The following is a 57,671-nucleotide window of genomic DNA, read 5'->3' as shown; positions in this document are numbered from 1 at the left end:
CGTTAAGCATGTAACCGTACTTGAGTATAACGCGGAGCTTAAAGCTGATGCAGTTCTACAAGATCGCCTTTACAGCCTGCCAAACGTAACAGTAATCAAGAATGCTCAAACAAAAGAAATTACTGGTACAGACAAAGTAAATGGTATTTCATATTTGGACCGTGAGACAGAAGAAGTTCGTCATATTGAACTAGAAGGTATCTTTGTTCAAATTGGTCTAATACCAAATACAGATTGGTTAGGAGAAACGATTGAACGTACACGTTTCGGTGAAATCATCGTAGACAAGCATGGAGCGACAAACCTTCCTGGAGTATTTGCTGCAGGAGATTGTACAGATAGTCCATATAAACAAATTATTATATCAATGGGTTCAGGTGCTACAGCAGCATTAGGGGCTTTTGATTATATGATAAGAAATTAATTTGTAAAAGTTCGCTCTAGCTCTAGTACCATTTATGTACTAGAGCTTTTTAATTTGGTTTCAAGGCCTTGCCTTTTACTGGTCACAATCAGTTTTTTTGCGAATATAATATTATATTTGCGATAAGAGGAATAATCTTGCAAAAAAGATTATTTTTTTGCGAAAAACCTCTATAATTTTGCGAAAATACATTTTTTTTGCGAAATACATAATTGACTTGCTATAAAAATAATAAAGAGCCTTAAATCATAGATTTAAGGTTCTTTATTTTAACTATAAACTAATTCTTTATTATTCAATCTCAATGCGTCAGCTGTTGAAGTATGAAGCTCTTGGAATAGCTCTGGGTTTTCTGTTAGTGATACTCCATAAGAAGGGATCATTTCTTTAATTTTTGGATCCCACTCTTTCATATGTTGTGGGAAACATTTTTCTAATACCTCTAGCATTACATGAACAGCAGTAGAAGCACCTGGAGAAGCCCCCAGCAGTGCAGCTACAGATCCATCAGAGGCACTAACCACTTCCGTACCAAATTGAAGTGTTCCTTTCCCTGCATCTGTATCCTTAATAACCTGTACACGTTGACCTGCAACAATCATATCCCAGTCTTCACTTTTCGCATTCGGGATAAACTCACGTAATTCTTCCATACGTTGTTCTTTCGATAACATGACTTGCTGAATAAGATATTTTGTCAATGACATCTCTTTGGCCCCTGCTGCTAACATGGTTAGGACATTATTTGGTTTGACAGATGTGATTAAGTCCAACATTGAACCCGTTTTTAAGAACTTAGGTGAGAAACCTGCAAATGGTCCAAATAACAATGATTTTTTGTTATCAATGTACCTGGTATCCAGATGTGGAACAGACATTGGTGGAGCCCCCACCTTAGCTTTACCGTACACCTTTGCATGATGCTGTTCGACTACTTTCGGATTATTACATACCATGAAAAGCCCACTTACAGGGAATCCCCCGATATGTTTTGACTCAGGAATTCCGGTTTTTTGAAGTAAATGAAGACTTCCTCCCCCACCACCGATAAATACAAATTTAGCCGTATGGTGTTCCGTTTTACCACTGTTAAGATCACGCACTTTAACATCCCAAGAGCCGTCACTTGAACGTTTAATATCTTCCACACTATGTTGGTAGTTAATTTCAACATTTTTACTTTTTAGATGGTCAAATAACATGCGTGTTAAAGCTCCAAAGTTCACATCCGTACCAGAATCAATTTTAGTTGCCGCTATTGGATCATTTGACGTACGACCTTCCATAATAAGCGGAACCCACTCTTCTAGCTTTTTAGGGTCTTCAGAGTATTCCATCCCTTGAAACAATGGATTCGTTGAAAGCGCTTCAAAACGTTTTTGTAAAAATTCTATATTTTTTTCCCCTTGCACTAAACTCATATGAGGAATTGGCATAATAAAATCTTGTGGATTGCTAATCAGTTTTTTATTTACAAGGTAAGCCCAAAACTGTCTTGATAATTGGAACTGCTCATTAACTTTGATCGCTTTACTAATATCAATCGATCCATCAGGCTTTTCCGATGTATAGTTTAGCTCACATAATGCAGCATGGCCTGTCCCTGCATTATTCCACTCATTCGAGCTTTCTTCTCCCGCACTTGCGAGTTTTTCAAACACTTTAATTTCCCATTCGGGTACTAACTCTTTAAGTAATGATCCCAAAGTCGCGCTCATGACTCCAGCACCAATTAAGATTACGTCTGTTTTATTCTGTCTGTTGCTCATGATAACCTTCCTTATCCCCTATATTTGCAGGCGCCCCTACTTTAATACAAAAAAACGGCAGGCGCGACCTAAGAACATACCTTTTCTTTCTTCATTATATCCCTATTATATTATAATTTTTCATCAATAAAAATAGCTACTATTATCTGATAATTATAAACTATTTCTATGGGATTAAAAAGAGATAAGTCTGATGAAAAGGCTATAGGCAAAAATATATAAAAGGAGTCGAAATCTAGTTGCATTATTGCCAGTGCAAGAAAATATTTCGCTACAGATGCAGTAGCAAATATTCACCGTTTCCTTTTGATACACCAACAAAAAAAGGAGCTAAATTTTAGCTCCATTTCTAAATAAGGTGTTTGGCTTATATTTTTTTAGGTAAGGATGCACTGATCCCATACATATTAAAACGAAAACCACTATTACTAGATTAACTATACTCCCCCAAAATGGTGCGATGACGTATAGTAAGTATACTGAAGATAGAATATCAACTTTGATATTAGGTATAAATGGAATAATTAGCAGGGCTAGGCCAATTAACTGTAAAAGAATTGTCTGAAAAACAATTCTGTACCATCGTGCTTTACCCAACGTAATCTCCCCACGATTCAATCTTCTGATCCATTTTACCAATACGCTTATGCTCCACGCCGTTAAAATAAAAATTAGTCCGGTCATGATATTTCCGTAAATGGAATGTTCTACTCTTTCGCTAAACTCATGAATAAACGAAGGAATCATTGGTAACATACTATCATGCATATTTGACAAGGCAACAACAACTATTTCTTTTTCTGTATCATGATATAAATTGGAACTGAATCCATAAATATATCCAGGATGGTACACGTTTTTACCATCGTTAAAAACATATTGGCCATAACCATAAGACTGACCTGGAAGTAGAGTATAACCTGTATGACTCATCCGCATTTGTTCTTTGTTTTTATTCGAAATGACCTTATTCGTTTCTAATGCTTTTGTCCATTTCAATAAGTCATGGACTGTTGACGCAAGTGCCCCTCCACCATGAGGAAAAGTAGGATGAACAAATTTTGCTTTTTCATATTTTTCATTCATATAGCCAATAGCCTGTTCTTTTTGAGAAGAATAGCCAAAAGAAGAGTTAGACATAGATAATGGGATAAAAAAATGATTTTTTAAAAACGCCTCATAGCTCTCCCCACTTACTTGCTCAATAATCCCTCCGAGCATAACATACGCTGTATTGTTATATTCATACTTTTCGCCTGGTTCAAAGTGAAAAGGCTTACTCTGAATTTCACTGATAATTTGTTCTGGCGTCCATTCTAATGACGCCAAATCGCCTTTATCGAGGAAATCTAGATACTCTGGGATTCCTGATGTATGTGTCAATAAATGATGAATAGTAATAGTCTCCCCGTGTGGGTAGTTTGGAAAATATTGATCGATTGTATCATCTACACGTAGCTTTCCATCCTCTTGGAGCTTTAAGATGGCAGCTGCTGTAAACTGTTTCGTAATTGAACCGATTAGAAATGCAGTTTCGGAGGTGTTTTTTATTCCCAGTTCCTTATGTTGATATCCGTAACCTTTTTCAAATACCACTTCCCCTTCGTGTTCAATAAGAATCGTCCCATTGAATTTTTGATTTATAAGGTATTGGTCTAGTTCATTTATGTTTTGATCAATGCTCAACTTAACTGGCAGCTGGATTAATGTAGTTGCTCCGACACTAATCACCAATAAAATGACTAAAAAGCATGTGAATATCTTAGTCCTATTCATGCCCACAACCTCCAATTGATGTTTACCTTCTTAATATATGTTTTTAAAGTCATAAATGGATAGTGTCTAATAGTCATAAAAACTAATGACTATTTAATGAATAGTAAATTATCCCTTCTTTGATAATGTATAATAAATTAAGGTAATTACAGAAAGGAAAGGATAGGTAAATATGGGGAAGCAATTGAAACGATATTGGGGATGGGTAGATTGGTTCGTACTAGTCCTGCGATTTTTATGGTTTATGTTAAGTATATTTTTAATTCTTAATAATGGCCAAATCCAATATGTTGGATTCATCCTTTCTTGGGCTTTACTTTCTTATGCAATACCTCAACTATTCTACCTTCCGGGAAACGTTAAACCAAGTCTCTTTGTTTGGTCCGAAATAATATTAAATTGGAGCTTTAATATTCTACTAATGCTCCAGGTTCCAGATGCCGTAAACCATTTTACGATATCCATTTTAATCATTGTTTTCTTAGCACCTAAAAAATTATTTATGTTTCTAGTCCCTATCATTTTTATCATATTTCCTGTGGTCGTTACCTTGATTGTAGATCAATACAGTATTACCGATATATTGTTAAATTCGAGCATATTTTTTGCATTTGGTTTTTGCTTTAAAGTGTTTTTTGAGCAAAAAAACCGATTGACTACACTAGTGGCAAGTATTGAAGAAAAAAATAAAATACTCGAACATTATAATCACCAAGTGGAACATGTTACATTACTAGAAGAACGAAGCCGTATGGCACGCGAACTCCATGATACAGTCGGCCATTCCTTGACTGCTTCAATAGTTGGAATGGACGCTGTCAGAACCCTCATAAAGGAAGATCCGAAACAAGCAGAACAAAGACTTATAGAATTAATTCAATTTAACAGGAATACACTCAATAGTTTTCGAAGCACAGTCCATGAGATGTCGATGAATGAATTAAAGCTCCCACTAAGTGATATTTTACAAAACGTCATACGGGATTTTTCAGAACAGACAGGAACCGAAATTAATATGGATATCCAAAGGGTCATGAAGAATACATCTGAATCTACTAAACTAGCTCTACTACGGTGTCTTCAAGAGGCGCTTACTAATGCAAAAAAGCATGGTCATGCTTCTTACATAAAAGTAACATTGACCTTCTATGAGGAGTTTATTCAAATGATTATACACGATAACGGTAGCGGAACAGACAAACTAATTGAAGGATTTGGCATTCATGGTATGCGAGAAAGAATTGAAGGGGTACGCGGAAACTTACACATTACATCCAAAAATGGAACAGGAACTACAGTAAGATGTGAGTTACCCTATGGGAGGGAGACTTATGGAACGTATTAAAATCATGATTACAGAAGATCAAGACCTTATCCGTACTAGTCTACAAATTGTGTTGAATATTGAACCTGATATGGAAGTGGTTAGTGTAGCTGAGAACGGAGAGCGTGCGTTTAATCTTTGTGATGACGAAATCCCTGATATCATTCTAATGGATATTAATATGCCTGTAATGAACGGCATTGAAGCAACGAAGCGCATTAAGGAGAAGTTTCCACAGATAAAAATTATCATTCTGACAACATTCCAAGAAATGGAGTATGTTATCGATGCTTTACAAGCTGGGGCTGAAGGATACCTTTTAAAGGCGATTGACACAAAAGATTTAACTGCAGGCATCCGTGTCGTAGCAAACGGTGGAACCTTGATAACAAAAGATGTAGCTAAAGTCCTGTTTGCCGAACATATTCAAAAAGAAGAATACGGAAAACATGATGAGAACAAAATTAACCTTAGCAAAAGAGAATTACAAGTACTTAAGTGTATTGCAAATGGTTTAACGAACCAACAGATTTCTGATAAATTGTACCTTTCTATTGGAACCATTAAAAACTACGTCTCTAACCTTTATATAAAACTAGACGTCTCGAACCGTAACGAGGCTATCCGAAAAATTCAACAGGATAAACTGCTATAATCGTGACCTTTATATTACCGCATTCCCTATTTTATTTATATATTTATTTAAAAGACAAACTATAGAGCCCTTGTTATAACCAGTAATGGTGATTAAGGGCTCTAACTATCATTGGACTTTTCGTCATTCTACTAACACCGTTATTAAACAAATTTGCATGACAACTCAGTTTATGCATTTTAACCTTACTCAAGATTATCTAACACAGCTTTTACCTCTTCCACTATTAACTCTGGTTCATATTGATGGATAAGGTGACCACTATTTTGTGCAATAACGTGTTTACTGTTCGAAGATAAAGAGAGCAATTTTTTTTGCTGTTCTTGCCAAATTTCTTCCATTTCCTGCCCATCTTCTTTACTCAACCCTACCTTAGCAGCATCTTCTGCAAGAGAGATACCATGTGAGATAACAGTCAAGGGAATATCACCCAGACTTTGATTTCGAATTGCATCCCCTACATTAGACAGTTTTTCGGCTTCGTTGAATAACACTCTAAAAAATTTAGGTCTATAAGTAACATTCATTTGTATCTCTCCAAGATTACGCTCTTTGTAATCTTCTGTTACTGCTATAGAAGGCCCTAAAATTCTAAACAAGCCAATCTTTGCCAGAAAGGATGTCACTGCCGGGGATGGCTGTCCTGGTAATATAGGATCTAGTTTGTTTTTTTCAAAAATCCCCTTGGTTAATAAAGTCATATCCTCAGTACGCGCATCTAAAAGGACCATTCCAGCAACTTCTGAAGGATACTCTTTTGCAAATGCCCTTGTATACATTCCTCCGATAGAACTACCAACTAAAACATAAGGGCCTTCTAGTCCTTTTTCTTTTAAAGCACTACGTAAATCTTCCACAATATTTTCTGCTGTACGATCTGTTTTTGATTCCCCACTCCAACCATAACCTGCTCGATCGTATGTTACTACAGTTGCATTTTTAGACAGTTGTTCAGGCAAATCAAACCAATCTATTACGCCGGCTCCACTTGCTGCTTCTAATACAACAATTTGTTCGCCGTTACCTTTAATTTGAAGGTGAATTGTATTCTCTCCTACATTAACTAATTCACCCGGAGCAGGATAATTTTTTTTAGTAGTCATCGAAGCAATCGTATCATAGACAAAACCACTTACTAACAACAATAAGAAAACAGCTATTATAGAAAGAGTGATGTTTCTAATAACCTTTATCCATTTTTTCTTCTCTTTCACATTTTGATTTAGTTCCACTATATTCACTCCATATTTTAGTTTCATAACTTCTTATTTATCTTAATCAATGAAAGTCATATTTTTTAGTAACCGTGAGTAATATAAAAGTCAACTTCTGTGATTTGATAACATAATAAAAAAGCACCTCCAATAGTTAGTAGTACATCCTAACAATTGAGGTGCTTTTTATTTATTTCTAAAAAAATCTCATTTATTTATGATACGGTTCCCCTCGATTAATCCGAAAAGCCCGATAAACCTGCTCCAACAAAACCAGCTTCATTAACTGATGAGGAAAGGTCATTTTCGAGAATGATAGCTTCTCATCTGCCCTTTTTAAAACCTCATCACTCAGTCCTAATGACCCGCCAATAATAAAAGCTATTTTACTTTTCCCGTATGTCGCTAGCTTATCTAATGAATCCGCTAGTTCCTCTGAAGATTTTTGTTTCCCTTCAATGGCTAGTGCAACCACATATGTATCTACTCCAACCTTTGCTAAAATTCTTTCGCCTTCTTTATTTTTCACTTGCTCCATTTCACTATCGCTCAATTGCTCAGGAGCCTTTTCATCAGGTACTTCTATCACATCGACCTTTGCATATGCAGAAAGTCTTTTTAAATATTCATCGATACCCATCTTTAAATATTTTTCTTTTAGTTTTCCAACCGTTATTATTGAGATATTCACAAGCTATCCTCACTTTACAAACAAGTTACCCACAATAGTTATCCACATGTCCACAATTTCTATCCACATCTTGTATCAGATCATCTGTTCGCCACAACATATATAGCTGCATTTCGACAATATTCACAGCCTGTTGATAAGTCTTTTTCCTCCACTTTCGACAATTCTGGAAAGGTCTCAAACTCATCTACGATCGTATCTATCGCCAGATCAACGTGTTCTTCACAGCAATATATCATCTCTATATTTCTCCTTCATTCTACAATTTATTTATTAGTATTAACTTATCCACAATCCATATTACCATTGCTTGAAAAATTGGCAACTAATCTATACCTCCTTCTAGCAAAGTTATCAACAAATAAAAAAAATCGAGAAATCTAGCCAATAGATTTCTCGATTTTAATTATCCACAACATGATTATAAGGTATTACCACTTAAAGTAATTGTTGTTTCTTCTAATTTCCCATTGCGGTAATATTTAATTTTTAACTCATCGCCAATTTTCTTTTGATTATAAAGATGTTTTCTTAAATCAATAACATCCTTGATTTTCTCATCATCCATTTCAACAATAACATCATACTCTCTTAATCCTGCCTTTGATGCTGGAGTATTAGGCTCAACTTGTAAAATAGCTACCCCATCTTTTACATCGTTAGGAAGTTTTAATGTTTCTTGTTGATGATACGCTGGTACCTCATTAACGGACTGTAACTGTACCCCTAAATATGGTCTCTTCACTTCCCCATGTTTCTCTAAGTCATCAATAATAGGTGAAGCATAATTGATAGGAATGGCTAAGCCAATCCCTTCAACTGCATTTTGAGCGATTTTCATTGAGTTAATTCCAATTACTTGGCCAGTTATATTAATTAGTGCTCCACCACTGTTACCTGGATTAATGGCTGCATCCGTCTGAAGAACTTCTGCTTGCCAATCTACGGTACCATCTTGGTTAATATCTACTGGAATCGCTCTTTCAAGACCTGACACAATTCCTTGTGTGACAGATCCAGAAAAAGTAGGACCTAATGGGTTACCAATGGCAATAACAGGTTCACCTGTTTTTAATGCATCAGAATTTCCGAATTCCGCAACTGTTTTAACGTCTTTTGCATCCATTTCTAAAACAGCTAAGTCTGTCCAGATGTCACTACCTTTTAGCTGTGCTTCTACCTTTGTTCCATCATTCAATGTTACTTCAATTGCTTGGGCATTTTCAATCACATGATGATTCGTTATAACATAAGCCTTGTTACCTTCTTTTTTATAAATAACGCCTGAGCCCGTACCAGCTGCTTGTTCACTTGAATTACCCCAAAAACTTCTAGATTGAATATTCGTTATACCAACTACTGCATCGGCTGCTTTATCTACCGCTTTTGTTACATCAGTGACAACATTAACAGATAAATTTTGGCCAGTACCTTCTGTTTGCTGATTAGAATTTACTTCTTCATTAGGCTGAGCAGTATCAGGTAACCAATTATATGTTGTTAATTGGGGTAAGGCAACGATAACGAGGATGGCCCCCAATACGGCCCCAACAAGACTAGCGAGGAAGTAACCACCCTTGTTACCCTTCTGTTTTTTATAACGGGTTTCATAATCTTGATCATAGTAACCCACGTACACCAATCCTTTCATTCGAACGATTGCTATAATTATTCTTTCTTTATATAGATAATTATAATCCGTTCGAAGAAAAAATCTAATCAAAAGTACCCTCAATCGTAAATCTTACGACTTTGTTCATAATTTAGTCCAGGTTTGTTAAACAATGAGTTTATTCTGTAATAGATTATCAAAAATCTAGATTCCATCCATATAAATAGGCAAAAAAAAAGGAATGAAAGCTTCGAATAGCTTCATTCCTTTTTTTTATACAGCTGTTAACACTGTCGGTATTTTAGGATCCGTATCATAAAGTTCAAATTGTTCACCAACTATATGCCCTCGAACTTGTAAGGTTTGTGTAACGGACATTTTCGCTAAATCCTTCATGTTGTTGTCTGCACTTAGATGAGCTAGATAGATACGTTTAGTCTTCTCTCCTACAACTTCACTCATCGCTAAAGCTGCATCCTCGTTAGATACATGTCCAACATCACTAAGAATTCTTTGTTTAATGCTCCATGGATAACGTCCCATACGAAGCATTTGAACATCATGATTACTCTCAAATACATACATCTCAGCATTCGAGATAATACCCTTCATACGGTCACTAACATAACCTGTATCTGTGATTAAAACTAATTTCTTTCCATTATGATGAAAGACATAAAACATTGGCTCTGCTGCATCGTGAGAAACACCAAATGATTCGATATCAAGGGAGCCGAAGCTTTTAACCGTTTCCATATCAAAAGTAAACTTCTGATCTAAAGGGATTTCACCAATTAAGTGATCCATCGCTGTCCATGTTTTACTATTCGCATAGATAGGTAGCTTGTACTTTCGTGCTAAAACTCCTATCCCTTTTATATGGTCACTATGCTCATGCGTTACTAGTAAACCAGATAGTTTCCCCATATCTCGGTCGATTTTAGCAAATAAAGCTTCCATTTGTTTTCCGCTCAATCCTGCATCAACCAAAAATGAATGGTCCTCCGTCTCCACAAATATCGCATTTCCTGTACTCCCACTAGCGAGAACACTAAAATGCAATGACATAATCTATTCACTCCACTTTCTTTCTTCTGTATTTAACTGTAGTATTTGACCCTCGAAAGCATTAACGAATAAATTTACTTCATCATTAATGACAAATCTCCATACTGGAGTTAGCACTTGTGAAGATGCTAAATGAACATAAGTAAAATACCCTAACTCTATGTTCGTAATTTTACTTCCAAACTTTATATCTCCATTTTCATATAAAGTCTCAAGTGCTTTCATTGGTTGTAATATTTTCTCTTCCTCGGACAGTTCTTCAATATCTATCAATATGGTCTGTTTATAGGAGAATATTTCATTCTTATCATTTAAAAAGAAAGTCAGTTCCCCATATATATTATTATATAATACTTTGTTGTTTAACTGCTGATAGAAAGTAATGGTAGTATCACTTTTCGACCAAAACCTGTACTGTTCGTGATATAAGATATTGTTTTTCATAAAAGCTGTTAACATCGTTGGATCAAATTTTTCACCCATTTTTATAGGCTCTTTTAAAACAGATTCAAGCAAAGCATTGTTCTCTTTCAATATTACCTTTTGTCCGGCTAATTTTGTTTCTTTTTTTAATTCCTCAACAGTAAATACTTTTGGAGTTGCACTTAAGTATTTTCCTCTAACAGCTTCCTTTGGAGGCTCTACATATTCAATCTCGTCTACCTTTAAACGGTTTTCTAAACTGCTCTTTATGATGTAATCATGTTGGTTAGAGTTTCTAATTTTTAAAAATTCGTTAATTAGATAGATATTCAGAATTAAAAAGGATAGGATAAAGATGGTTTTGATTTTACTCCAATCCATGCTTCAAACCTCCCTTTTTATTATTAGGGACTTTTAGCCATTCATCATTATATTTATAAAACCAATGCGGTTCAACATGAATCAATGGCCCTTGAGTATCCTTTGTCATTTTATAGCCAATCTTCAAATCCTGTATAAATTCAGGATTAATATCCTCATTTTTCTTTAACTTGTCCATTACATCCGTTCCCGAAAGTAAGGTAATCTCTGTTGATTGAATTTTTCTTCCTAAGGTGAAATTATTTCTCTCATATTTATTAATTTCATTCTGACCCCATATTTGTAGGATCTCAGACATTCCATAGTCACTAAATATAGGATATCCCCCAGAATCATATAACCTGAATGTAACATATTGTTCATCGATCGAAACATAACGGTAATTATCTGTCCAACCACCATGACTATTCACAAAGTCTATACTTCTTTGCAATAAGTTGTTAAAATTTCCAGGTTCATTATTTTCTTGGGCTGGGTTAACGTAAGAAATTGAGTTTGTATCATAGTTAACACTCATTAATGTTGAGCCATCTGTATATTCCTCTCCAGAGATTATTAAATTCTTTTGTACAAGTCTAGGGTCATTAAAGAGTGCATTTCGAAATTTCTCAATTGGTAAAGGATCTAGCAAGTAATTATATAACATCATTTTTACTTGATTCACCTGAACTAAGATTACTCGATCCTTTGAAACTTCATACGGAAAATATTGATTAAACTTTTCGTTTTTTCTAGCAACCTTAAAATAATTTGCCTCTAGATTTTTTATGAAAGAGCTTGTAACCTGACTTTCATATATTTTTCTCTCATCAGTAGAAATAAAATAGACAAATGCATCTTCACCATTAATATCTTCCATATTAATAACAATCCGATCGAATTGAAGAGACATAGCATCCTTCTCTTTTATATTTAATATATTCTTATATAATTCAATCGAAATAATATTAGGAAAGATAATTTCGCTACTTGCCTTGTCATATATAAAGGATTGTATATCGTAAATCTCATTCGAAATATCCTTAAAGCGGTAAAAACTCCATTTACCCATTTCCTTTATAACCTTATCAATTTCGCTAGGGCTTACTGTACCAACGTGATTCCCCTTTTGATGATAGAAAAGTTGATCAGGCTTAACAATTTTTTGAACTTCTTTTTTTTCGCCTAATGATACCTCTTGTACGGTTTTTGAATTCTCCATAATATCAAAATTTGGCTGGTAGGTCCAAAGAGTCCAAGTCAAAAAAATACTAGTTACGACCAAAATAGTTAAGATTATAGACTTAATATTTTCATATGTCATGACCAATCTTCCTCTTCCGTTGGTACATAAGGGAGACTAAAGGAAACCGTGGTCCCTTTTCCTTCTTCACTTTCCGCCCAAATTTCTCCTCCATGTGCCTCAACCATTTCTTTTGCTATTGCTAGACCTAGGCCAGTTCCTCCTAGTTTTCTTGTACGTGCTTTATCCACACGATAGAAACGCTCAAATATCTGGCCAATATTTTCTTTCGGAATTCCCACCCCTTCGTCAGAAACGCTGATAATGAGATGTTGTTCTTTTTCAATCATTCTAAAAGTAATTTTCCCACCCTCAGGTGAGTACTTAAGAGCATTTGAAATAATATTTACTAGAATTTGCGTGAGCTTGTCTTCATCAAATTCCACAAATGCTGCATGATCTAGTAATTGACGTTCAAACACAACATTTTGTTCCTTAGTAAATTCAAAACGGTCAATGATACGATTATAAAAATCTACAAAGTTAATCCATTCTGTCGTCAGACGATAATCTTTGCTATCCATCTTAGACAATTGTAGTAGATCATTTACTAAGCGTATTAATCGCTCCGTTTCATTTTGAGTTACTTCCAGGAAGTTAGGTGCAATCGTTTCGTCTCTCCATGCACCATCTGCCAATGCTTCTAAGTAACTTCTCATCGTAGTTAAAGGTGTTCTAAGTTCATGAGAAACATTTGCAACAAATTCCCGTCTCTCCATATCTATTTTTTCTTGCTCAGTAATATCGTGTAACACTGTAATTAAGCCGTTAACAAAACCCGTTTCTTTTTGAATAACAGAGAAATTCGCACGTAATATATACGGTTTATTTTTTGTACTATAATCTAAAATGACTGACTCTTGTTCCACGATTAAATCATCAAAGGAATACTCCTCCTCTAAACCAAGTAAAGAAATAATGGGAGTTGATAAGATTGTTTCACGTGAAACACTTAGCATATTTGCAGCTGGCTCATTGATAAGAATAACCCTACCTTTTCTGTCAGTAGCAATTACCCCGTCTGTCATATAGGAAAGGACTGAGGAAAGTTTCCTTCTCTCTCCTTCTGTAGTGGCCTGTGCTTCTTGAAGCTTTTTTGTTAAGTTGTTGAAGGTAATAGCAAGATGCCCAATTTCATCGTATCCGTACACCTTAACTTTACGAGAGAAATTCCCTTTTGCCATTGCCTGAGCTTGCTTTCTCATATCGGATATGGGTCTTGTAATCGTCTGGGCGAGTAAGACTCCAAGGACAGCTGTGATTGCTAATGCCATGGCTGTTCCAGTTGCCAAAATATTATTAATGGTTCTCATCTGCGAGTATACATTTTCAACTTTCCCTGCTAAGTAAATGGCCCCTATAACTTCACCATCTGTACTAATTGGTTGTACTAATACCCATATTCGATCTCCCGTTTGAGGATCTATTAAAGTAACTTCTTCTCCACTATTCGCAGAGGTTGCAATAACCCTTTTTATCAGGTTATCCGTTGTTCTTTGACCGACAATTCGTTGATTTAATGGATCCGAAGTTCCAATAATTTTTAAAGTGCTAGACTCAATTACCCTTATTTCAATAATGTCCGGTGTTTTGGAATCTGTTAAAATTTTACGAACATCTTCTTCTAATGTAGGTCCATCATCTTCTGGCAATCTTTCCTTTACCAATTCTTCACTTAAATAATAGGCGAGTAAATTCACTCTTTCCTCAATAGAAGTTTGGAAGTTTTTTAATAAAGTGGATTCAAGTTGTCTAACAAAATAAACCCCGATAATTTCCATCGCAATAATAATCAGTAAGACATAAATTAAAACAAACTTAAGATGAATAGAACGGAAAAAACTTACTTTTTTCATGAAAGGATTACTCCTGTTCAGGATTTCGCAAGTAATATCCTACTCCTCTTCTCGTTACGATCCAGATTGGGTGACTAGGATTGTCCTCAATCTTTTCACGAAGGCGTCTAACTGTAACATCTACAGTTCTTACATCTCCATAATAATCGTAACCCCAGACGGTCTGAAGAAGATGTTCCCGTGTCATTACTTGTCCAATATGCTTGGCTAAATAATGAAGAAGTTCAAATTCACGATGTGTTAATTCAATGGTTTCCCCACGTTTAGAAACTATATAAGCATCAGGATGTATCACTAAAGAACCAACGGCTATTTCATTTGTTGCTTCCTCATCTGTTTGGCTAGCAACTTGTTGGTGTCTTCTTAAGTTTGCTTTCACACGAGCAATCAATTCTCTTGTGCTGAACGGTTTTGTTACATAATCATCGGCTCCTAGTTCTAAACCTAACACTTTGTCTATTTCTGAATCCTTAGCCGTTAACATAATAATGGGCATTTCATATTTTTTTCTAACTTCACGACATACTTCCATTCCATCTCTTTGTGGAAGCATGATATCTAAAAGAATAAGATCAGGTTTAATTTCCTCTACTTTCTCTAGAGCCTCATTGCCATCATATGCACAATGAACTTCATAACCCTCTTTTTTTAAGTTGAATTGGAGAATATCAGCAATCGGTTTTTCATCATCTACAACTAGTATTTTCTTATCCATTGTTTATCTCCTTTAATAAGAATAAGTAACATTCTTTTATATCTAAATTCGAGATTAATCTAACAAAACTTACTACTTAATAAAACTACTTACGGTCTTTCATTAACTTTACCATTTTATTAGTAGGTTTTCATCTTTTAGCAAATTTACAAAACAGGCAAATCTTTTTGGTCATATTATATTCTTTATTAGATAGAAAAACTCGCTTTAAAGCGAGTAAAGTACAGTTTTGTAAAAAAAGAAGCTAACAACTGTCAGCCTCTTTCCTGTGTTATTTATATTGTCATAATAAGTTACTGTTAATTGACTAACTTAAATTATCTTAAGTAATTCATAGGGTTTTTTAAGCTACCATTTTTATATATCTCAAAATGTAAATGGGTACCTGTTGAATCACCAGTTGATCCCATAACACCAATTTGTGAACCTTTTTCTACCGTTTGACCAACATTAACGGAAATAGAAGATAAGTGTGCATAGACTGTGCGGAATCCATTGTTATGATCTATTACAATTTTATTCCCATATCCACCATCCCAGCCAGCTGAAACAACTACTCCGTTATCTGCAGCTTTAATAGTTAAGTTACCTGGTCTGGCAATATCAATTCCTTTATGCATTTTCCCCCATCTATAACCTAAATGGCTAGAAACATAGCCCCCAACAGTTGGCCAAGCAAATGAGCCATCACCACGTGAAGGAATTACCTTTGTACCTTTAATGATGATATGCTTAACAGGCTTTTTAAGAACCTCTTCATGAACTTCTTCTTCTTTAACCTTTTCACCATTTTTCTCAGTGATTGAATAGGTTACTTCACGAAGACCCTTTTTACCTTTTTGCTTAACTTTTGTTTCACCTTTCGGCATTGATGAATCTTCAATGATTTCTTTTTTGTATTCCATTTTTTCTTTTCTCAGCACTTCTTTTTCCACTACCACTTGTACCAATGGCTTTAGGAAAGTTACATTAATTTCTTGATCAATTTTAAGTAAAGAATCCTCTTTTAAACCAGGATTTATGGACAGAAGTTCTTCTATACTCATATTATGGTCATTAGCAATCTTTCCAAGAACATCTCCTTCTTTAACATGGTATTTCTTTTCTTCTAGGGTACCTTTTGTTAAAAGTTTGATGGTCTCTTCAGTCTCTAAAATCTTTTCTGGTGAAACTTTTTCTCCAATAGATGAAACTTCTTTAGAAAATCGAACGTCTATTATATGAGAACTTTTTTTCTTCGACTTAGAGGTATTTGTATTAACGTTTGCCTTTCTTGCCTCTAAAGCTTTTAGTTGAGATTTCTTTACAAATTTAAGCTTCATTGCTTCTATAACCTTGTTTACTGACTCCGCATCCTTTAGGTATGCAACAGGCTTTCCATCTAAAACTAAGGCAGTAGCTTCTGTCTCAACAGATAAATCATTTTCAATCTTTTGAATAACCTCTATATCTCCCGTTTTAGGAGATGTTCCTAATACTTGTTCTGGAATATATGTAAGGTCAGATGCAAGATCAACCTTTAATCCTTTAAAGGAGTCTTGTGTTTCAGTTAATTTTTCATTAACTACACTTTCTATTACATTCTTATCTGAAACCGTTCCTATGTATTCTTTATCCATATATACATAATATATTGTCGTTATGTCCGAGATTTCTGCTGCTGAAGCTGTAGTTCCAAATGTTAATGTAGAAAAAGCTAAGGCTGAAACAGCTAACTTCTTCATAGAAGATTTGAAACTATTAGACGCTATATCTGTTAGTTTGGACAGACTATTCTCTAAAATACGCAACTTTTATCCTCCTAGACTAGCGAAACAACACTTTTCTTGCTTCTTTAAAAATATTTTTATAGCTTTTTTTGACATTCCTACTTTACCATAAATCAAATTGAAATAGATTGATTGAAAGGAAGATGTAACATAAATGTATAATAACTGACATTTAATTACAATTAACTTGTCCTAATTTGTTGTAATAAGCAAATAAACAAAAAAAAGAAGTATGTTTTAAAAACATACTCCCTTTTTTATGGCTCAGGACGGAATCGAACCGCCGACACAAGGATTTTCAGTCCTTTGCTCTACCGACTGAGCTACTGAGCCGTACCACTATTTTATATGTATAATGGCGGTCCCGACGGGAATCGAACCCGCGATCTCCTGCGTGACAGGCAGGCATGTTAACCGCTACACCACGGGACCATATAATAATTATATCATTTAAAAGTGACCCCTACGGGATTCGAACCCGTGTTACCGCCGTGAAAGGGCGGTGTCTTAACCGCTTGACCAAGGGGCCATATAAATGGTGAGCCATGGAGGACTCGAACCTCCGACCCTCTGATTAAAAGTCAGATGCTCTACCGACTGAGCTAATGGCTCTCAATATAGATAATAATAATAACATTGTATCATTCTCTGAAGAATGGCATCTAAGATGTCCCCATCTCAGAAAGTTAAACCAAGTAGCAGCTCTATGGGTACAACTCGAAGCATTACATGGATGTTTTGCTCGTTGCTCTACCGACTGAGCTAATGGCTCTCAATATTATCAATCTGCGTCTTAACTGTGACGACGTTTATTATATTATCATATTAATTTCGTCTATTGCAATACTTTTTTCAAAATAATTTTCATAAAGTTGTTTTACTACTCTCCTATTCTATTAAAAAAGACCTAAACCGCATTATATATTTGCGACTTAGGTCAAAAAATCAGATCTCTATTAATAAGTTAAGCTGGCAGCAACAATAATTCCAACAGTTATTCCGGCTGCTAATAGACTGAAACCAACAGCAAGGTTTCCTTCTTCTACCTTCTTTGCTAAGTTAGTCTTAGGAGTTAGGATGTATTCTATAATTAAATAAAATATTACCTGGGCAACTATTCCGACCAATCCCCAAATAAATGCATCTAACAAGCTTACACTACTCGACCAAACTGTGTAGATTACAATGGCTAATCCTAATACTTTTCCCCATAGTTTCATCGCAACAGCTAAATTCCCTTCCCTGATAAGTTCTCTTTCTGAAAATTTAGTTGTGTATGAGAAAGCAACAATTCCTATTAATATTAATAATAAACCCATTCCCACATGGATTAGAAAATTTAAAAATAAATCCAATGATAATATCTCATTCATCTTTCATTCCTCCTTATTCAATTTCTCCTATTGGTAAGAAATACGAAGTGTTATCAGTAATTTGTCCACCTGCTCTAATTCCCACTGCACTTGCTTTACTGCTAATGATGAAACATCCATACATGACTCTCGTTTTCATATGACCTTTTTCAGTCTGAATCAAGTGTGGTTCAAGCTCTGTAAATTTCTGAAAAACCGCTAAAGATTCCTCATAGTTTTTATTTTTATCTTCTAGTATTTTCTCTCCAGTACCTTCGTAAATGACTATTGTATCTCCTTCTCGACCAAAAGAAGGTTTTTTTACATATCTTTCTTTTTTTTCGTAAAAGTAATCAGGATCTAGATAGGTTGGTAAGAAGTAAGTTTGTATCACGTGGTGCTCTTCTTCCGTGAAATATGAATGTCCATTTTCATGTAATCCCCAAATTAATGCCTGTATCGCCTTTGATTGAAGTAAAAAGGCACTAGGAGGATTAATGATGGTTAATCTACCTTCTTTAACAAGGTCGAGTAGTAATTTCCCTACATATTCCCCCGTACTAGGATCACGGTCCTCGATTAAGTGTTCAAGAGGATACGTTTGTCTGTATAAAACATCAATCTTTTCCCCATTAGGGGTATATAATCCTCTTTCCATCACTCTATCAGATTCTTCAAATGGTTCGGATACAAGATGAAGATCACTTAAAGCAATATATTCTGCGTTTTGTACACCACTAATTTCTAGTAGATATCTCGTCGTTAAATAATCCTCTTCGTGGTCTCTATGGGATGTAAATACGACCTTTGGATTCTCTATATCAGTTGATTCAACTACCGCTTTTCTAATAGAAAAAGCTAAATCCTTTTCCATATTCCTATTTGGATTTTTTACTTTGAAGTGGTCACATACAAATTGATTGATGGAAAACGTTTCTTTAATAAAAGTTGGTGTGTCTGCATTAAATTCCAATAGTTTAAAATATCCTTTATCATAGGAAAAGTCAAAGCGACCTATGACGGTTTCTATGTCCATTTTTGATAGTATCCTCACATATGGAAGAGTTTGAACGGGAAACCCTAACTCTACAAGTGTTTCATCTTTTAATTCACGTATTAATGGAACGGTTTTCTTAAAAATCCTCCATATTTGATTAGAGGCTACTCTGAGTTGGTTAATTTTCTCTCTTTTTTCTAGCTTGATATCAAAAAGGGCATATTCCTCCTCAAACAAGTCATGCCAAAAGTTTGGAATTGTTTCATAAAATGTCTTCCTTTTCTCTATGAAAGATACATTATCCTTCATTACCCACCAAAACCACCTTTTGAGCCAGATCCTATTCCTGTTTTGATACTATTTTTATAATTTTTATATTCCGAAGAGTTTAATAGTGTTGATTTATTCTTATAATATCTACCACCATGATAATATCCACCGTAATACCTAGAGTGTTCATCATCACAATAATAGGTTTGGGTGTTTTTATCCCAATCCCAATCATCACACTCTTCATCTACTGGTTCGGCAGGTATTTCCTGACTTGAACAGGCCACTAAAGATGTAGACATAATAGCCAAAACCCCTGCCATCATTTTTTTTGTTTTATTCAATTGAAATCACCCTCCCATTTATAACCTGTTGGAGTTACATATAAAATGTAACAAAGCTGGTCTTCGTCTAATTCAGCTGAATCGCGCTCCCATTCCAATTGATTCAAATAAGTATATACAGAACCAATATAAAGTAATACTTCCATGTGGGAGGATAAATATTTCTCCTCTAACAAAGGATTTTTTTTATAAGGATTTAATTCTCTAATCTCAAGCCTTAAGTCGGTGTTCTTATCTGTTTTTTTGCTAATAAGAAGTTCTTTTTCATACTGTTCTACATAAATGGCTACAATTGAGCCCTCTACAGACGATGAAAGTTGTTTATAAGTAACCCCATCTTTAACAAAAAACTCACACTCTCTCCTGGCTAGAATTTGTTCTAACTGAATATCCTCATAATGATAAAGGGGAACGTAAGATTCATCATCTTTCCATAACCTATACTCTAAAATCATCATATCAACTCATTTTCTTTTTTCTAAGGTAAGATACGGATTATCATACTTACAGGTTTCAATATTTATGTTTATTCGTTATTTTTTTAATTGAAAAAAAGGAGCCTATAATAAGACTCCTCCAAACTTAGCTTTGGCGCCAAGGGTTCATAACTACATTTGTTTGTGAGCGATCTGGACCAACAGAGAAAATCGATAATGGTATACCTGTTAGTTGAGCCACTCTTTCTAAATAATGACGAGCATTTGCAGGTAGTTCATCTAGTGATTTACATCCTGTAATATCTTCTGTCCAGCCTGGGAACTCTTCATAAACCGGTTCACAGTCTGCTAACACTTTTAAGCTTGCAGGGAATTGTTCAATGACTTCCCCTTTATACTTATAAGCTACACAAATTTTCAGTGTTTCAATTCCTGTTAATACATCGATAGAGTTTAGTGATAAATCAGTAATTCCGCTTACTCGACGTGCATGGCGTACAACCACACTATCAAACCAACCAACGCGTCGTGGACGTCCTGTCGTTGTACCATATTCGCGGCCAACCTCACGGATTTGATGACCAATTTCATTATCTAATTCAGTTGGGAATGGTCCATCTCCTACGCGAGTTGTATAAGCTTTGGATACACCTACAACGTGTTTAATTTTTGTCGGTCCAACACCTGAACCAATCGTTACTCCACCTGCAACTGGATTAGAAGATGTAACAAACGGATAAGTACCTTGGTCAATATCAAGCATGACCCCTTGTGCTCCTTCAAATAAAACACGACGACCTTCGTCTAATGCATCATTTAAAACAACAGAAGTATCTACAACATAATGCTTAATTTGTTGTCCGTACTCATAGTATTCGTCAAGGATATCTTCAATTTTGAAGCCCTCTGTCTCGTAAATTCTCTCTAATAAACGGTTCTTTTCTTCTAAGTTACGAGCTAGTTTCTCTTCAAAAATTTCACGATCTAATAAATCGGCAATACGGATACCAACACGAGCTGCTTTATCCATATAAGCTGGACCAATACCCTTTTTCGTTGTACCGATTTTATTTGCACCTTTACTTTCTTCTTCCACTTCATCTAACTTTAAGTGATAAGGAAGAATAACGTGGGCGCGGTTACTAATACGAAGATTATCCGTTGTAACCCCTTTATCATGTAAGTATGTAAGTTCTTTAATAAGTGCCTTTGGATCAACAACCATACCGTTTCCAATTACACAAGTTTTATCTTTATAAAAAATCCCCGATGGAATTAAGTGAAGTTTGTAAGTTTCTCCGTCGAAACGAATTGTATGACCAGCGTTGTTACCACCTTGATAACGAGCAATCACTTCAGCATTTTCTGATAAAAAATCAGTGATTTTCCCTTTTCCTTCGTCTCCCCATTGTGTTCCAACTACAACTACAGATGACATATTAAAAGCACCTCCAAAGGTAAACAATCATAAATAATTTAAGTACCATCTTCAAACATACTAAGTTTACCAATTTATAATAGTAAAAGTCAATAAAACACGAACAATTTTATTTAAAATAATATTTTTTGTTCGTAAAACGTTTGTAACTACTGACTCTAACACTAATATTCCCATAAAAAAGAAGGTTAATCTTATAATTAAGATTAACCTTCTTTAACTGAACTATTATTTTATTGTTTAAGCTCCTGGTGGAATAGAAGCATCATCAAACCGTCTCTCTAAGTTTACGAATTTATTATACTCTTTTACAAAAGCTAATGAAACGGTACCAGTTGGACCATTACGTTGCTTAGCAATGATGATTTCAATAATATTTTTATTCTCCGATTCTTTATCGTAGTAATCATCACGATATAAGAACGCAACAATATCCGCATCCTGCTCGATACTTCCAGATTCACGAATATCAGACATCATAGGTCTCTTATCTTGACGTTGCTCTAACCCACGAGAAAGCTGAGAAAGGGCAATGACAGGAACCTGTAATTCACGGGCAAGTGCTTTTAAGGACCTAGAAATTTCAGAAACCTCTTGTTGACGATTTTCTCCTGAACGGCCACTTCCTAGAATAAGCTGTAAGTAGTCAATTAAGATCATCCCTAGTCCATGCTCCTGTTTTAAACGACGACATTTAGAACGTATATCTGTAATTTTTACCCCAGGCGTATCATCAATAAAAATTCCGGCATTTGATAAGCTTCCCATTGCCATCGTTAGTTTACCCCAGTCCTCATCTGTTAAAGAACCTGTACGTAGCCTTTGAGCATCAATGTTTCCTTCTGCACAAAGCATACGCATAACAAGCTGTTCAGCACCCATCTCTAGACTAAAGATCGCTACATTTTCCCCTGCTTTTACTGCTACGTTTTGGGCAATATTTAAGGCAAAAGCTGTTTTACCTACCGATGGACGTGCCCCTACAATTATCAGGTCATTTCTCTGGAATCCTGCCGTCATCCGGTCGAGCTCAGCAAATCCAGTTTCAATCCCTGTTATATCTCCAGCACGATTATGCATCGTTTCAATATTATCGTACGTACGAACGAGTACATCTTTAATATTATGAAAAGCACTCGCATTTTTCCTTTGAGCTACTTCCATAATGCTCTTTTCAGCTTCACCTAGTAAAGCTTCCACTTCATCTTCACGTGTGTACCCATCTTGAGCAATACTGGTAGCTGTGCGAATTAATCTTCGTAATACAGATTTCTCTGAAACAATTTTTGCGTAGTATTCAATATTGGCGGCTGTAGGAACAGAGGCTGCCAACTCACTTAAATAACTTACTCCACCTGTATCTTCAAGTAACTTCGTTGCTGCAAGGTCTTCTGTAACCGTAATCAAGTCTACTGCTTTACCTTGATCATTTAGCCTTAGCATGACATTAAAGATTTTTTGGTGGGCTGCACGATAGAAGTCCTCAGGTATTAAAATTTCTGAAGCTAATGTAAGTGCGGCTGGTTCAAGGAAAATAGCACCTAAAACCGCTTGCTCAGCCTCAATATTTTGAGGAGGAAGTCGATCAGCAAACAAATCACTCATATATTCATAACCTCCTATTTTCATTCAGTAGGATAGTTTATCTAATCATATATATGTTTTTAATAATATTTACAAGAACACATATTCGTATTTTTCAAAAAAGTTTATAACTTAATCAGAAAAAATGTGACCAGTCTTAACCGATCACATTCTTAGCTAGTTCTATTTTAACATGATTATGAATAAAAGGAACTTCCAATATTAGTTTGTTTCTTTTACATGTACATTTAATGTTGCTGTTACTTCTGTATGAAGTTTTACTGGAACTTTCGTATATCCTAATGTACGGATCGCGTCATCTAGTTCGATTTTACGCTTATCAATCTTAATGGAATGTTTCTTCTGTAATTCCTCTGCAATTTGTTTACTTGTAATCGATCCAAATAAACGTCCGCCTTCTCCAGCTTTTGCAGAAAGTTCCACTGTAATTTTTTCTACTGTTTCTTTTAGTTGTTTCGCCACTTCAAGCTCTTCAGCTGCTACTTTTTCTTCTTTTTTCTTTTGGGCATTTAATGAACTAATGCTAGCTTGATTGGCTTCAATCGCTAACCCTTGTTTGATTAGGAAGTTTTGTGCATATCCATCAGCTACATTTTTAACTTCACCTTTTTTACCTTTTCCCTTAACGTCTTTTAGAAAAATTACTTTCATTCTTTCTTTCTCCCTTCGTAATACTCTTCTATAGCTAATATTAGTTGCTGTTCAGCTTCATCTACCGAAACCTCAGCTAATTGAGTGGCTGCATTCGTTAAGTGCCCTCCACCCGATAAGCTTTCCATAATGATTTGGACATTAATTTCGCCTAATGAACGGGCGCTAATCCCCACTAATTCGCCTTCTCGTTTAGATATAACGAATGATGCTAATACACCATCCATCGTTAGCAATGTATCTGCTGTTTGAGCAATTAAGACTTGATCAACTATTTGAGTTGGATGTCCTTTTGCAATAGCAATGCCTTCTCTATAAAAGTAAACTGATTCGATTAGTTTAGCTCGTTTCAAGAAAGTCGTTACATCTTCCTTAAGGAATTTCTGTACGAGAACGGTATCTGCTCCTTGTCCCCTTAAGTAAGAGGCCGCATCAAACGTTCTAGACCCTGTTCGCAACGTGAAGCTCTTTGTGTCAACAATGATCCCTGCTAGTAAGGCTGTTGCTTCAAGCATATCTATTTTACCACGCTTAGGTTGATATTCTAACAGCTCTGTGACTAGTTCTGCAGTAGAAGAGGCATAAGGTTCCATATAAACTAACAATGGGTTTTCTATAAACTCTTCGCCACGACGATGATGGTCAATTACAACAACATGATCAATCTTACTTAACAAGCGCTCTTCAATAACCATAGAAGGTTTATGTGTATCAACAATGACTAATAGAGTATCATCTGTCGCCATTTCTAATGCTTGTTCAGGTGTAATAAATCGTTTAGATAAATGCTCATGCTTCTTAATTTCTTCCATAAGCCTTTTAACACCTGTGTCAATTTCATTGGCATTAAGAACGATATAAGCTTCACGTTGGTTCATCTGTGCTACTTTCTGAATTCCAATAGAAGCCCCTACCGCGTCCATATCAGGATTTTTATGTCCCATAATGATGACTTTGTCACTTTCGACAATCAGCTCTTTTAAAGCATGAGAGATGACCCTAGCACGTACTCTTGTACGTTTTTCAACCGGATTTGTTTTTCCTCCGTAAAACTTTACTTTTCCATTCACTTGTTTCATAGCTACTTGGTCTCCACCTCTTCCAAGTGCTAAATCTAAGCTAGATTGTGCTAGTGTTCCAAGCTCCGGTAATGAAGGTACTCCAGAACCTACACCGATACTCAAGGTTAAAGGAACATTTTGCTTTGATGTAGATTCCCGCACATCATCTAAGATGGAAAATTTGCCTTTTTCAAGTGTTTGAAGGATATGTTCATTAAATACTGCTATGAAACGTTCAGAAGAAACTCTTTTTAAGAAAACACCATAATCTTGCGCCCACTTATTTAAAATAGAGGTCACTAGGCTGTTTAAGCTACTCCTAGTTTGATCGTCCATTCCTTGAGTAAGCTCATCATAGTTATCCAAAAATATAATTCCGATTACCGTTCTTTCATCCTCATAAAGCTTTTCAATTTCCGTTTGTTCTGTTACATCAAAAAAGTAAAGCAGTCGTTCTTCAGGACGATGTATGACTTTAAATTTTCGATCATATAGTGTAATCGTTTCTGTTTCAACTTCTTGCTTAATTAAAGGAATGAGTGATTCTCCCACATCATATAGGGACCTCCCTACTAATGTATCCTCATCAAAACAAGATGCTAGAAAGGGATTTGTCCATTCTATACAGTAGTCATCATTTATTAGCATGATTCCGATTGGCATTTCCATTAAAGCTTCTTCGCCAACCTTTTTCACTCTATAAGAAAGAGTGGATATGTACTCTTCCGTTTCTTTACGTTGTAGATTATAAATCATAAAGATAAAGTAAAAAGGGATAATAGCGACTAATAATCCGGCTAAACCAATCATCCAATTATAATAAGCTAATACACCGACCAGTACCACTGTTATTGCTATCAACCCATATATGGGATAGCGAATAGACTGCTTTTCTAGATAAGAAGGCATGTTTTCAGCTCCCAAACAGTGGAAAATTATTTTTTCAATTCCATTCTCTTTCGTAAATCAAATCCTAAGTCAATTATACCTAATATCCTCACAATATAAAGAAGAAATGGAATAAAGAGAACTAGTACGGTAATAATCACTGGAATAGCTTTTGCTAAACCCTTCTGATAGGAGAAGTAGTAAATAAATGATAATCCTTGTAAAATCATAAATAGCTGTAGTACAAATGCAATATTTATGATAGCAAGAAACCAGTAACTACCTTCATCCACTTTAAATATAACAGAAGCTAATAAAGAAAATAGGTAATACCATAAAAGACTCTTAGGTAGTTGTAATTCCCTAAAAGGCCTCCAACCTACTACAGGAATTCCAAACCTCTTTATAATAGGAAAAGAAACGAGTTGGATTAAGAAAACAATTAAAAAGGAAGCCATTACAAACAAACTTGGTGTTAAATATCCAATCATTTCTACCCCGGCTTCAAACTGTTCTATTAATTGCTCATTTGGACTTTGTCCAACAGCACCTAGCATTTTCACTGACATTTCAATGGATTCCTTGAATACCTGGATAGATTCTTTAATAAAATCTATTTTGAAAAAGGCCACAGCTATTGCGTACTGAACCACAAGGTTAACTAGAAAGGCTAAAGAACCGGCAATAAAAGAAGCTACTCTATTTTTCTTTTCTCTAATAAAGTCCCCAATTACTATCCCTGTCAACCCATAAGCTAGCGTCAAAGGAATGCTTAATAGTGTTCCTACAATTAATGAAATGAATACAGCTCCAACAAGAAATATACCAGAACTCTTTCTATCATTTTTCGCTGAGAACATCATAAAGGGAAGAGCTAAAAATAAATTTATAACAAGCCCTAGAACAGGCACATATAAAGTAACTAACAATAAAACAGCAAATATAGCAAGAAATAAAGCACCCTCCGTTAATCTATTCGTGCTTCTCATTAAAAATCACCTCCATATGTAAACAGCCTATAACTATAATTTTACCTACAAATTCACCTAGGTTCAACTTACTAAAATCAGACGTAATTTTTTATTTAAAAGCTTACCATCGTATGTATAAAAATTATTTACTTGCGCTACTAGATTGACCCTATATCTAAAAATGATACTAAAAAATTTAATAAAAAAAGACACCCAAAAGGTGTCTTTTTACTGTCATTATTCACCTGATACGTAAGGTAATAATGCCATTTGACGAGCACGTTTGATAGCAACTGTTAATTTACGTTGGTATTTCGCGCTAGTTCCAGTTACACGACGAGGTAAAATTTTACCACGCTCTGAAATGAACTTTTTAAGTAAATCTACATCTTTGTAGTCGATGTGAGTGATTGCGTTCGCTGTGAAAAAGCAAACTTTACGGCGTTTTGCACGTCCGCCTCTGCGTCCTCCCATTGCCATGTGATTTCCCTCCTTTTTAACTAAATATCAATAAAGTTACCGAACTATATTAAAGTTAATACTTTTGTGTTTTTAGAATGGCAGATCGTCATCGGAAATATCGATTTGGCCACCGTCATTTGCGAATGGATCTTCATCAACACGTGTATAACCTTGGTTGTTATTTCTAGGAGGTTGATTCTGATAGTTATTCCCGCCGAACGGAGACCCTTGCTCTCTAGAACCTCCAAAGTTTCCAGCGTTTCCACCGGATGTACTTTTCGGTTCAAGAAACTGTACACTTTCAGCTAATACTTCTGTGACATAAACACGTTTTCCGTCTTGTCCATCATAACTGCGTGTTTGAACTCTCCCATCAACACCAGCAAGACTACCTTTTTTCAAGAAGTTTGCTACGTTTTCAGCTGGTTTACGCCAAATAACACAGTTTATGAAGTCTGCTTCTCTTTCACCCTGTTGGTTCGTAAAAGTACGATTAACAGCTAATGTAAAAGAAGCAACAGGAACACCATTTGGTGTGTATCGCAATTCAGGATCTTTCGTTAAACGGCCGACCAGAACAACACGATTCATCATCAGATTCAACCCCTTTCCCCTAAAGACTAATGTTTCACGTGAAACAAAAGTTAGAAGTGTATATATTTAAGCTCTTATTTTTCGTCTTTAATTACGATATGACGAATGATATCTTCGCTGATTTTAGCTAAACGAGAAAACTCATCAATAGCAGGAGCTTCAGAATTAACTTTCACTAGTTGGTAGTAACCATCACGGAAATCGTTAATTTCATAAGCTAAGCGGCGTTTGCCCCACTCTTTCGCTTCAGTAACCTCCGCACCATTATCAGTTAAAATTCCGCTAAAACGCTCAACTAGTGCCTTTTTAGCCTCATCTTCAATATTTGGGCGGATGATGTACATAATTTCGTACGCTCTCATCACGTTCACCTCCTTTTGGTCTAAACGGCCCGAAGATCTAAAAAAAGATCCCCAATTGGGCAAGGAGCAATTGTTCATTACTCACAAGAAGAAATTATAGCACAGTATACAATGAAGTGCAATGTCCTTATAATATTTCTAAATTCAAATCCTCTTCTACACAGAAATCTTAGAGCTTTAATAAGGATAATAATCAAAAAAGACACTCTGTATCCTTACAAAGTGTCTTACATACTACTTATTTTAAACGTTAAAGCGGAAGTGGATAACATCTCCGTCTTTTACTTCGTATTCCTTACCTTCAAGGCGAACCTTACCTGCTTCACGTGCTGCACCCATCGTTCCAGCAGCTAATAAATCCTCATACGCAACTGTTTCTGCGCGGATAAACCCTCTTTCAAAGTCACTGTGAATTACTCCAGCACATTGAGGAGCTTTCATTCCTTTACGGAAAGTCCATGCACGTACTTCTTGTACACCAGCCGTAAAATAAGTTGCTAATCCTAAAAGATTATAAGCAGAACGAATTAGTTGGTCTAATCCAGACTCTTCAATTCCTAACTCTTGAAGGAACATCGTTTTCTCTTCCCCTTCAAGTTCAGCAATCTCAGACTCGATTTTTGCACATACAACAATAACCTCTGCATTGTCTTTTGCTGCAAATTCTTTAACTTGTTGCACGTATTCATTGTCTGAAGGATCTGCAACATCATCTTCCCCAACATTTGCTACGTAAAGAACCGGTTTAGTTGTAAGTAAATGTAATCCTTTAACAATTTTCTTTTGTTCGTCTGTGAATTCAACTGTACGGCCTGGGCGGTCTGACTCAAAAGCATCTTTTAGTTTCTCTAAGATTTCAAATTCAATCATAGCTTCTTTATCTTTTTGTTTAGCCATTTTACCAACACGAGCAATACGTTTTTCAACAGACTCTAAGTCAGCTAAGATAAGCTCTAGGTTAATGGTTTCAATATCTGAAATAGGATCTACTTTACCAGATACGTGTGTAATATTGTCATCAGCAAAACAACGTACTACCTGACAAATAGCATCTACTTCACGAATATGAGATAAGAATTTATTTCCTAACCCTTCACCTTTACTAGCACCCTTAACGATACCAGCAATATCAGTAAATTCAAAAGTGGTTGGAACTGTTTTTTTCGGTTGTACTAACTCAGTCAATTTTGTTAAACGCTCATCTGGAACTTCTACAATTCCTACGTTAGGATCAATCGTACAGAACGGATAGTTTGCTGACTCCGCTCCCGCTTGTGTAATTGCATTGAATAATGTAGATTTCCCTACATTCGGTAATCCTACAATCCCTGCTGTTAATGCCATCCAAGGTCACTCCTCATAATATAATCTATCAATTTTCGTTTTCGCACGATGTTATTAATTAATTGAAAAAGTATCTATTTCAAATAAAATAAACTCTCATTTATCATATTAAAACTTTTCAGCCTCTAACAATTATAGAGATTTGGTAGTAAAAAGACAAGCTTTCCATAAGTGCTACTGGTTTTACTTTACTTGTCTACATAAAAAAAGTACCACAAGTATATCGTGGTACCCTCACATATTACGATAAAAGCTTGATATTCACTAAACAATCATAAAGTGTACTGCCTAGACCATTATCTGATTCTCTACTTGGTGTCAGTCTATTTACGACTCCACCGTATTTAGACCATATACCTTCATCGATATTAATGGTGTTTGGATGAGCATTTTTTAAGATTTTCACATATCCTTCTATTGTTCCACGCTCATTCCATACTTGAACATAATCATTTTCTTTTAATTTTAAGTTTGTTGCTAAATTCTCCGCGATTTCCACTCTTACCTTTGGTTCTACAGGGAATAAATGATAGTGTTGAGAATGATTAGATCTCATTGGATGAATGGTCAATAGAGTATAAGGAAACTTCTCAGCTAATGGTTTGTCATTCCAAACTGATTCTTTTGGAAGAGAAGCCGTTAACTTTCCATTAAAGCCTTTTTTCTCCGCTAATTGAGAGGTAAACTCGAATTTTCCACTTGGAGTTTTGAATTTTCTATCTTCCCAAGGAACTCCTTGAACTGGTAATTCTACATGAAATTCCTTTTTAAACTGATCTAATGTGATGCCATTTTTGGCTAGATCCTTTATAGACATCTCCATAAACTGTTCTCTCGTAAAATCGAATACTTCCCCAAATCCTAGTCTTTTAGCAAGCTGAGTCCATATCCACAAATCAGACTTTGCTTCTCCAGGAGGATCAACTAGTTTAGGAGCATAATTAGCATAATGATGATACATGGAGGCATAATAGATATCTTCCTGTTCGAAAACGGTTGTAGTTGGTAAGACATAATCTGCTAATTCAGCTGTATCGGTCATAAACTGTTCGATGACGACTAACGTTTCAACTGAGGAGAATGCGTCCTTTACTACATTTGTATCTGGTACTTGTGTCAAAGGATTCCCGCATGTCACAATAATCATTTTTATTTCTGGATCAATAGCGTTTAAAATCCCTTCAGCCTGTTTCATCATGGTAAAAGTTCGAGAAGTTTTCTTCATATTAGGCAGGGTTAATTCATTAAATTGAAAGCTTTGGCCAACCTGTTTGTTTCCATAGTTTGCTCCACCGCCAGGAATCCCTACATTTCCGCTTACGGCTACTAATGCATCAATTAGACGAATGGTATTACCCCCATTATCATATCTTTGCATTCCTAGACCAAGCAGGGTTGCTGTCGGGCAATCCCCATATACATGTGCCAATTCCGTTATAATGTCCAATGGTATTTCTGTCATCTCACTCACTTGATCAAGAGTGACAGATTGTAGGAGAGCCTCTAAATCTTCAAAACCTAAAGTAAAATTATCAATAAATTCATTATCTACTAACTGAAGTCTAAACAACTCTTTCATAATACCAATAGCTAATAAACCATCCATACCAGGTTTAATAGAAATATATTTGTGAGCAATTTTAGCTGTCGCATTTGGAATAGGATCAATTACATATAGATTTGCTCCGTTTCTTTTTGCTTCCTGTAGCACTTCATACAAGTGCATATTAGTACGTGCAACATTTCTTCCCCAAACGATAATATTCTTACTATGTTGAATATCAGTAGGAGAATGAGCATATGAATCACCAAAATCCCAGGTTTGAGCTTCTATTCCAGCTCCCCAGCAAATAGAACCTGTTAACTCTGTAACTCCCCCATAAGCATTAAAAAACCTTTGATCAAGATTCGTTAAAAGTCCACTATTCGCATAATCATGGCTATGCAAAATAGAGGTCGTCCCGAATTTCTCTTTGTATTCATGCAACTTAGTTGAAATTTCATCAAGAGCCTGTTCCCAAGAAATTTGTTTAAATTTACCATTCACCTTTTTTAAAGGGTATAATAACCGCTCTTTGGAGTTGGTGCGGTCAGCTAGCATCCTGCCACGACCACAGATTTTTCCCTTTGTTATTGGATGGCTATCATCACCATCTACTTTTAATACTTTCCCGTCTTCTATCGTTACTTTAAACCCACAGCTATCCCAACAATTCAAGGGACAAGCAGATGTAGCTACCTTTGACATATTCTCCACCCCAATACTAAGCTAGTCTCTATTTTTCATCATTTTTATAAAAATTGTTTATAAATTGTTTATACATAAATATAACATGGTCATAAAAATTCTGACTATCATTAGATATTAATCTCAAAAAGTAATTCTTACCTGATTTGAACCATTCCCCTTAAAGAAGAGGTAAAAAAAAGAAGCATAAAGAAAGATTATTCTTCATGCTTCACTAATATCTTCTTGATTTTGCGGGAGAATTCTTTTCTTGGGATTAATACACTGTGTCCGCATCCCTCACACTTAATCCTTATATCCATTCCCAAACGAATGACTTTCCATTTGTTTGTACCACAAGGATGCTGTTTCTTCATTTCCACTACATCATTAAGCCCAAACTCTTTTTGCTCCACTACAATCACTCCTATGCTTTACCAAGGTTTTTTGTTTGTTCACTTTTTTCCTGACGAGAATACATAACGAGCCTAGGAAAAGGAATTTCAATGTTATTTTGATCTAAACATAGTTTAATATCTTTTCGTAGCTGTCTAGCAATAAATAAGTGCTTCATTGGTGTGGTTTCAACCACGATTCTTAATACAACCTCAGAAGCTCCAAGAGTTTGAACTCCTAGTATTTCTGGTGGCTTGACTATATCCTCATATTTTTCAGGCACTTCTTGAAGTAATTCCTCTAGGACTCTTTCAGCACGTACAATATCCCCTTCATATGCAAGACTAACATCGACAATGGCCAAGCTATTATGGATGGAGAAATTCGTTACTTCAATAATACTTCCATTAGGAACAATATGAAGTTCCCCTGTATAACTCTTAATCTTCGTCGTTCTAAGTCCTATTTCCTCGACTGTTCCTTCAAACTGTCCAATACGAATGAAATCACCCACTGAAAACTGATCTTCAAAAATAATGAAAAATCCTGTGATAATATCACGAACTAAGTTTTGTGCTCCAAACCCTACAGCTAATCCAACAATTCCAGCCCCCGCAAGCATAGCCCTTACATCAATCGTTAATGTTGAAAGAATGGTCATAATAGCGATGAAATAAACCACATAAGAAAGGACGTTAGTAAGAAGCTTCATAATGGTTGCTTCTCGTCTTTCTGAGACCTGCAAAGGAGAGCGCGTTCTCACTTTAAAAATATTATGTATAGCAATTTTACCTAAACGAATGACCAAACCAGAAATGATTAAAATTCCAATGATTTTGATAAACCCTGTTCCAATGGCTAACCATAGCCCTTCGTCTAACAACTTACTTTCAAGCGAGTTATATAACTTTTCATATTCATTCATCTAATCACCTGCTTTTTAAAAATACTTACCGGTTTCTTTCCCAGGGAATGAATTTTTCTATTTCCTTATAATCTTATCACTTATTAGGTTTTCTGTTAAAACTTGAGCAAAATTCATTTTAACAATTTTCTTAACAGCTTTGAAGTGTAAAAAAGATGAACGTTCTCCACTCGTGACTATTTAACTATGTTTAATAGGACATACTCCTTTTGACCCTTGTTTCCCTTTTTCATCTAACAGTTATGTATACATTGCAAATTTTTTCCGTATACTGATACTACTAAATTTAAGGAGTGGACCCAATGAATCTAAAAACTAGCTTGTTCGATAAAAGAGGTGGAGATGGGGCAAGGATATTACATGATGAACCGAGAGCTTCTCATAAGCTTGCAGTCGAACTAATTTCCTTAATGCCGGTTAGTTTAACGAACCGTCCAGTTGTCTTTGTTTGTATTGGGACCGACCGTTCAACAGGAGATTCATTAGGGCCACTTGTTGGAACATTATTAAGTGAAAAAGTTATTTCTCCTTTCCATGTTTATGGGACACTTGAAGATCCTATTCATGCGGTGAATTTAGAAGAGAAATTAATTGAAATTAAAAAGAAGCATTTTAATCCTATTATTATAGGAATTGATGCCTGTCTTGGTCGACTCAAAAGTGTTGGTGTGATTCAAATAGGAGAAGGTCCTGTAAAGCCGGGAGCTGGAGTTAATAAAGATTTACCTCCAGTTGGAGACCTGCATATAACAGGGATTGTGAATGTTAGTGGTTTCATGGAGTTCTTTGTACTTCAAAATACGAGGCTAAATTTAGTGCTAAAAATGGCAAAAATGATTGCTGCGGGTATCCATGAAGCAAGCTTAACTTATCATCCAAGTAATTCTTGGTCAAACCTTAAAATGAATGTAGACCGTGAACAAACCACATGAGAAAAGCGCAGGCGCCTTGGTCAGCCCCGACAAGCAAATGTTCTTCCACCTAAAAGTCTGTTTTTTGACTTTTAGGATGGAAGGTTATTTGACTCGATGGGCTAGGCGCTGGAGCTAGATAGTTGTCTAACTTCAAAAGCTTATACTTTCTTAACTTTATAAAAAGAAAAGGGAAGTAAAAACTCCCTTTTCCTCTTTAGGCAAAGTATGGTTGAAAATAATACATGACCGTTACAATGATAGCAACTACTAATATACCAGGTAAAAGGTTGGCTACTCGAATCTTGGTTATCCCGGCTAAGTTTAGCCCAATAGCAAAGATCATGATTCCCCCAGTTGCTGTCATTTCAAGTATAAAACTATCTAATAAAGCTTGTGGAATAAGGTTATTTATTTGAGTAGCAAACAAGGCTATAGCACCTTGGTAAAGCATAACAGGAATAGCGGAGAACATTACACCAATTCCTAATGTCGTCGTTAAGATAAGGGCTGTGAAACCATCAATTATCGCTTTCGTATAAAGGACATCGTGATCTCCTCTAATCCCGCTATCGAGTGCGCCAATGATCGCCATTGCTCCAATAACAAAAATTAGAGTAGCTGTAACGAAACCTTGAGAAATACTCCCTTGTCCATTCGAACCTACTTTTTTCTCTAACCAATCACCTAAGTTATTTAGCTTTGCTTCTAAATCAAAATACTCCCCAATCACCGCTCCAAACACTAGGCTTAGAATGACGATAAGGAAGTTTTCACTTTTAATTCCCATCTGTAAACCTAGGACAATGACAGCTAATCCAATTCCATGCATAACTGTTCCTTTTATGCGTTCAGGAATACGTGTTAGTAATTTCCCTATTAATGTCCCTACGATAATCAATAATCCATTTACAATTGTCCCAAGTAAAAACATGATTATTCACCTTTTTTGTTTCGCTAAACGAAAGATTTTTTCTATTAATTTACCATGGATTTTACCATTTTAATAGATGTCTTTTTAATTATTGGTTAGTTTTTATTTTGCATTATTTTTTTAGGTTGGTTACATTGAAGTTAGTCCGTTGATTTCCGCTCCAGGCACCTGCTTTCCGGGGGGCGTTCGCCGACCCTCCTCGTCGCTTACGCTTCTGCGGGGTCTCGCCTGAAACGCTAATCCTCCAGGAGTCAAGTGCCTTCCGCTCCAATCAACTCAATGCTAAAATAAAGAATTAACTTTTTAATTAGAGTCTAAAAAAATAAACCATCAATAAGATGGCTAATTTTAAATAGTTGCTTGAGTTGGTACCTAAGACTCTTTAGACTCTAAAAGTTCTAAAATTCTTTCTAAGTCTTCATTTGAGAAGAATTCGATTTCTATTTTACCTTTGTTTTTGGTTTGTTTGATATTTACTGTTGTACCAAAACGTTCTCTTAAGAAGCCTTCTTGCTCACGGATAAATACATTTTTCTCTTGTTTAGGTTTCTTTGTTTCACGTGGAACATTTTCATTTAAGTGTTGAATAAGCTGTTCAAGTTGACGAACATTTAAGCCCTCTTTTATGGTCTTTTCAACTACACTTGATAGCAAGTCTTTTTTCCTTAATCCTAAAAGTGCTCGTCCATGGCCCATTGAAACCTTACCATCAGAGATTAATTGTTGGATTTTTGGTGGTAGAGAGAGTAAACGGACAATATTAGCAATATGAGGTCTACTTTTACCTAGACGCTTAGCTAATTGTTCTTGTGTTAAAGAAAGTTTCTCCATTAAAAGTTGATAAGCTGCCCCTTCTTCTATCGGGTTTAAATCCTCACGCTGTAAATTCTCTAGTACCGCTAATTCCATCATTTGTTGTTCGGATAATTCTCTTACCACTACAGGTACTGTTTCTAATTTTGCTTCTTTTGCTGCACGAAAACGTCTTTCCCCTACAACAATTTCGTAACCTTTAATACTTTTTCTAACAATGATAGGCTGCAAAATACCGTGTTCAATAATAGAATCTCTTAATTCAAGAATAGCTTCCTGGTCAAAAACCTTACGTGGTTGGTATGGATTTGGTCGTAATTCTTGAATTTTCACTTCTCTTACCGATTCTTCTTCTTTTGCTGGCTCAATATTTGTAAAAAAAGCATTCAAACCTTTTCCTAATCCTTTAGCCATTAGCAGACACTTCCTTTGCTAAATCTAAATAGACTTCAGCCCCTCTTGATTTCGGATCATAAATAATAATAGGTTGCCCATGGCTAGGAGCCTCACTAAGACGAATATTTCTTGGAATAACGGTTTGATATACTTTATCTTGGAAATATTTTTTTACTTCTTCAATTACCTGTAATCCGAGATTAGTTCTAGCATCTAACATCGTTAATAGAACACCCTCAATTTTAAGGTCATGATTTAAATGTTTTTGTACCAGCCTTACGGTATTTAGTAACTGACTTAACCCTTCTAAAGCATAATACTCACACTGAACTGGGATAATGACAGCATCAGAAGCAGTTAATGCATTCAATGTTAATAAGCCAAGTGAAGGTGGACAATCAATAATAATATAGTCGAATTCACTTTTCACTTCTTCTAAAGCACGTTTTAAACGAACTTCCCTTGAAATCGTTGGGACAAGTTCAATTTCAGCACCAGCAAGCTGGATAGTAGCCGGAATAGCATATAGGTTTTCTACTGATGTTGGTTTAATCACATATTTAGCTTCCACGTCATCAACCAAAACGTCGTAAATACATTGTTCAACATCCGCTTTTTCAAGTCCTACTCCACTTGTTGCGTTTCCTTGAGGATCCACATCTACTAGTAATACTTTTTTCCCTATGTATGCTAAGCAGGCGCCTAAGTTCACAGAAGTTGTCGTTTTACCGACTCCCCCTTTTTGATTTGCAATCGCGATAATTTTACCCACGATGTCACCTACTTTCATTTACGATAAAAAATTACCCTGTTTATCAGAGCTTGTACTTATCTATTCGTGAAATCCATGATACATATCGCTTGAAGAATTGATAGAAAGAATATTCTATCACCATCTTAATATGTAATTATGCCTCACAAAATCATTTTCTTGGACAAATTGAATGATGAAAACCTATCACCTAATAATAGACTAACAATCATGTAATCTATTTTAGCATGAAAAAGATTAGAGAATCAGTTTTTTTCTATAGGCTCTTTTAGTAAAGTTTGTTATTTAAGGGGAAGTTGCTTTTTATTAGACCAAGAATTTCTTGTCTTAAGCACCTTACTATGCTGCGAATTTTCCATTTTTGAACAAAAAAATATGAGAAACTAAACATCGGTGTTTAATCTCTCATCTGAATGAAGTCATTATTTCTTTTTAGGTATTTTAATGGTGAATTGATAAAACTCATCAAATTCTTCTTCAGCCGTATCTAAGTTAATTCCACTATCCGATACCATGGATAACGATTGTCGGATCGTATTAACAGCAATACGCATATCCTTACTAAAAGCTTTTCTCTTTTGTTTAGGCTTGGCATTTTTTTCTTCAAGAAGCTTTACTACCCTATCCTCTGTTTGCTTTACATTTAAGTTTCTCTCGATAATCTCTTGTAATAACTTAATTTGTTTTTCAGCATCCTTTAGAGGAATAAGTGAACGTGCGTGACGTTCAGTAATAGTCTTATTTAACAATGCTTCTTGCACTTCTTCAGGCAGCTTTAATAAACGTAGCTTATTTGCTACTGTTGATTGCCCTTTACCTAGACGTTGGGCTAGAGCTTCTTGAGTTAAGTTATGTAGCTCTAATAATTTTCCATACGCTATGGCCTCTTCAATAGGAGAAAGTTCTTCCCGTTGTAAGTTTTCTATCAATGCTACAGAAGCGGTTTCTGTATCACTCATATTCTTTACTATTGCGGGTACTTCAGTCCAACCTAGCTTCTTCATTGCACGCCATCTACGTTCCCCTGCAATGATTTCAAACGTATCAGCTTGGAATTCCCTTACAACAATTGGCTGAATAATTCCATGTGTATGAATCGTTCTAGAAAGTTCCTCTATTTTATCCTCATCAAAAACCGTTCTTGGCTGAAAACGGTTAGGGACAATATTTTGAATAGGAATCTTCTTGATTTCTTCATTTGCCTCTGCACGAGTCAGATCAATTTGTTCTTCTATTTCAACTTGAGCTTGTTCTCCCTTTTCGCCTAGGCCAAAAAAGCGTGTGAAAGTTTGCTTCATCACCCTGCACCACCTTTACGAAACTCCCTAATATAGTATTCTCTATCAAATAATAATCTCCTGCACACGATACATCAAAAGACTTATGCCTTTGCACTGAGGCTTTTATGGATAAATTGAGCTTATTTTTAACATGAACAATAGAATATTTTATAACTAATATAAGAAACTTTTGATAAACCAATAAGCCTATTCTCGCATGTTTCTAGTTATTCGTAAATGACCTAACTAAGGATTTTGATAATGGCTTTATTTGTAAAGACCATTTACTCTATTGGAGTTTTATTTGGAGTCCCAGGTTTTCTTGGATATTTTTTAGGTGTAGGTTTTTCTTTTTTCACCAAAATAATATTTCTTTCACTTTCTTCAATCGGAAGAGTAAATGAAAAAATATTTTCTATCCTTCCTCCTAATACAGTAACCGCTTTTTTCGCGGAATCTAGTTCTTCATTAGCATGGGCAGCTTTCATAGCAATAAAGTTGCCTCCCACTTTTACTAATGGCATACATAATTCACTCAAAACACTCATCCTAGCAACAGCCCGAGCTGTTACAACATCATAAGTTTCACGATGCTCTTTATTTTGTCCGAATGTTTCTGCACGATCGTGGATGAAACGGACATTTTCTAATTGTAATTCTTTTGCTAAGTTATCTAAAAAGTGAATACGCTTATTTAAAGAATCAACAATCGTTATATGTAGATGAGGAAAAGCTATTTTTATGGGAATACTCGGAAACCCTGCACCCGCTCCAACATCGCATAAATGAATAGGATTATTAAAGTTAAAATAAAAGGAAGCTGAAATAGAATCATAGAAATGCTTTAAATACACTTCCGGCTTGTCCGTTATCGCCGTTAAGTTCATTTTTTCATTCCATTCAACTAGTGTTTTATAATACGTTTCATACTGTTCTAATTGTTTTGCGGTCAGGACGATTCCTTTTTCTTCAAGCATACTTGCAAATTGTTCCGTATTCATTAGTCCATCCTTCCTACAATCATATTACGTTTAGAAGGGAGAATCCCCTTCTAAACATACTTTTTAGTTAGACTTACTCGTTAGAAACACGTGCTATTTTACCTTGTTCAATATAAACAAGTAAGATAGATATATCAGCAGGATTTACTCCAGAAATTCTTGATGCCTGAGCAATCGAAAGCGGTCTAACTTGTTTAAGCTTTTGTCTCGCCTCAGACGCTAAACTTGAAATGGCATCATAATCAATATTATCTGGAATTTTTTTGTCTTCCATTTTCTTTAAACGATCCACTTGCTGTAATGATTTTTCAATATAGCCTTCATACTTAACCTGAATTTCTACTTGTTCTGTTACTTCAAAGTCTAAAGGTGTTTCACTTGGAACAATCATATGAATATGTTCGTATGTCATTTCAGGTCTTTTCAGTAGATCAGCTGCCTTAATTCCATCTTTTAACTCACTGCCGCCTTGATTCCTAATAATCTCTTGAACCTCTGGTGACGGCTTAATAATAATGGATTTTAAACGCTCTTTCTCTTTTTCAATTTCTTCCTTTTTAGCCAGAAATCTTTGATATCGATTTTCTTTTATTAATCCAACTTTATAACCGATCTCTGTTAAACGTAAATCGGCATTGTCATGTCTTAATAATAATCGGTATTCTGCACGGGATGTTAATAGACGATACGGCTCATTTGTTCCTTTAGTTACTAAGTCGTCAATTAATACTCCAATGTAAGCTTCTGATCGGCCTAAGATTACTTCTTCTCTACCTAAAGCTTTTCTTCCAGCATTTAAGCCTGCCATTAAACCTTGACCTGCCGCTTCCTCATAACCAGATGTTCCATTGATTTGTCCTGCTGTATATAAATTCTTAATCTTTTTCGTTTCCAGTGTTGGCCAAAGTTGAGTTGGTACAATGGAATCATACTCAATGGCATACCCAGGTCTCATCATTCTTACTTCTTCTAAACCTGGAATGGTTTTTAAAATTTGATGTTGAACATCCTCAGGTAAGCTAGTTGATAATCCTTGAACATATACTTCATGAGTATTTCTACCTTCTGGCTCCAAGAAGATTTGATGCCTTGGCTTATCGTTAAATCGAACCACTTTATCTTCAATAGATGGACAATAACGTGGACCTGTTCCTTTAATCATTCCTGAGTACATAGGAGATCGATGTAAGTTATTATCAATCAGTTGATGTGTGAGGTCGTTCGTATACGTTAACCAACAAGGAAGTTGATCCGTAATATACTTTGTTGTTTCATAAGAGAACGCTCTAGGAACATCATCCCCTGGTTGAATCTCTGTTTTACTATAGTCAATAGAGTTACTGTGAACTCTTGGAGGTGTTCCTGTTTTAAAGCGTACTAAATCAAAGCCTAGTTCTTCTAAATGCTCCGATAGCTTAATGGATGGCTGTTGATTATTCGGACCACTTGAATACTTAAGCTCACCTAAGATAATTTCTCCACGTAAGAAAGTTCCCGTCGTGATAACAACCGCTTTAGATGCATAGGTTGCTCCCGTTTGTGTTACAACACCCTTACATTCCCCATCTTCGACAATGAGTCGCTCAACCATTCCTTGTACAAGAGTTAGGTTCGGTTCATCTTCAAGTGTTTTCTTCAATTCATGTTGATAAGAAAACTTATCCGCTTGTGCTCTAAGTGCACGCACAGCTGGTCCTTTTCCTGTATTCAACATTCTCATTTGTATATGGGTTTTATCAATATTTTTACCCATTTCTCCGCCAAGTGCGTCGATTTCTCTTACAACGATTCCTTTAGCGGGTCCTCCCACTGAAGGGTTACAAGGCATAAAAGCAACCATATCCAAGTTAATCGTGATCATTAGTGTTTTGGCACCTTGACGAGCTGCAGCTAATCCTGCCTCACAGCCAGCGTGCCCAGCACCTATGACAATTACGTCATAGCTTCCAGCATCAAATTGCATTATGCTGCCTCCTTAATTATCTTCCGAACTATTAGTAGACCTAAGTGATATCATAAAAAATTATTTTCCTAAACAAAATTGAGAAAAAAGCTGATCAATCAAGCTTTCATGGACACTATCACCAATAATCTCTCCAAGTAGTTCCCATGTTCTCGTAAAGTCAATTTGCACAATATCTATTGGAACCCCGTTCTCAACCCCATTAATGGCTTCATCTATTGAGTTATATGCTTGGTTTAATAAAGCAATATGGCGGCTATTTGACACATATGTCATGTCGCCCGCTTCAATTGAACCGTCAAAAAATAAAGCAGCAATCGATTCTTCAAGCTCATCAATTCCAACATCCTCTAGAAGAGAAGTTGTTACTAGCTTATGGCCCTTCGTTAGTTCTCTCACTCGGTCCATATTAATTTTCTGTGGTAAATCTGTCTTATTCACGATGACAATAACATCCATGCCCTCAACCGCTTTAAAAATGTTCTCATCTTCAGCCGTTAGGTCATCAGAGTAATTTAAAACAAGTAAAATTAAATCTGCTTCTTTTAGAACTTGTCTTGATCGCTCAACACCAATTCTTTCAACGATGTCTTCCGTTTCCCGAATCCCTGCAGTATCTAATAATCGTAATGGAACACCACGAACATTTACGTACTCTTCAATTACATCCCTAGTAGTTCCTGGGATATCAGTTACAATGGCTTTATTTTCATGAACTAAGCTATTAAGTAGCGAAGATTTCCCTACATTCGGTCTACCTACAATGACTGTAGAAAGCCCTTCTCTTAAAATTTTACCTTGTTGAGAGGTTCTTAAGAGTTTTTCAATTTCGCTTCTTACATAAGAAGCTTTTTCTAATAGAAGATTGTGAGTCATCTCTTCTACATCATCATACTCTGGATAATCTATATTCACTTCAACATGTGCTAACGTTTCTAAGATTTCTTGTCTTAATCTTTGAATTAAGTTAGATAAACGGCCTTCCATTTGTCCAAGAGCTACGTTCATCGCTCGATCCGTTTTGGCACGGATTAAGTCCATAACCGCTTCTGCTTGAGATAAGTCAATCCGTCCATTTAAAAAGGCTCGTTTTGTAAACTCTCCTGGCTCTGCTAGTCTTGCACCTAAATTCAGAACTAGTTGCAATACTCGGTTAACAGATACAATCCCACCGTGACAGTTTATTTCAACAACATCCTCTTTTGTAAATGTTCTAGGTCCCTTCATAACAGAAACCATTACTTCTTCAGCCACTTCTTCCGTTTTGGGGTCCACTAATAACCCGTAATGGATCGTGTGCGATGCCACATCCTTTAATTCTTTACCACCTTTACCTTTAAAAAGGCGGTTTACAATTGGAATTGCATCATCTCCACTTAAACGAACAATGGCAATTGCCCCTTCCCCCATCGGAGTCGATATGGCAGCTATTGTGTCAAATTCCACGGTGTCACCTCTTTTCAAAAAAAATTCCCTACTATTAATTTATCCACAAGTTTTAAAGTCACTTAATTTTTTACTCAAAATATTAGAATAGCACAGGCTAATTTCTTAAAAAAGTATAAAGTCTTCTTTTTAGACAGTTATCCACACTAATAGTCATTATTATGCTCTATTTTAACTTATCCACATGTGAATAACAATAAATCTAGATGATTATTGGCTTTTTTTGTCTTGTTCCATAAGAAAAGCGCTAGACAGTTTTTTAACTTCAAAAAGCTTATACTTTCTTAAACTAAAAAAACCACCATCCAGAAATACTGAATGGTGGTTTTGAATTATCTATTAGGAGTAATGACAATATGTCTGTTTGGTTCTACTCCATCAGAATAGGTTTTGATTCGTTTGTTCTCCATTAGAGCTGTATGAATCACCTTACGCTCATATGAAGGCATAGGCTCTAGGGCGACTTTTTGACCAGTCCTTAAAGACTTCAGTGCTAATCGCTCAGCTAATTGAATCAAGGTATCATTTCGTCTTTTTCTGTAGTCTTCCGCATCAAGTAAAACATTTAAATATTGATCCGAGAAGCGGTTGATGACTAATTGAGTTAAATACTGCAACGAATTTAAAGTTTGTCCACGTTTTCCAATTAGTAAGGCGATTTTTTCACCTGACATAATGAACTGAACCTGTTTTCCTTCTTTTATTACTTCAATATCAATGGTTGCTCCCATTTTCTTGCTAACATCTAATAAGAATTGTTTTGCTTCTTCAATGGGGTCTATTTTAACCGTAACTTTTACAACAGCTAGACGAGATCCAAAGCCGAAAAACCCTTTTTTACCTTCATCAATGATAGTTACTTCTGTGCGGTCTTTTGTGGTGTTTAATTGAGCTAAAGCCGACTCTACTGCTGCCTCGACGGTTTGTCCTGTAGCAGTTACTTGTTTCACTTCTTGGCTCCTCCCGCATTTGCAGTTTCTTTAGCCTTTTTTAAATCTGGCCCTTTAATAAAATACGTTTGAACAATCATAAAGATATTACCTACAACCCAATATAAAGATAGAGCTGCTGGGAAGTTAACAGCGAAAACAACGATCATAACTGGCATAATCCAAAGCATCATTTGCATTTGAGGATTATTTTCTACACCTGCCATCATCATTTTTTGCTGAATAAATGTTGTTACACCTGCAATCAATGGTAAAAGGTATAGTGGATCTGGAGAACCTAGGTCAAACCATAGGAAATTGTGTTCAGCGATTTCAGTTGTACGAGAAATGGCATGGTAAAAACCAATCAGTATTGGCATTTGGACGATTAACGGGAAACATCCAGCTAAAGGATTTACTCCATGTTTTTGGAACAATGCCATTGTTTCTTGTTGAAGCTTTTGTTGTGTTTGTTGGTCTTTAGAGCTATATTTTTCTTTTAATTTTTGCATTTCTGGTTGTAAAGCTTGCATTGCTTTAGAACTTTTTGTTTGCTTAATCATTAATGGTAAAATGGCTAGTCGTATTAAAATCGTAACGAGAATAATGGAGACACCGAAATTCCCACCTGCAAGCTCTGCCGCTTTTACAATCAATAATGATAGCGGATACACAATATACTCATTCCAAAAACCTGTACTTTCAGCGGTAATTGGTTGGTTGTATTCCGTACACCCTGTCAAAAGAGCCATGATAAAAACCAAACCAATTGAAAGAAGTATTCTCTTTTTCAACCGTTATTTCCTCCTTAAATAAGAATGATCTTTTTAAGTTATTGCTGCTTTTACCGTTGCACACAAGTACACATTTATTTTGCAACAGAATCTATATGACAGCTTAAATTAAAGGAAATGGTGACATTTCAGTAACCAGGATCCTTTAACATAACTAACAAAAATAAAGCCTGTCCATCTTTTAAGAGACTTAAGGCTAGCATATAATTTAGACCTTAAAGAGTCCAAATGTATTGTAACATCTTTTTTACAATATGAATCGTAAAATCTCTAATAAGACACAATTAAAATATCGCCAAGTTTTGATATCGGGCCATATTTTATATCGATTTTTGTTCTAGAATTATCCGAATTTAAAAATCCCCACGAATTTTGCTAGGTTTATGGACCAGTTTTTAATCTACTTTTTCAACACCCTAGCGATCTTTAATACATGCATAAGACTTTTCTTTATTTCGTGAAAGTCCATATCAGCAGCTGGTTTTCTAGCAATGACTACATAATCATACTCATTACGTAGTTCTTCTTCTAATTCTAGAAATGCTTGTCGTATGTATCTCTTTATTTGAACTCGCTTTACCGCATTCCCTAATTTTTTACTTACAGAAAGGCCAATTCGGAAATGGCTTTGCTCTTCCTTCTTTAATAAGTAAACAACAAATTGTCGGTTGGCAAAGGATTTTCCCTTTTTAAAAGCTTCTTGAAAATCTTTATTCTTCTTTACTCTATTTTCTTTCTTCATTCATTTACACCTTCAATCATCCACTTGGATCTCTTCTCGGACTAGAATGATTCCTTCTGATAGAATTATCATCCACTTCTCACGCATCTATACATTAATTAACGAAAAGGCCAAAATGAGAAAAAAGACCACTGACTTTTCAGTGGCCTAAGCAGATAATACTTTTCTTCCTTTTTGACGACGACGAGCTAAAACTTTACGTCCGTTTGCAGAGCTCATACGACTACGGAATCCATGAACTTTACTTTTTTTACGTTTATTCGGTTGGTAAGTTCTTTTCATTATATGACACCTCCCTGAGGAATAGCTGTTAAAGACAGTCCTATCAATTATATAAAGGGTCACTAAAAAATGTCAACCTTAATTGTAAATTTACTTAAACAGCTGATTTTTAGTTAAAAAATTCTTACTCGATAGATTTTACTCGTTTTTCCTTCGTCTGTCACGAGAAAATTTATCCTATTAATAAAAAGATTAGTTGGATCTCTTTTCAGTAGGTGTTTACTAAGAGGTTTTGTTCATTTATTTTGCCCGTTACTTTCCGCTCCAGGCACTTGCTTTCCGCAGGGAGAGATGGGAGCCTCCTCGGCGTTACCGCCTGTGGGGTCTCCCATTCTCTCTATTCCTGCAGGAGTCAAGTGCCCTCCGCTTCAATCCACTCAGGTTATTAAAGTAGTAATCTTTATGGAAAATACCCTCTAGTATAACTATCTTATAAAAAAGTACCCGGAAACCTTTCGTTGACTAATTCCTCTAAGGTTAAATAGCAACCAACTACTTCCTCTTTAAACTTTTCCATTTTTGATGATTTGAAATCAACTTTTTCTCTGAAAACAAAAATCAAAATTCCTCGATAAGCTTTATAAAATTATTCTCACTAGAATAGCTTTTTTCAAATTACGACAGCTTGTGAATAACTTTTCGACAGTTTTTTTATTATCCACAGTACATATTGACAGCTTTTTCACACATTATTGTCTTGTGGACAATTTCCATGCACAGGATGGGTGTGTTGTGGATAAGATAAGAAAATCATTGCAACCATTAGTTTTATTTGATATTATTATTTTGTTTTCACTCTGGATAAATTATTGTGCATAACTATATTATCCACAGATTGTGGATATCTTGTGGACAGGTTATTCTCAGCCTTTGTAAAACGTTGTCCACAAGCAGTGGATATTGTCGAAACTCCACATTATTTCCTATAATATGTTTTTCCACATAAGTAGTTTCGTATATTTATAAATTCGGGGTTGTACAAGTTGTATAACTCGTTAAAAATAACAAAAAGGAGGGATATCTGTTGGAGAATATTGCGGATCTTTGGAATAATGCTCTTGCCACGATTGAAACAAAAATCAGTAAGCCTAGCTTCGATACTTGGCTGAAATCCACTAAAGCTCATTCACTTCAAGGGGACACTTTAACCGTAACGGCTCCTAATGAATTTGCACGAGATTGGCTAGAAGAGCGTTATTCTCAACTCATTTCCGGTATTCTTTATGAGATTACGGGAGAAGAGCTCGGGGTAAAATTTATCATTCCGCAAAATCAAAATGAAGAAGAAGTAAATTTGCCTGTTCCTCCAAAAAAGCCTAAAAGGGATGACGATCACCAAGAACTCCCTCTTAATATGCTTAACCCTAAATATACATTTGATACATTCGTTATCGGATCTGGGAATAGATTTGCCCATGCTGCATCTTTAGCTGTTGCAGAAGCTCCGGCTAAAGCTTATAACCCACTATTTATTTATGGGGGCGTAGGATTAGGGAAAACTCACTTAATGCACGCAATCGGACATTATGTACAAGATCATAATCCATCTGCTAAGGTCGTATACTTATCTTCAGAGAAATTTACAAACGAATTTATTAACTCTATTCGAGATAATAAAGCAGTAGATTTCCGCAATAAATATCGAAATGTGGATGTTTTATTAATTGATGATATTCAATTCCTAGCAGGAAAAGAACAAACTCAAGAGGAATTTTTCCATACATTTAATACCTTACACGAGGAAAGTAAACAAATTGTCATCTCCAGTGATCGACCACCTAAGGAAATACCGACTTTAGAGGATCGACTACGATCTAGGTTCGAATGGGGACTTATTACAGATATTACTCCTCCCGACCTTGAAACACGTATTGCTATTCTTAGAAAGAAAGCAAAAGCAGAGGGTTTAGATATACCAAACGAAGTAATGCTTTATATTGCTAACCAAATTGATTCCAATATTAGAGAATTAGAAGGTGCACTCATTCGTGTCGTTGCTTATTCTTCTCTTATCAATAAAGATATAAATGCTGATTTAGCAGCTGAGGCTTTGCGTGATATCATTCCAAGCTCCAAGCCGAAAGTAATTACGATTCATGAGATTCAAAGAGTAGTCGGGGAACACTTTAATATTAAACTTGAGGATTTTAAAGCAAAAAAACGCACAAAATCCGTTGCTTTCCCTCGTCAAATTGCTATGTATCTTTCTAGAGAACTAACGGACTTCTCTCTACCAAAGATTGGGGAAGAGTTCGGTGGACGTGACCATACAACGGTTATTCATGCTCATGAAAAAATTTCTAAACTCATTCAAACAGATCCTCAACTGCAAAAGCAGATGAAGGAACTCAATGAAATATTGAAAATATAGTTCCTTATTTTGTTAGGTTCTTTTTTTCCTTGCAATCGATAAGGTGAATAATGTGAATAACTTTACCCCGTTTACACACAGTCTGTCCACATGTGGATAGACTGTATTTACTTTGATAAAATAGAGTTATCCACATACTAACAGGCCCTACTATTACTTCTACTATTTTTTTAAAAAGAATTATATATAAAATATTTGAAAATATGCTTACGACGGAGGATTAAAATACATGAGATTTATTATCCAACGAGATCGTCTGGTTCAAAGTGTTCAAGACGTTATGAAAGCTGTAACTAGCCGTACAACGATTCCTATCTTAACGGGGATAAAAATTGTAGCAACGAATGAAGGTGTTACGTTCACTGGTAGTGATTCAGATATTTCAATTGAGTCATTTATTCCAGTTGAAGAGACTGGTGATGAAATTGTTGAAATCAAACAAACAGGTGCCATCGTTTTAACAGCAAAAGTGTTTAGTGAAATTGTTAGGAAATTACCTACAGATACAGTTGAAATTGAAGTACAAAACCATCTACAAACGGTAATTCGTTCAGGTAAATCTGAATTTAATCTAAATGGACTTGATGCAGAAGAGTATCCTCATTTACCTCAAATTGAAGAGGATAATGTTTTTAAAGTTCCTACTGACTTATTAAAAATGTTAATTCGTCAAACTGTCTTTGCAGTGTCCACCTCAGAAACACGCCCTGTGTTGACAGGTGTAAACTGGAAAGTAGAAAATAGCGAATTAATCTGTATTGCAACAGATAGTCACCGACTAGCATTAAGAAAAGCAAAAATCGAACACGAAGGTAATGTAAGCTACAATGTAGTTATTCCAGGAAAAAGTTTAAGTGAGTTAAGTAAAATTTTAGATGATAATAATGATCCAGTTGATATTGTAATCACTGAAAACCAAGTTTTATTTAAAGCAAAACATTTATTATTCTTCTCAAGATTACTAGAAGGAAATTATCCTGATACAACTAGATTGATTCCAGCAGAGAGCAAAACAGATGTCGTTCTAAATACAAAAGAATTTTTACACTCTATAGATCGTGCATCCCTATTAGCACGTGAAGGTAGAAATAACGTTGTTAAGTTCGCAACAATTGATGGTGGAACAATTGAACTCTCTTCTAATACTCCAGAGGTAGGTAAGGTTGTAGAGGAACTTCAAAGTGAATCAATAGAGGGTGAAGAACTGAAAATTTCTTTTAGTGCTAAATATGTAATGGATGCATTAAAAGCCTTAGAGGGAACAGAAATTAAAATCAGTTTTACAGGAGCTATGAGACCATTTATCATTAAACCGCTAAATGATGAGTCTATCCTTCAACTCATTTTACCTGTAAGAACATATTAAATTTATAGCTGCCAGCCTGAGCTGGTGGCTTTTCCTTTAGATAAACCTAATAAAAGACTTCAAGAATAACTATGGATACATCAAAAAGTTCAAATGACTCTGTTTATATAAAGAAAATGAGTGTAAAATTATATTTTTAGCTTTACTTTGTGTATAGAGAAATTATTTAGTAAAATAAGAGAATAGATTATTTCACATTACATCTTCTGCAAAGGCTAGTTTTACTTTATTAAAGTTTTAAAAAGGCCAATACAAACCGAAAGAAATGGGAAAAATAATCCCAAAAAACTGAAATGAGTGAAACCATCCATGAGAAACGAAGTAAAGATCGGTACAGAGTATATTACATTAGGTCAATTTTTAAAGTTGGCTGAAGTCATAGATACAGGCGGAATGGCTAAATGGTTTTTAGGTGAACATGATGTTTTCATCAACGGGGAGCAGGACCAAAGAAGAGGAAGAAAACTTAGAGACGGCGATCAAGTAGAAATTCCAGGATTCGGGTCTTTTGTTGTTACACAGTAGTATAAAGGACGTAATGCTATGTATATAGAGCGATTACTTTTAAAGAATTATCGTAATTATGATGACTTAGAAGTACAGTTTGAAAATAAAGTGAATGTGATTTTAGGAGAAAACGCTCAAGGAAAGACCAATGTAATGGAATCCATCTATGTTTTGGCAATGGCTAAATCTCACCGAACTTCAAATGATAAAGATCTTGTTCGCTGGGATGAGGAATATGCTAAAATAGAAGGTAGGGTAAAAAAAATACATGGTTCTTTGCCATTACAGTTAGTCATATCCAAAAAAGGTAAAAAGGCAAAGTGCAATCACATCGAACAGCAAAAGCTGAGTCAATATATAGGAAATATGAATGTTGTTATGTTCGCGCCTGAAGATCTCCATCTTGTGAAAGGGAGCCCTCAAGTAAGGCGTCGTTTTATTGATATGGAGATTGGCCAAGTCTCGGCCATCTATCTTCATGACATGAGTCAATATCAAAAAATTTTGCAGCAAAGAAATCATTATTTAAAGTTGTTGCAAACAAAAAAGCAAAAAGACGAAACCATGTTAGAGATACTAACGGAGCAATTTATTCAAATGGCTGTGAAAATTATTTCTAAGCGGTTTGAATTCCTTCACTTGCTTGAAAAATGGGCAATGCCTATACATCAAGGTATTTCTAGGGGCTTAGAAACATTAAAAATTGAGTACAAGCCATCAGTGGATGTATCAGAAGACCAAGACTTGTCGAAAATGATAGAAGTATTTCAGGATAAATTTGTTAAAATAAAGAATAGAGAAATTGATAGAGGGGTCACATTATTTGGCCCACATCGTGATGATCTTCTCTTTTTTGTGAATGGAAGAGATGTTCAAACATTTGGTTCTCAAGGACAACAGAGAACAACAGCTTTATCTGTCAAGTTAGCAGAAATAGAGTTAATACATTCAGAAATTGGGGAATATCCAATCTTACTTTTAGATGATGTTCTCTCTGAATTAGATGATTACCGCCAATCCCATCTTTTAAACACGATTCAAGGAAAAGTACAAACATTTGTAACTACGACCAGTGTGGATGGTATTGATCATCAAACTCTAAAAGAAGCGGCTGCTTACCAAGTTGAAGCTGGGAGCATGAAAAAAATCCAATGAGGTGAAAAAACATGTATGTCCATGTAGGTGAAGATATCCTCGTTCGAACAAAGGATATTATCGCAATTATTGATAAAGAAAGTGTAAACTCTTCACCTTTTGTCAAAGAGTTTCTAAATCACCATAGTCAGCATGTTTTTAATCTTTCAAAGGGATCTTTTAAATCAATTGTTGTTACAGAAGAAAAAATATATTACTCACCTTTAGCATCAGGAACATTGAAAAAACGATCTACAAAAATGCCTGCACATGAGGGATTAACATTTTTGTAGAGATTTTTAAAAATAGTGGTGCTTTTATATAAATGGTTACTCACGATTATTATTTTTGTTCACGATTATATTAGGGTAAGCATGGAAGTTAATTAGAAAGTGTAGGTGATTGTTATGGCAATGGAACAAAACGCTTTACAGGAACATTCCTATGATGAGAATCAGATACAGGTTTTAGAAGGTCTAGAAGCTGTTAGAAAGAGACCAGGAATGTACATTGGTTCCACAAGTGCTAAAGGACTCCACCATCTCGTTTGGGAAATCGTAGATAATAGTATCGATGAAGCATTAGCAGGATTCTGTTCGGAAATTATTGTTAAAATCGAAGAGGATAATAGCATCACGGTTATAGATAATGGCCGTGGGATCCCAGTTGGTATTCATGAGAAAATGGGTAGGCCAGCTGTAGAAGTCATTATGACTGTCCTTCATGCTGGTGGTAAATTCGGCGGTGGAGGCTACAAGGTTTCAGGTGGTCTTCATGGTGTAGGTGCTTCAGTTGTAAATGCACTATCAACCGTTCTAGAAGTATTTGTTCACCGTGACGGTAAAATTCACTATCAAAAGTTTGAAAGAGGTGTACCAGCAGCCGATCTAGAGATTATCGGGGAAACGGATCGTACAGGTACGACTATTCACTTTAAACCAGATGGAGAAATATTTACTGAAACATTAGAATACGATTATGAAACACTTGCTAATCGTATCCGTGAGCTAGCATTTTTAAATAAAGGCTTAAAAATCACGATTGAAGATATGCGTGTAGAAAATAAACGTAATGAATATCACTACGAGGGCGGAATTAAGTCGTACGTAGAGCATTTGAATCGATCTAGAGAAGTTCTACATGAAGAACCTATCTTTATTGAAGGTGAAAGAGAAGGAATTACGATAGAAGTATCTATTCAGTATAATGATAGCTATACAAGTAATATATACTCTTTCGCTAACAATATTCATACGTATGAAGGTGGAACTCACGAATCAGGCTTCAAAACAGCTCTTACAAGAGTGATAAATGATTATGCTAGGAAACAAGGACAAATTAAAGATGCCGATGCTAATCTTTCTGGTGATGACGTGCGTGAAGGTTTAACGGCGATCATTTCGATTAAGCATCCAGATCCTCAGTTTGAAGGTCAAACGAAAACGAAATTAGGAAACTCAGAAGCTAGAGCGGCAACTGATACGATTTTCTCTGAAGCTTTTGATAAGTTCCTTTTAGAAAACCCTACAGTAGCTAGAAAAATTGTAGAAAAAGGCTTGATGGCAGCAAGAGCTCGTTTAGCAGCTAAAAAGGCTCGTGAATTAACACGTCGTAAAAGTGCTTTAGAGGTATCCAGCTTACCAGGTAAGCTAGCCGATTGTTCATCAAAGGATCCTTCTATAAGTGAACTATATATCGTTGAGGGTGACTCAGCGGGTGGATCTGCGAAACAAGGGCGTGACCGACACTTCCAAGCTATCCTACCTTTAAGAGGTAAAATTCTTAACGTAGAAAAAGCTCGTTTAGATAAAATTCTTTCAAACAATGAAGTAAGAGCCATGATAACAGCGATTGGAACGGGTATTGGAGAAGACTTTGACATCTCTAAAGCTCGTTATCACAAAATCGTGATTATGACCGATGCGGATGTTGATGGTGCACATATTAGAACTCTTATTTTAACTTTCTTCTACCGTTATATGAGACAAATTTTAGAAGCTGGTTATATTTATATTGCTCAACCACCACTATACAAGGTTCAGCAAGGTAAACGTATAGAGTATGCTTATAACGATAAAGAATTAGAAAAGATTTTTGCCGAGTTACCAAGTCAACCGAAGCCAAATATTCAGCGCTACAAAGGGCTAGGTGAGATGAATCCGGAACAGCTATGGGAAACAACGATGGATCCATCTACTAGAACGATGCTTCAAGTAAGTCTTGAAGACGCTATTGAGGCAGATGAAACATTTGAAATGCTAATGGGCGATAAGGTAGAACCACGACGTAATTTCATAGAAGCAAATGCTGCTTACGTTAAAAATTTAGATATTTAATGATTAGGCTTGTAAAAGTAAGGATAGAGGGATAACCACTATCCTCCTTTTATCTTTTTGGCCTATTAATCAAACTCAAATAAACGTTAATTTTTATTATTCTAGTTGTTAGTTTTGCCTAAGGAGGTTTTAAAGATGGCTGAAACACCAAATCCCCAAGTGAAAGAAATAAATATTAGTCAGGAAATGAAGTCTTCTTTCCTAGACTATGCGATGAGTGTTATTGTCTCCCGTGCACTTCCAGATGTTCGTGATGGTTTAAAACCAGTTCACCGCCGTATTCTTTATGCTATGCATGATCTTGGAATCCATGCAGACAAGCCGTATAAAAAGTCAGCTCGTATCGTTGGAGATGTTATAGGTAAATACCATCCACACGGAGATTCAGCTGTATATGAAACAATGGTACGTATGGCGCAGGACTTTAACTATCGATATATGCTTGTTGATGGGCATGGGAACTTCGGATCGGTTGATGGTGATGCTGCAGCAGCAATGCGTTATACAGAATCACGTATGTCAAAAATATCGATGGAATTACTAAGAGATATTAATAAAGACACGATTGATTATCAAGATAACTATGACGGTGAGGAAAGAGAACCAGTTGTTCTACCTGCTAGATTTCCAAATCTTTTAGTGAATGGGACAACAGGTATCGCGGTTGGGATGGCTACCAATATTCCTCCTCATCAACTTGGAGAAGTTATTGACGGTGTATTAGCCATCAGTAAAGACCCTGAGTTAACAACACAAGAACTAATGGAAATTATCCCAGGTCCTGATTTTCCGACTGGGGGTATGATCCTTGGTAGAAGCGGAATTCGTAAAGCATATGAGACTGGTAGAGGCTCAATTACCATCCGTGCAAAGGTAGAAATTGAACAAAAAGCAAATGGAAAAGAAGTCATTATTGTCAATGAGTTACCATATCAAGTGAATAAGGCTAGGTTAATTGAAAAAATAGCTGAGTTAGCACGTGATAAAAAGATTGATGGAATTACAGATCTTCGTGATGAATCAGACCGTAAAGGGATGCGTATTGTCATTGAAGTTCGTAAAGATGCTAATGCCAATGTCCTTTTAAATAACTTATATAAACAAACTGCTCTACAAACAAGTTTTGGGATTAACACCCTTGCACTAGTTGATGGTCAACCTAAAGTATTAAGCCTTAAACAATGTTTAGTTCACTATTTAGACCATCAAAAAGTGGTAATCAGAAGAAGAACAGAATTTGAATTAAGAAAAGCGGAAGCTAGAGCTCATATTTTAGAAGGTTTACGTATTGCTCTTGATCACTTAGATGAAGTCATTAACTTGATTCGCAGCTCCCAAACAACGGACATGGCCCGTGAAGGCTTAATGACAAAGTTTAATCTGTCTGAAAAACAAGCTCAAGCAATTCTGGATATGCGTCTTCAACGTTTAACAGGTTTAGAACGTGAAAAAATTGAAGATGAATATCAAAGTCTTGTTCAATTAATCGCTGAATTAAAAGCCATCTTAGCTGATGAAGAAAAAGTTTTAGAAATTATTCGTGAAGAGCTTTCCGAAATTAAAGGCCGCTTTAACGATAAACGTAGAACAGAAATTGTGACGGGTGGTATAGAAAATATTGAAGATGAGGACTTAATTCCTCGTGAGAATATTGTTATCACATTAACACATAATGGTTACGTTAAACGCCTACCAGTATCTACTTACCGTGCGCAAAAACGTGGAGGTAGAGGCGTACAGGGAATGGGTACAAATGAAGATGACTTTGTAGAACATTTGATTACAACGTCCACACATGATACCATCCTCTTCTTTACGAACAAAGGTAAAGTATATAGAGCAAAAGGATACGAGATTCCTGAGTACTCAAGAACAGCTAAGGGTATTCCAATTATTAACCTTTTAGGAGTAGATAAAGGGGAATGGGTAAATGCCATTATTCCTGTTGTGGAATTTGTAGATGATTGGTTCCTATTCTTTACGACTAAACAAGGTGTTTCTAAGCGTTCACCACTTACTTCTTTTGCTAATATTAGAAATAATGGTCTAATTGCCCTTAACTTAAAAGAAGATGATGAACTAATCTCGGTTCGCTTAACAGATGGTAGTAAGGAAATCATTATTGGAACGAAGAATGGTATGTTAATTCGTTTCCCAGAAACCGATGTACGTTCAATGGGTAGAACAGCAACTGGTGTTAAAGGGATTACATTAGTACCTGAAGATGAAGTAATAGGAATGGAAGTATTAGAAGAAAATACGGAAATTCTAATTGTTACGAAAAAAGGCTATGGTAAACGAACACCTGCTGATGAATACCGAGTTCAAGGTAGAGGTGGTAAAGGAATTAAAACTTCTAATATCACTGACAAAAATGGGGATTTAGTTTCCATGAAAGCTGTAACGGGAGAAGAAGACCTTATGTTAATCACAACAGGTGGGGTTCTTATTCGAATGGCTGTGAATGATATCTCAACAATGGGTCGTAACACTCAAGGTGTTCGACTAATTCGATTAAATGAGAATACAGACGAGTATGTTGCAACAGTAGCGAAAGTCGAAAAAGAAGAAGAAAAAGATCATGAAGAATTACTAGATGATGAAAATTTAAATCAAGAACTAGAAGACACACCAACTGATATTGAAACTAGTGAAGACTAATGGAAAAAGGAACACAATAGTGTTCCTTTTTCCTATTTTTTTGATTTAAAATAATGTAAAATGGATATTAAGACCTACATTACATGTTTAGAGGTGTATCTTGGTGAGAGTGAAAGTAAAAGAGCTTCAAGAGGGTTGTATCATTTCAGAGGACATTTTTAGTCGAACGAACCGTCCTATTATCGCTAAAAGGTCTATTCTAACTAAAGATTTGCTTGAAATCTTAGAGGTGTTCCTCATTAATGATGTTGTTGTTGAAAAAACTCTTGTCAATGGGTCACCTTTTATTCCGGCAGAAATAATAGAAGATGAAACAAAAGGCAACCAAACCATCAATCAATCAGACGAGTTAACCTTTATAGATTTATTTCTTCAGGCAACTAAAGACTACAAAAGGGAATTTAAATCATGGCAATCAGGTTTGCCAGTTGATATATCAAAAATCAGAGCCTTAATACTCCCTTTGATTGAAAGAGTAGAAAGTAGTCCAGCAGAAATTTTTAATTTACACCATTTTTCGAATGAGGAAGAATATTTATATCAACATTCCATTGCTGTTGGTTTGATTAGTGGATTCATAGGAAGAAAATTAAACTATAATAAAGGTGATATTGTTCAGTTATCTTTAGCTGGTTGTTTATCGGACTGCGGAATGTCAAAAATTCCTGAAAGAGTTTTAGACAAACGAACAGCTTTAGCTTCTGAAGAGTTTGAAGAAGTAAAAAGACATTCAACTTATAGCTATAGAATGATCCAAAACTCTCCACTAGTAAGAGATAGTGTGAAGATATCTATTTTTCAGCATCATGAGAGGTTAGATGGCAGTGGTTATCCTATGGGAGAAAAAGGCCCTAAGATACACCCGTTTGCAAAAATTATTGCTTTAGCTGATACATTTCATGCTATGACTTCTGAACGTCATTATAGAAAAAAGCAATCTCCATTTAAGGTGTTAGAAATGATTACTCAAGATAATTTCGGAAAGTTTGATATTACCGCCATAAATGCCCTGCAGTCAGGGATCATGAATTTTTCAATAGGCAGTAAGGTGAAATTATCAAATGGTCAAATTGGTGAGATTCTATTTATAGAAGATAAATCTCCTACAAGGCCATTAGTGAAAATAATAGAAACTGAAGTAATTATTCATTTAGAAAAACAAAGGCAATTGTTTATAGAGGAAATAATGTAAAAGACTGATTATAAAATTTATCAGTCTTTTTTTATATAAACCGTTGTAATTAGTAAATATCATGCTATAATAGTTCAAGTCGACAATAGAAGATATATTAATAGAAAAAATCTTTTAAAAAGTGTTGACCATGTTAAGAAAAAATGATATATTATTAAAGTCGCCTTGAGCGATTGAGATGTTCTTTGAAAACTAAACAAATCATACGTCAACGTTTAATTTTATTTTTTAAGAGCTAATCTTACTCTTTATTGGAGAGTTTGATCCTGGCTCAGGACGAACGCTGGCGGCGTGCCTAATACATGCAAGTCGAGCGAAGTTTTAAAAGTTTGCTTTTGAAACTTAGCGGCGGACGGGTGAGTAACACGTGGGCAACCTGCCTATAAGACTGGGATAACTTCGGGAAACCGGAGCTAATACCGGATAATATGTTTCTTCTCATGAAGGAACATTGAAAGATGGCTTCGGCTATCACTTATAGATGGGCCCGCGGCGCATTAGCTAGTTGGTGAGGTAACGGCTCACCAAGGCGACGATGCGTAGCCGACCTGAGAGGGT

At 35.6% G+C, this 57,671-nt stretch carries 51 protein-coding genes, 4 tRNA genes and 1 rRNA gene (1 of these 56 running past the window's edge); 13 read left to right on the top strand and 43 right to left on the bottom strand.

The annotated features are described in order from the left end of the window. A protein-coding gene (gene ahpF, locus SM124_RS08005; protein ID WP_322445993.1) for an alkyl hydroperoxide reductase subunit F crosses the window boundary here: on the top strand, positions 1-424 show its 3' end. 1,106 nt of this gene lie to the left of the window's left edge; only the last 424 of its 1,530 coding nucleotides appear in the window; its start codon lies off the left edge, out of view; it ends in the stop codon at positions 422-424. Between the two features lie 269 nt (positions 425-693). On the opposite strand, the gene SM124_RS08000 is transcribed toward ahpF, so the two are convergent. Together SM124_RS08000 and SM124_RS07995 are read right to left on the bottom strand one after the other, a co-directional pair. Beyond that, positions 694-2,193, bottom strand: a complete 1,500-nt coding sequence (locus SM124_RS08000) for a malate:quinone oxidoreductase (protein WP_322445992.1) — start codon at positions 2,191-2,193, stop codon at positions 694-696. Positions 2,194-2,523: 330 nt separating this feature from the next. Beyond that, positions 2,524-3,969: a serine hydrolase domain-containing protein gene (locus SM124_RS07995; protein ID WP_322445991.1), complete on the bottom strand. Its 1,446-nt coding sequence runs from the start codon at positions 3,967-3,969 to the stop codon at positions 2,524-2,526. A gap of 172 nt (positions 3,970-4,141) precedes the next feature. Between SM124_RS07995 and SM124_RS07990 the strand changes: the two genes are divergently transcribed. Next, entirely contained in the window at positions 4,142-5,314 is a 1,173-nt protein-coding gene (locus tag SM124_RS07990; protein ID WP_322445990.1) for a sensor histidine kinase, read from the top strand. Then, on the top strand, positions 5,301-5,948 hold the full coding sequence (locus tag SM124_RS07985; RefSeq protein ID WP_322445989.1) for a response regulator transcription factor: 648 nt from the start codon (positions 5,301-5,303) through the stop codon (positions 5,946-5,948). The genes SM124_RS07990 and SM124_RS07985 overlap by 14 nt, the downstream gene beginning before the upstream one ends. Positions 5,949-6,133: 185 nt before the next feature. On the opposite strand, the gene SM124_RS07980 is transcribed toward SM124_RS07985, so the two are convergent. The 30 genes from SM124_RS07980 to SM124_RS07835 all read right to left on the bottom strand — a co-directional run bounded on the left by SM124_RS07980 (position 6,134) and on the right by SM124_RS07835 (position 33,283). Further along, on the bottom strand, positions 6,134-7,180 hold the full coding sequence (locus tag SM124_RS07980) for an alpha/beta fold hydrolase (protein ID WP_322445988.1): 1,047 nt from the start codon (positions 7,178-7,180) through the stop codon (positions 6,134-6,136). Between the two features lie 193 nt (positions 7,181-7,373). Further along, positions 7,374-7,853, bottom strand: coding sequence for a 23S rRNA (pseudouridine(1915)-N(3))-methyltransferase RlmH (gene rlmH, locus SM124_RS07975; RefSeq protein WP_322445987.1), 480 nt, complete (start codon positions 7,851-7,853; stop codon positions 7,374-7,376). 80 nt (positions 7,854-7,933) lie between these two features. Continuing rightward, on the bottom strand, positions 7,934-8,092 hold the full coding sequence (locus tag SM124_RS07970; RefSeq protein WP_322445986.1) for a CxxH/CxxC protein: 159 nt from the start codon (positions 8,090-8,092) through the stop codon (positions 7,934-7,936). Positions 8,093-8,274: 182 nt separating this feature from the next. Continuing rightward, positions 8,275-9,486 carry a S1C family serine protease gene (locus SM124_RS07965; RefSeq protein WP_322446286.1) on the bottom strand — a complete coding sequence of 404 codons (1,212 nt, stop codon included), beginning with the start codon at positions 9,484-9,486 and terminating at the stop codon, positions 8,275-8,277. Positions 9,487-9,738: 252 nt separating this feature from the next. After that, the gene (locus SM124_RS07960; RefSeq protein WP_322445985.1) at positions 9,739-10,533 is read right to left on the bottom strand and encodes an MBL fold metallo-hydrolase; all 795 of its coding nucleotides are present in this window, start codon (positions 10,531-10,533) and stop codon (positions 9,739-9,741) included. A gap of 3 nt (positions 10,534-10,536) precedes the next feature. Beyond that, the gene (locus SM124_RS07955) at positions 10,537-11,337 is read right to left on the bottom strand and encodes a two-component system regulatory protein YycI (RefSeq protein WP_322445984.1); all 801 of its coding nucleotides are present in this window, start codon (positions 11,335-11,337) and stop codon (positions 10,537-10,539) included. Continuing rightward, positions 11,324-12,640, bottom strand: a complete 1,317-nt coding sequence (locus SM124_RS07950; RefSeq protein ID WP_322445983.1) for a YycH family regulatory protein — start codon at positions 12,638-12,640, stop codon at positions 11,324-11,326. Before SM124_RS07950 ends, SM124_RS07955 begins: the two co-directional genes overlap by 14 nt. Next, positions 12,637-14,475 carry a cell wall metabolism sensor histidine kinase WalK gene (gene walK / locus SM124_RS07945; protein ID WP_322445982.1) on the bottom strand — a complete coding sequence of 613 codons (1,839 nt, stop codon included), beginning with the start codon at positions 14,473-14,475 and terminating at the stop codon, positions 12,637-12,639. The genes SM124_RS07950 and walK overlap by 4 nt, the downstream gene beginning before the upstream one ends. Before the next feature lie 7 nt (positions 14,476-14,482). Continuing rightward, positions 14,483-15,190 (bottom strand): response regulator YycF, encoded by a 708-nt coding sequence (gene yycF / locus SM124_RS07940; protein ID WP_322445981.1) that lies wholly within the window; start codon positions 15,188-15,190, stop codon positions 14,483-14,485. A gap of 317 nt (positions 15,191-15,507) precedes the next feature. Further along, positions 15,508-16,980, bottom strand: a complete 1,473-nt coding sequence (locus SM124_RS07935) for a peptidoglycan DD-metalloendopeptidase family protein (RefSeq protein WP_322445980.1) — start codon at positions 16,978-16,980, stop codon at positions 15,508-15,510. 239 nt (positions 16,981-17,219) lie between these two features. Further along, a tRNA-Phe gene (locus SM124_RS07930) sits at positions 17,220-17,292 on the bottom strand. Positions 17,293-17,315: 23 nt separating this feature from the next. Next, a tRNA-Asp gene (locus SM124_RS07925) sits at positions 17,316-17,391 on the bottom strand. A gap of 25 nt (positions 17,392-17,416) precedes the next feature. After that, a tRNA-Glu gene (locus SM124_RS07920) sits at positions 17,417-17,488 on the bottom strand. 7 nt (positions 17,489-17,495) lie between these two features. Continuing rightward, a tRNA-Lys gene (locus SM124_RS07915) sits at positions 17,496-17,571 on the bottom strand. Between the two features lie 344 nt (positions 17,572-17,915). Continuing rightward, a complete protein-coding gene (locus SM124_RS07910) occupies positions 17,916-18,332 on the bottom strand; it encodes a DUF350 domain-containing protein (RefSeq protein ID WP_322445979.1) in 417 nt (138 codons plus the stop codon). Between the two features lie 13 nt (positions 18,333-18,345). After that, a complete protein-coding gene (locus tag SM124_RS07905) occupies positions 18,346-19,617 on the bottom strand; it encodes a glutathionylspermidine synthase family protein (protein ID WP_322445978.1) in 1,272 nt (423 codons plus the stop codon). After that, on the bottom strand, positions 19,617-19,922 hold the full coding sequence (locus tag SM124_RS07900) for a hypothetical protein (protein ID WP_322445977.1): 306 nt from the start codon (positions 19,920-19,922) through the stop codon (positions 19,617-19,619). Before SM124_RS07900 ends, SM124_RS07905 begins: the two co-directional genes overlap by 1 nt. Then, entirely contained in the window at positions 19,919-20,380 is a 462-nt protein-coding gene (locus tag SM124_RS07895) for a hypothetical protein (RefSeq protein ID WP_322445976.1), read from the bottom strand. Before SM124_RS07895 ends, SM124_RS07900 begins: the two co-directional genes overlap by 4 nt. Positions 20,381-20,504: 124 nt before the next feature. Continuing rightward, entirely contained in the window at positions 20,505-21,797 is a 1,293-nt protein-coding gene (locus SM124_RS07890; protein WP_322445975.1) for an adenylosuccinate synthase, read from the bottom strand. Positions 21,798-22,037: 240 nt separating this feature from the next. Then, positions 22,038-23,402, bottom strand: a complete 1,365-nt coding sequence (gene dnaB / locus SM124_RS07885; protein WP_322445974.1) for a replicative DNA helicase — start codon at positions 23,400-23,402, stop codon at positions 22,038-22,040. 201 nt (positions 23,403-23,603) lie between these two features. Next, the gene (rplI, locus tag SM124_RS07880; RefSeq protein ID WP_322445973.1) at positions 23,604-24,053 is read right to left on the bottom strand and encodes a 50S ribosomal protein L9; all 450 of its coding nucleotides are present in this window, start codon (positions 24,051-24,053) and stop codon (positions 23,604-23,606) included. After that, a complete protein-coding gene (locus SM124_RS07875; protein ID WP_322445972.1) occupies positions 24,050-26,023 on the bottom strand; it encodes a DHH family phosphoesterase in 1,974 nt (657 codons plus the stop codon). The genes rplI and SM124_RS07875 overlap by 4 nt, the downstream gene beginning before the upstream one ends. Before the next feature lie 26 nt (positions 26,024-26,049). After that, entirely contained in the window at positions 26,050-26,991 is a 942-nt protein-coding gene (locus SM124_RS07870; protein WP_322445971.1) for a YybS family protein, read from the bottom strand. Between the two features lie 219 nt (positions 26,992-27,210). Continuing rightward, on the bottom strand, positions 27,211-27,447 hold the full coding sequence (rpsR, locus tag SM124_RS07865; protein WP_322446285.1) for a 30S ribosomal protein S18: 237 nt from the start codon (positions 27,445-27,447) through the stop codon (positions 27,211-27,213). 78 nt (positions 27,448-27,525) lie between these two features. Beyond that, positions 27,526-28,029 (bottom strand): single-stranded DNA-binding protein, encoded by a 504-nt coding sequence (ssb, locus tag SM124_RS07860; RefSeq protein WP_322445970.1) that lies wholly within the window; start codon positions 28,027-28,029, stop codon positions 27,526-27,528. Between the two features lie 74 nt (positions 28,030-28,103). Beyond that, a complete protein-coding gene (rpsF, locus tag SM124_RS07855) occupies positions 28,104-28,391 on the bottom strand; it encodes a 30S ribosomal protein S6 (RefSeq protein ID WP_322445969.1) in 288 nt (95 codons plus the stop codon). Between the two features lie 243 nt (positions 28,392-28,634). After that, positions 28,635-29,735: a redox-regulated ATPase YchF gene (gene ychF / locus SM124_RS07850; protein ID WP_322445968.1), complete on the bottom strand. Its 1,101-nt coding sequence runs from the start codon at positions 29,733-29,735 to the stop codon at positions 28,635-28,637. A gap of 241 nt (positions 29,736-29,976) precedes the next feature. Then, positions 29,977-31,983, bottom strand: coding sequence for a molybdopterin-dependent oxidoreductase (locus tag SM124_RS07845; RefSeq protein ID WP_322445967.1), 2,007 nt, complete (start codon positions 31,981-31,983; stop codon positions 29,977-29,979). Between the two features lie 197 nt (positions 31,984-32,180). Continuing rightward, positions 32,181-32,378: a DUF951 domain-containing protein gene (locus SM124_RS07840; RefSeq protein ID WP_322445966.1), complete on the bottom strand. Its 198-nt coding sequence runs from the start codon at positions 32,376-32,378 to the stop codon at positions 32,181-32,183. 11 nt (positions 32,379-32,389) lie between these two features. Beyond that, the gene (locus SM124_RS07835) at positions 32,390-33,283 is read right to left on the bottom strand and encodes a mechanosensitive ion channel family protein (RefSeq protein WP_322445965.1); all 894 of its coding nucleotides are present in this window, start codon (positions 33,281-33,283) and stop codon (positions 32,390-32,392) included. Positions 33,284-33,585: 302 nt separating this feature from the next. Between SM124_RS07835 and yyaC the strand changes: the two genes are divergently transcribed. Further along, the gene (gene yyaC, locus SM124_RS07830) at positions 33,586-34,215 is read left to right on the top strand and encodes a spore protease YyaC (protein ID WP_322445964.1); all 630 of its coding nucleotides are present in this window, start codon (positions 33,586-33,588) and stop codon (positions 34,213-34,215) included. Between the two features lie 196 nt (positions 34,216-34,411). Here the strand turns inward: yyaC and SM124_RS07825 are convergent, their stop codons facing one another. From SM124_RS07825 to rpmH, 11 genes are all read right to left on the bottom strand, one after another. Next, a complete protein-coding gene (locus SM124_RS07825; RefSeq protein ID WP_322445963.1) occupies positions 34,412-35,128 on the bottom strand; it encodes a DUF554 domain-containing protein in 717 nt (238 codons plus the stop codon). Between the two features lie 372 nt (positions 35,129-35,500). Further along, positions 35,501-36,355: a ParB/RepB/Spo0J family partition protein gene (locus SM124_RS07820; RefSeq protein WP_322445962.1), complete on the bottom strand. Its 855-nt coding sequence runs from the start codon at positions 36,353-36,355 to the stop codon at positions 35,501-35,503. Then, on the bottom strand, positions 36,348-37,109 hold the full coding sequence (locus tag SM124_RS07815) for a ParA family protein (RefSeq protein WP_322445961.1): 762 nt from the start codon (positions 37,107-37,109) through the stop codon (positions 36,348-36,350). The genes SM124_RS07820 and SM124_RS07815 overlap by 8 nt, the downstream gene beginning before the upstream one ends. A 422-nt stretch (positions 37,110-37,531) precedes the next feature. Continuing rightward, complete coding sequence (noc, locus tag SM124_RS07810) at positions 37,532-38,407, bottom strand: nucleoid occlusion protein (RefSeq protein WP_322445960.1); 876 nt, start codon at positions 38,405-38,407, stop codon at positions 37,532-37,534. A 266-nt stretch (positions 38,408-38,673) separates the two neighbouring features. Continuing rightward, positions 38,674-39,390 carry a 16S rRNA (guanine(527)-N(7))-methyltransferase RsmG gene (gene rsmG, locus SM124_RS07805; protein ID WP_322445959.1) on the bottom strand — a complete coding sequence of 239 codons (717 nt, stop codon included), beginning with the start codon at positions 39,388-39,390 and terminating at the stop codon, positions 38,674-38,676. A gap of 73 nt (positions 39,391-39,463) precedes the next feature. Continuing rightward, complete coding sequence (mnmG, locus tag SM124_RS07800; protein ID WP_322445958.1) at positions 39,464-41,353, bottom strand: tRNA uridine-5-carboxymethylaminomethyl(34) synthesis enzyme MnmG; 1,890 nt, start codon at positions 41,351-41,353, stop codon at positions 39,464-39,466. Positions 41,354-41,413: 60 nt separating this feature from the next. Beyond that, positions 41,414-42,799, bottom strand: a complete 1,386-nt coding sequence (gene mnmE, locus SM124_RS07795; RefSeq protein ID WP_322445957.1) for a tRNA uridine-5-carboxymethylaminomethyl(34) synthesis GTPase MnmE — start codon at positions 42,797-42,799, stop codon at positions 41,414-41,416. A 332-nt stretch (positions 42,800-43,131) separates the two neighbouring features. Continuing rightward, positions 43,132-43,749 (bottom strand): RNA-binding cell elongation regulator Jag/EloR, encoded by a 618-nt coding sequence (gene jag / locus SM124_RS07790; RefSeq protein ID WP_322445956.1) that lies wholly within the window; start codon positions 43,747-43,749, stop codon positions 43,132-43,134. Next, complete coding sequence (gene spoIIIJ, locus SM124_RS07785) at positions 43,746-44,522, bottom strand: YidC family membrane integrase SpoIIIJ (RefSeq protein ID WP_322445955.1); 777 nt, start codon at positions 44,520-44,522, stop codon at positions 43,746-43,748. The genes jag and spoIIIJ overlap by 4 nt, the downstream gene beginning before the upstream one ends. A gap of 400 nt (positions 44,523-44,922) precedes the next feature. Beyond that, positions 44,923-45,264: a ribonuclease P protein component gene (rnpA, locus tag SM124_RS07780; RefSeq protein WP_322445954.1), complete on the bottom strand. Its 342-nt coding sequence runs from the start codon at positions 45,262-45,264 to the stop codon at positions 44,923-44,925. Positions 45,265-45,411: 147 nt separating this feature from the next. Then, positions 45,412-45,546, bottom strand: coding sequence for a 50S ribosomal protein L34 (rpmH, locus tag SM124_RS07775; RefSeq protein ID WP_322445953.1), 135 nt, complete (start codon positions 45,544-45,546; stop codon positions 45,412-45,414). A 1,024-nt stretch (positions 45,547-46,570) separates the two neighbouring features. On the opposite strand from rpmH, the gene dnaA reads away from it, so the two are divergent. From dnaA to SM124_RS07730, 9 genes are all read left to right on the top strand, one after another. Then, positions 46,571-47,917 carry a chromosomal replication initiator protein DnaA gene (gene dnaA / locus SM124_RS07770; RefSeq protein WP_322445952.1) on the top strand — a complete coding sequence of 449 codons (1,347 nt, stop codon included), beginning with the start codon at positions 46,571-46,573 and terminating at the stop codon, positions 47,915-47,917. Between the two features lie 229 nt (positions 47,918-48,146). Next, complete coding sequence (gene dnaN / locus SM124_RS07765; protein ID WP_322445951.1) at positions 48,147-49,283, top strand: DNA polymerase III subunit beta; 1,137 nt, start codon at positions 48,147-48,149, stop codon at positions 49,281-49,283. A 309-nt stretch (positions 49,284-49,592) separates the two neighbouring features. Continuing rightward, positions 49,593-49,808 carry a S4 domain-containing protein YaaA gene (gene yaaA, locus SM124_RS07760; RefSeq protein WP_322445950.1) on the top strand — a complete coding sequence of 72 codons (216 nt, stop codon included), beginning with the start codon at positions 49,593-49,595 and terminating at the stop codon, positions 49,806-49,808. 18 nt (positions 49,809-49,826) lie between these two features. After that, the gene (recF, locus tag SM124_RS07755; RefSeq protein WP_322445949.1) at positions 49,827-50,945 is read left to right on the top strand and encodes a DNA replication/repair protein RecF; all 1,119 of its coding nucleotides are present in this window, start codon (positions 49,827-49,829) and stop codon (positions 50,943-50,945) included. Between the two features lie 11 nt (positions 50,946-50,956). Continuing rightward, positions 50,957-51,217 carry an extracellular matrix regulator RemB gene (gene remB / locus SM124_RS07750; protein ID WP_322445948.1) on the top strand — a complete coding sequence of 87 codons (261 nt, stop codon included), beginning with the start codon at positions 50,957-50,959 and terminating at the stop codon, positions 51,215-51,217. Positions 51,218-51,331: 114 nt separating this feature from the next. Continuing rightward, complete coding sequence (gyrB, locus tag SM124_RS07745; protein ID WP_407691384.1) at positions 51,332-53,260, top strand: DNA topoisomerase (ATP-hydrolyzing) subunit B; 1,929 nt, start codon at positions 51,332-51,334, stop codon at positions 53,258-53,260. Positions 53,261-53,395: 135 nt separating this feature from the next. After that, entirely contained in the window at positions 53,396-55,921 is a 2,526-nt protein-coding gene (gene gyrA / locus SM124_RS07740) for a DNA gyrase subunit A (RefSeq protein WP_322445947.1), read from the top strand. Between the two features lie 103 nt (positions 55,922-56,024). Next, positions 56,025-57,113, top strand: coding sequence for an HD-GYP domain-containing protein (locus tag SM124_RS07735; RefSeq protein ID WP_322445946.1), 1,089 nt, complete (start codon positions 56,025-56,027; stop codon positions 57,111-57,113). A gap of 248 nt (positions 57,114-57,361) precedes the next feature. Continuing rightward, positions 57,362-57,671, top strand: a 16S ribosomal RNA gene (locus SM124_RS07730); the annotation flags it as partial.

It is taken from the genome of Robertmurraya mangrovi, assembly GCF_034427655.1.
GTDB lineage: Bacteria > Bacillota > Bacilli > Bacillales > Cytobacillaceae > Robertmurraya_A > Robertmurraya_A mangrovi.
The sequence above is the reverse complement of the archived record's forward strand: the minus strand, read 5'-3'. Positions and strand labels throughout refer to the sequence as shown.

Excerpts from the sequence above, each read along its gene's own strand:
- SM124_RS07875 (WP_322445972.1), bottom strand. The coding sequence starts at position 26,023 with ATGCCTTCTTATCTAGAAAAGCAGTCTATTCGCTATCCCATATATGGG.
- SM124_RS07895 (WP_322445976.1), bottom strand. The coding sequence starts at position 20,380 with ATGATGATTTTAGAGTATAGGTTATGGAAAGATGATGAATCTTACGTT.
- SM124_RS07890 (WP_322445975.1), bottom strand. The coding sequence starts at position 21,797 with ATGTCATCTGTAGTTGTAGTTGGAACACAATGGGGAGACGAAGGAAAA.
- recF (WP_322445949.1), top strand. The coding sequence starts at position 49,827 with ATGTATATAGAGCGATTACTTTTAAAGAATTATCGTAATTATGATGAC.
- SM124_RS07825 (WP_322445963.1), bottom strand. The coding sequence starts at position 35,128 with ATGTTTTTACTTGGGACAATTGTAAATGGATTATTGATTATCGTAGGG.
- SM124_RS07905 (WP_322445978.1), bottom strand. The coding sequence starts at position 19,617 with ATGAAGGATAATGTATCTTTCATAGAGAAAAGGAAGACATTTTATGAA.
- yycF (WP_322445981.1), bottom strand. The coding sequence starts at position 15,190 with ATGGATAAGAAAATACTAGTTGTAGATGATGAAAAACCGATTGCTGAT.
- yaaA (WP_322445950.1), top strand. The coding sequence starts at position 49,593 with ATGAGAAACGAAGTAAAGATCGGTACAGAGTATATTACATTAGGTCAA.
- SM124_RS07845 (WP_322445967.1), bottom strand. The coding sequence starts at position 31,983 with ATGTCAAAGGTAGCTACATCTGCTTGTCCCTTGAATTGTTGGGATAGC.
- remB (WP_322445948.1), top strand. The coding sequence starts at position 50,957 with ATGTATGTCCATGTAGGTGAAGATATCCTCGTTCGAACAAAGGATATT.
- dnaB (WP_322445974.1), bottom strand. The coding sequence starts at position 23,402 with ATGAGTGATTTGTTTGCTGATCGACTTCCTCCTCAAAATATTGAGGCT.
- SM124_RS07970 (WP_322445986.1), bottom strand. The coding sequence starts at position 8,092 with ATGATATATTGCTGTGAAGAACACGTTGATCTGGCGATAGATACGATC.
- ychF (WP_322445968.1), bottom strand. The coding sequence starts at position 29,735 with ATGGCATTAACAGCAGGGATTGTAGGATTACCGAATGTAGGGAAATCT.
- noc (WP_322445960.1), bottom strand. The coding sequence starts at position 38,407 with ATGAAGCAAACTTTCACACGCTTTTTTGGCCTAGGCGAAAAGGGAGAA.
- SM124_RS07910 (WP_322445979.1), bottom strand. The coding sequence starts at position 18,332 with ATGAATGAGATATTATCATTGGATTTATTTTTAAATTTTCTAATCCAT.
- SM124_RS07955 (WP_322445984.1), bottom strand. The coding sequence starts at position 11,337 with ATGGATTGGAGTAAAATCAAAACCATCTTTATCCTATCCTTTTTAATT.
- dnaN (WP_322445951.1), top strand. The coding sequence starts at position 48,147 with ATGAGATTTATTATCCAACGAGATCGTCTGGTTCAAAGTGTTCAAGAC.
- rsmG (WP_322445959.1), bottom strand. The coding sequence starts at position 39,390 with ATGAATACGGAACAATTTGCAAGTATGCTTGAAGAAAAAGGAATCGTC.
- gyrA (WP_322445947.1), top strand. The coding sequence starts at position 53,396 with ATGGCTGAAACACCAAATCCCCAAGTGAAAGAAATAAATATTAGTCAG.
- SM124_RS07995 (WP_322445991.1), bottom strand. The coding sequence starts at position 3,969 with ATGAATAGGACTAAGATATTCACATGCTTTTTAGTCATTTTATTGGTG.
- mnmG (WP_322445958.1), bottom strand. The coding sequence starts at position 41,353 with ATGCAATTTGATGCTGGAAGCTATGACGTAATTGTCATAGGTGCTGGG.
- rnpA (WP_322445954.1), bottom strand. The coding sequence starts at position 45,264 with ATGAAGAAAGAAAATAGAGTAAAGAAGAATAAAGATTTTCAAGAAGCT.
- yyaC (WP_322445964.1), top strand. The coding sequence starts at position 33,586 with ATGAATCTAAAAACTAGCTTGTTCGATAAAAGAGGTGGAGATGGGGCA.
- SM124_RS07835 (WP_322445965.1), bottom strand. The coding sequence starts at position 33,283 with ATGAATGAATATGAAAAGTTATATAACTCGCTTGAAAGTAAGTTGTTA.
- SM124_RS08000 (WP_322445992.1), bottom strand. The coding sequence starts at position 2,193 with ATGAGCAACAGACAGAATAAAACAGACGTAATCTTAATTGGTGCTGGA.
- SM124_RS07950 (WP_322445983.1), bottom strand. The coding sequence starts at position 12,640 with ATGACATATGAAAATATTAAGTCTATAATCTTAACTATTTTGGTCGTA.
- SM124_RS07960 (WP_322445985.1), bottom strand. The coding sequence starts at position 10,533 with ATGTCATTGCATTTTAGTGTTCTCGCTAGTGGGAGTACAGGAAATGCG.
- ssb (WP_322445970.1), bottom strand. The coding sequence starts at position 28,029 with ATGATGAATCGTGTTGTTCTGGTCGGCCGTTTAACGAAAGATCCTGAA.
- rpmH (WP_322445953.1), bottom strand. The coding sequence starts at position 45,546 with ATGAAAAGAACTTACCAACCGAATAAACGTAAAAAAAGTAAAGTTCAT.
- rpsR (WP_322446285.1), bottom strand. The coding sequence starts at position 27,447 with ATGGGAGGACGCAGAGGCGGACGTGCAAAACGCCGTAAAGTTTGCTTT.
- walK (WP_322445982.1), bottom strand. The coding sequence starts at position 14,475 with ATGAAAAAAGTAAGTTTTTTCCGTTCTATTCATCTTAAGTTTGTTTTA.
- rplI (WP_322445973.1), bottom strand. The coding sequence starts at position 24,053 with ATGAAAGTAATTTTTCTAAAAGACGTTAAGGGAAAAGGTAAAAAAGGT.
- rpsF (WP_322445969.1), bottom strand. The coding sequence starts at position 28,391 with ATGAGAGCGTACGAAATTATGTACATCATCCGCCCAAATATTGAAGAT.
- gyrB (WP_407691384.1), top strand. The coding sequence starts at position 51,332 with ATGGCAATGGAACAAAACGCTTTACAGGAACATTCCTATGATGAGAAT.
- SM124_RS07870 (WP_322445971.1), bottom strand. The coding sequence starts at position 26,991 with ATGAGAAGCACGAATAGATTAACGGAGGGTGCTTTATTTCTTGCTATA.
- SM124_RS07820 (WP_322445962.1), bottom strand. The coding sequence starts at position 36,355 with ATGGCTAAAGGATTAGGAAAAGGTTTGAATGCTTTTTTTACAAATATT.
- SM124_RS07985 (WP_322445989.1), top strand. The coding sequence starts at position 5,301 with ATGGAACGTATTAAAATCATGATTACAGAAGATCAAGACCTTATCCGT.
- SM124_RS07990 (WP_322445990.1), top strand. The coding sequence starts at position 4,142 with ATGGGGAAGCAATTGAAACGATATTGGGGATGGGTAGATTGGTTCGTA.